General features: G+C 70.2%; 48 protein-coding genes, 1 tRNA gene, 1 pseudogene and 1 riboswitch (1 of these 51 only partly in view). Of the genes and pseudogenes, 28 read left to right on the top strand and 22 right to left on the bottom strand.

Features of this window, described 5'->3' with window-relative positions; all coding sequences use genetic code 11:
• Positions 1–123, top strand: the 3' end of a protein-coding gene (locus ACZ4WS_RS22580) for a nucleoside triphosphate pyrophosphohydrolase (protein WP_467982934.1). The gene continues 972 nt to the left of window position 1, outside the view; 123 of the gene's 1,095 nt are visible here — the last part of the coding sequence; its start codon lies off the left edge, out of view; it ends in the stop codon at positions 121–123.
• A 16-nt stretch (positions 124–139) separates the two neighbouring features.
• Here ACZ4WS_RS22580 and ACZ4WS_RS22575 read toward each other — a convergent pair whose 3' ends face one another.
• Both ACZ4WS_RS22575 and ACZ4WS_RS22570 read right to left on the bottom strand, forming a co-directional pair.
• Positions 140–1,351, bottom strand: coding sequence for a globin domain-containing protein (locus ACZ4WS_RS22575; protein WP_467982932.1), 1,212 nt, complete (start codon positions 1,349–1,351; stop codon positions 140–142).
• 334 nt (positions 1,352–1,685) lie between these two features.
• Complete coding sequence (locus ACZ4WS_RS22570) at positions 1,686–2,942, bottom strand: cytochrome P450 family protein (RefSeq protein ID WP_467982929.1); 1,257 nt, start codon at positions 2,940–2,942, stop codon at positions 1,686–1,688.
• A 383-nt stretch (positions 2,943–3,325) separates the two neighbouring features.
• Between ACZ4WS_RS22570 and ACZ4WS_RS22565 the strand changes: the two genes are divergently transcribed.
• From ACZ4WS_RS22565 to ACZ4WS_RS22530, 8 genes are all read left to right on the top strand, one after another.
• The gene (locus ACZ4WS_RS22565; RefSeq protein WP_467982928.1) at positions 3,326–4,312 is read left to right on the top strand and encodes a LysM peptidoglycan-binding domain-containing protein; all 987 of its coding nucleotides are present in this window, start codon (positions 3,326–3,328) and stop codon (positions 4,310–4,312) included.
• A 182-nt stretch (positions 4,313–4,494) separates the two neighbouring features.
• A riboswitch (cyclic di-AMP (ydaO/yuaA leader) is annotated at positions 4,495–4,674 on the top strand.
• A gap of 4 nt (positions 4,675–4,678) precedes the next feature.
• A complete protein-coding gene (locus ACZ4WS_RS22560) occupies positions 4,679–5,365 on the top strand; it encodes a transglycosylase family protein (protein ID WP_467982926.1) in 687 nt (228 codons plus the stop codon).
• A gap of 269 nt (positions 5,366–5,634) precedes the next feature.
• A complete protein-coding gene (eno, locus tag ACZ4WS_RS22555; RefSeq protein ID WP_356275861.1) occupies positions 5,635–6,921 on the top strand; it encodes a phosphopyruvate hydratase in 1,287 nt (428 codons plus the stop codon).
• A gap of 105 nt (positions 6,922–7,026) precedes the next feature.
• Complete coding sequence (locus tag ACZ4WS_RS22550) at positions 7,027–7,503, top strand: FtsB family cell division protein (RefSeq protein ID WP_467982923.1); 477 nt, start codon at positions 7,027–7,029, stop codon at positions 7,501–7,503.
• 29 nt (positions 7,504–7,532) lie between these two features.
• Entirely contained in the window at positions 7,533–8,135 is a 603-nt protein-coding gene (locus ACZ4WS_RS22545) for a DUF501 domain-containing protein (RefSeq protein WP_467982922.1), read from the top strand.
• Positions 8,132–9,073: a Ppx/GppA phosphatase family protein gene (locus tag ACZ4WS_RS22540; protein ID WP_467982921.1), complete on the top strand. Its 942-nt coding sequence runs from the start codon at positions 8,132–8,134 to the stop codon at positions 9,071–9,073. Before ACZ4WS_RS22545 ends, ACZ4WS_RS22540 begins: the two co-directional genes overlap by 4 nt.
• A 480-nt stretch (positions 9,074–9,553) precedes the next feature.
• The gene (locus ACZ4WS_RS22535; protein WP_467982920.1) at positions 9,554–10,936 is read left to right on the top strand and encodes an NAD(P)/FAD-dependent oxidoreductase; all 1,383 of its coding nucleotides are present in this window, start codon (positions 9,554–9,556) and stop codon (positions 10,934–10,936) included.
• 200 nt (positions 10,937–11,136) lie between these two features.
• Positions 11,137–12,435 carry a class I SAM-dependent methyltransferase gene (locus ACZ4WS_RS22530; protein ID WP_467982919.1) on the top strand — a complete coding sequence of 433 codons (1,299 nt, stop codon included), beginning with the start codon at positions 11,137–11,139 and terminating at the stop codon, positions 12,433–12,435.
• A gap of 66 nt (positions 12,436–12,501) precedes the next feature.
• Here the strand turns inward: ACZ4WS_RS22530 and ACZ4WS_RS22525 are convergent, their stop codons facing one another.
• Together ACZ4WS_RS22525 and ACZ4WS_RS22520 are read right to left on the bottom strand one after the other, a co-directional pair.
• Entirely contained in the window at positions 12,502–15,030 is a 2,529-nt protein-coding gene (locus ACZ4WS_RS22525; protein WP_467982918.1) for an ABC transporter permease, read from the bottom strand.
• Between the two features lie 260 nt (positions 15,031–15,290).
• Positions 15,291–16,061, bottom strand: a complete 771-nt coding sequence (locus ACZ4WS_RS22520; protein WP_467982916.1) for an ABC transporter ATP-binding protein — start codon at positions 16,059–16,061, stop codon at positions 15,291–15,293.
• A 439-nt stretch (positions 16,062–16,500) separates the two neighbouring features.
• Between ACZ4WS_RS22520 and ACZ4WS_RS22515 the strand changes: the two genes are divergently transcribed.
• The 3 genes from ACZ4WS_RS22515 to ACZ4WS_RS22505 all read left to right on the top strand — a co-directional run bounded on the left by ACZ4WS_RS22515 (position 16,501) and on the right by ACZ4WS_RS22505 (position 18,960).
• A tRNA-Leu gene (locus tag ACZ4WS_RS22515) sits at positions 16,501–16,583 on the top strand.
• Between the two features lie 150 nt (positions 16,584–16,733).
• Complete coding sequence (locus ACZ4WS_RS22510; RefSeq protein ID WP_467982914.1) at positions 16,734–17,909, top strand: 4-hydroxybenzoate 3-monooxygenase; 1,176 nt, start codon at positions 16,734–16,736, stop codon at positions 17,907–17,909.
• A 169-nt stretch (positions 17,910–18,078) separates the two neighbouring features.
• On the top strand, positions 18,079–18,960 hold the full coding sequence (locus ACZ4WS_RS22505) for a Bax inhibitor-1/YccA family protein (RefSeq protein ID WP_467982912.1): 882 nt from the start codon (positions 18,079–18,081) through the stop codon (positions 18,958–18,960).
• A gap of 88 nt (positions 18,961–19,048) precedes the next feature.
• On the opposite strand, the gene ACZ4WS_RS22500 is transcribed toward ACZ4WS_RS22505, so the two are convergent.
• Positions 19,049–19,279 carry a DUF4287 domain-containing protein gene (locus ACZ4WS_RS22500; protein WP_128375861.1) on the bottom strand — a complete coding sequence of 77 codons (231 nt, stop codon included), beginning with the start codon at positions 19,277–19,279 and terminating at the stop codon, positions 19,049–19,051.
• Between the two features lie 104 nt (positions 19,280–19,383).
• Here ACZ4WS_RS22500 and ACZ4WS_RS22495 point away from each other — a divergent pair, with 104 nt between their 5' ends.
• Positions 19,384–19,695: a hypothetical protein gene (locus ACZ4WS_RS22495; RefSeq protein ID WP_467982909.1), complete on the top strand. Its 312-nt coding sequence runs from the start codon at positions 19,384–19,386 to the stop codon at positions 19,693–19,695.
• A 95-nt stretch (positions 19,696–19,790) separates the two neighbouring features.
• On the opposite strand, the gene ACZ4WS_RS22490 is transcribed toward ACZ4WS_RS22495, so the two are convergent.
• The 3 genes from ACZ4WS_RS22490 to ACZ4WS_RS22480 form a co-directional block, all read right to left on the bottom strand.
• Positions 19,791–20,576: a hypothetical protein gene (locus ACZ4WS_RS22490; protein ID WP_467982908.1), complete on the bottom strand. Its 786-nt coding sequence runs from the start codon at positions 20,574–20,576 to the stop codon at positions 19,791–19,793.
• A gap of 284 nt (positions 20,577–20,860) precedes the next feature.
• The gene (locus tag ACZ4WS_RS22485) at positions 20,861–22,081 is read right to left on the bottom strand and encodes an acetyl-CoA C-acetyltransferase (protein WP_467982907.1); all 1,221 of its coding nucleotides are present in this window, start codon (positions 22,079–22,081) and stop codon (positions 20,861–20,863) included.
• Positions 22,082–22,473: 392 nt separating this feature from the next.
• Positions 22,474–23,484: an SGNH/GDSL hydrolase family protein gene (locus ACZ4WS_RS22480; protein ID WP_467982905.1), complete on the bottom strand. Its 1,011-nt coding sequence runs from the start codon at positions 23,482–23,484 to the stop codon at positions 22,474–22,476.
• A 143-nt stretch (positions 23,485–23,627) separates the two neighbouring features.
• Between ACZ4WS_RS22480 and ACZ4WS_RS22475 the strand changes: the two genes are divergently transcribed.
• Positions 23,628–25,022 (top strand): cystathionine beta-synthase, encoded by a 1,395-nt coding sequence (locus ACZ4WS_RS22475; RefSeq protein WP_467982904.1) that lies wholly within the window; start codon positions 23,628–23,630, stop codon positions 25,020–25,022.
• Positions 25,023–25,473: 451 nt separating this feature from the next.
• On the opposite strand, the gene ACZ4WS_RS22470 is transcribed toward ACZ4WS_RS22475, so the two are convergent.
• The 8 genes from ACZ4WS_RS22470 to ACZ4WS_RS22435 form a co-directional block, all read right to left on the bottom strand.
• On the bottom strand, positions 25,474–25,908 hold the full coding sequence (locus ACZ4WS_RS22470) for a hypothetical protein (RefSeq protein WP_467982902.1): 435 nt from the start codon (positions 25,906–25,908) through the stop codon (positions 25,474–25,476).
• Positions 25,909–25,918: 10 nt separating this feature from the next.
• Entirely contained in the window at positions 25,919–27,532 is a 1,614-nt protein-coding gene (locus tag ACZ4WS_RS22465; protein ID WP_467982900.1) for a SulP family inorganic anion transporter, read from the bottom strand.
• A gap of 128 nt (positions 27,533–27,660) precedes the next feature.
• Positions 27,661–28,320, bottom strand: coding sequence for a carbonic anhydrase (locus tag ACZ4WS_RS22460; RefSeq protein WP_467982899.1), 660 nt, complete (start codon positions 28,318–28,320; stop codon positions 27,661–27,663).
• Between the two features lie 103 nt (positions 28,321–28,423).
• Positions 28,424–29,845, bottom strand: coding sequence for a purine-cytosine permease family protein (locus ACZ4WS_RS22455; protein ID WP_467982897.1), 1,422 nt, complete (start codon positions 29,843–29,845; stop codon positions 28,424–28,426).
• Complete coding sequence (locus ACZ4WS_RS22450; protein ID WP_467982895.1) at positions 29,845–30,780, bottom strand: ABC transporter substrate-binding protein; 936 nt, start codon at positions 30,778–30,780, stop codon at positions 29,845–29,847. Before ACZ4WS_RS22450 ends, ACZ4WS_RS22455 begins: the two co-directional genes overlap by 1 nt.
• 11 nt (positions 30,781–30,791) lie before the next feature.
• Positions 30,792–31,490 carry an ABC transporter permease gene (locus ACZ4WS_RS22445; RefSeq protein WP_467983184.1) on the bottom strand — a complete coding sequence of 233 codons (699 nt, stop codon included), beginning with the start codon at positions 31,488–31,490 and terminating at the stop codon, positions 30,792–30,794.
• On the bottom strand, positions 31,490–32,131 hold the full coding sequence (locus tag ACZ4WS_RS22440) for an ABC transporter permease (protein WP_467982894.1): 642 nt from the start codon (positions 32,129–32,131) through the stop codon (positions 31,490–31,492). The genes ACZ4WS_RS22445 and ACZ4WS_RS22440 overlap by 1 nt, the downstream gene beginning before the upstream one ends.
• Positions 32,128–33,162 (bottom strand): ABC transporter ATP-binding protein, encoded by a 1,035-nt coding sequence (locus ACZ4WS_RS22435; protein WP_467982892.1) that lies wholly within the window; start codon positions 33,160–33,162, stop codon positions 32,128–32,130. The genes ACZ4WS_RS22440 and ACZ4WS_RS22435 overlap by 4 nt, the downstream gene beginning before the upstream one ends.
• A gap of 142 nt (positions 33,163–33,304) precedes the next feature.
• Here ACZ4WS_RS22435 and ACZ4WS_RS22430 point away from each other — a divergent pair, with 142 nt between their 5' ends.
• From ACZ4WS_RS22430 to ACZ4WS_RS22420, 3 genes are all read left to right on the top strand, one after another.
• Entirely contained in the window at positions 33,305–34,933 is a 1,629-nt protein-coding gene (locus tag ACZ4WS_RS22430) for an aromatic amino acid ammonia-lyase (RefSeq protein WP_467982891.1), read from the top strand.
• On the top strand, positions 34,930–35,790 hold the full coding sequence (locus ACZ4WS_RS22425; RefSeq protein ID WP_467982889.1) for a MurR/RpiR family transcriptional regulator: 861 nt from the start codon (positions 34,930–34,932) through the stop codon (positions 35,788–35,790). Before ACZ4WS_RS22430 ends, ACZ4WS_RS22425 begins: the two co-directional genes overlap by 4 nt.
• 95 nt (positions 35,791–35,885) lie before the next feature.
• Positions 35,886–36,455, top strand: coding sequence for a hypothetical protein (locus ACZ4WS_RS22420; RefSeq protein ID WP_467982887.1), 570 nt, complete (start codon positions 35,886–35,888; stop codon positions 36,453–36,455).
• A gap of 187 nt (positions 36,456–36,642) precedes the next feature.
• On the opposite strand, the pseudogene tnpA reads toward ACZ4WS_RS22420, so the two are convergent.
• Positions 36,643–37,013 (bottom strand): annotated as a pseudogene (gene tnpA / locus ACZ4WS_RS22415) (IS200/IS605 family transposase).
• 73 nt (positions 37,014–37,086) lie between these two features.
• On the opposite strand from tnpA, the gene ACZ4WS_RS22410 reads away from it, so the two are divergent.
• Positions 37,087–38,310: an RNA-guided endonuclease InsQ/TnpB family protein gene (locus ACZ4WS_RS22410; protein ID WP_467982885.1), complete on the top strand. Its 1,224-nt coding sequence runs from the start codon at positions 37,087–37,089 to the stop codon at positions 38,308–38,310.
• A 249-nt stretch (positions 38,311–38,559) separates the two neighbouring features.
• Here ACZ4WS_RS22410 and ACZ4WS_RS22405 read toward each other — a convergent pair whose 3' ends face one another.
• On the bottom strand, positions 38,560–39,978 hold the full coding sequence (locus ACZ4WS_RS22405) for a type III PLP-dependent enzyme domain-containing protein (protein ID WP_467982882.1): 1,419 nt from the start codon (positions 39,976–39,978) through the stop codon (positions 38,560–38,562).
• A 116-nt stretch (positions 39,979–40,094) separates the two neighbouring features.
• Here ACZ4WS_RS22405 and hutU point away from each other — a divergent pair, with 116 nt between their 5' ends.
• The 4 genes from hutU to hutI are packed head-to-tail and all read left to right on the top strand — an operon-like array spanning position 40,095 to position 45,590.
• Positions 40,095–41,759: a urocanate hydratase gene (gene hutU, locus ACZ4WS_RS22400; RefSeq protein ID WP_467982880.1), complete on the top strand. Its 1,665-nt coding sequence runs from the start codon at positions 40,095–40,097 to the stop codon at positions 41,757–41,759.
• The gene (locus ACZ4WS_RS22395) at positions 41,756–42,973 is read left to right on the top strand and encodes an allantoate amidohydrolase (RefSeq protein WP_467982879.1); all 1,218 of its coding nucleotides are present in this window, start codon (positions 41,756–41,758) and stop codon (positions 42,971–42,973) included. Before hutU ends, ACZ4WS_RS22395 begins: the two co-directional genes overlap by 4 nt.
• Positions 42,964–44,319: a formimidoylglutamate deiminase gene (locus tag ACZ4WS_RS22390; RefSeq protein WP_467983183.1), complete on the top strand. Its 1,356-nt coding sequence runs from the start codon at positions 42,964–42,966 to the stop codon at positions 44,317–44,319. The genes ACZ4WS_RS22395 and ACZ4WS_RS22390 overlap by 10 nt, the downstream gene beginning before the upstream one ends.
• Before the next feature lie 38 nt (positions 44,320–44,357).
• Positions 44,358–45,590 (top strand): imidazolonepropionase, encoded by a 1,233-nt coding sequence (hutI, locus tag ACZ4WS_RS22385; protein WP_467982878.1) that lies wholly within the window; start codon positions 44,358–44,360, stop codon positions 45,588–45,590.
• Positions 45,591–45,650: 60 nt separating this feature from the next.
• On the opposite strand, the gene ACZ4WS_RS22380 is transcribed toward hutI, so the two are convergent.
• The 3 genes from ACZ4WS_RS22380 to ACZ4WS_RS22370 all read right to left on the bottom strand — a co-directional run bounded on the left by ACZ4WS_RS22380 (position 45,651) and on the right by ACZ4WS_RS22370 (position 48,742).
• Entirely contained in the window at positions 45,651–46,013 is a 363-nt protein-coding gene (locus tag ACZ4WS_RS22380; RefSeq protein WP_467982876.1) for a hypothetical protein, read from the bottom strand.
• A 10-nt stretch (positions 46,014–46,023) separates the two neighbouring features.
• The gene (locus tag ACZ4WS_RS22375; protein WP_467982875.1) at positions 46,024–47,583 is read right to left on the bottom strand and encodes a ricin-type beta-trefoil lectin domain protein; all 1,560 of its coding nucleotides are present in this window, start codon (positions 47,581–47,583) and stop codon (positions 46,024–46,026) included.
• A 265-nt stretch (positions 47,584–47,848) separates the two neighbouring features.
• The gene (locus tag ACZ4WS_RS22370; RefSeq protein WP_467983182.1) at positions 47,849–48,742 is read right to left on the bottom strand and encodes an RNA polymerase sigma factor SigF; all 894 of its coding nucleotides are present in this window, start codon (positions 48,740–48,742) and stop codon (positions 47,849–47,851) included.
• A 250-nt stretch (positions 48,743–48,992) separates the two neighbouring features.
• On the opposite strand from ACZ4WS_RS22370, the gene ACZ4WS_RS22365 reads away from it, so the two are divergent.
• The 6 genes from ACZ4WS_RS22365 (at position 48,993) to ACZ4WS_RS22340 (ending at position 54,552) form a co-directional block, all read left to right on the top strand.
• Positions 48,993–49,361, top strand: a complete 369-nt coding sequence (locus ACZ4WS_RS22365) for an STAS domain-containing protein (RefSeq protein ID WP_467982873.1) — start codon at positions 48,993–48,995, stop codon at positions 49,359–49,361.
• 243 nt (positions 49,362–49,604) lie between these two features.
• Positions 49,605–50,147, top strand: coding sequence for an ATP-binding protein (locus ACZ4WS_RS22360; RefSeq protein ID WP_467982871.1), 543 nt, complete (start codon positions 49,605–49,607; stop codon positions 50,145–50,147).
• Between the two features lie 199 nt (positions 50,148–50,346).
• Positions 50,347–51,042, top strand: a complete 696-nt coding sequence (locus ACZ4WS_RS22355) for an LPXTG cell wall anchor domain-containing protein (RefSeq protein ID WP_467982870.1) — start codon at positions 50,347–50,349, stop codon at positions 51,040–51,042.
• 80 nt (positions 51,043–51,122) lie between these two features.
• On the top strand, positions 51,123–52,061 hold the full coding sequence (locus tag ACZ4WS_RS22350; protein ID WP_467982868.1) for a COG1470 family protein: 939 nt from the start codon (positions 51,123–51,125) through the stop codon (positions 52,059–52,061).
• 23 nt (positions 52,062–52,084) lie between these two features.
• Entirely contained in the window at positions 52,085–53,167 is a 1,083-nt protein-coding gene (locus ACZ4WS_RS22345; protein WP_467983181.1) for a hypothetical protein, read from the top strand.
• A complete protein-coding gene (locus ACZ4WS_RS22340; protein ID WP_467982866.1) occupies positions 53,164–54,552 on the top strand; it encodes a hypothetical protein in 1,389 nt (462 codons plus the stop codon). The genes ACZ4WS_RS22345 and ACZ4WS_RS22340 overlap by 4 nt, the downstream gene beginning before the upstream one ends.
• 192 nt (positions 54,553–54,744) lie before the next feature.
• Here the strand turns inward: ACZ4WS_RS22340 and ACZ4WS_RS22335 are convergent, their stop codons facing one another.
• Entirely contained in the window at positions 54,745–56,250 is a 1,506-nt protein-coding gene (locus ACZ4WS_RS22335) for an oligopeptide:H+ symporter (RefSeq protein ID WP_467982865.1), read from the bottom strand.
• Positions 56,251–56,444: the final 194 nt, after the last annotated feature.

The following is a 56,444-nucleotide window of genomic DNA, read 5'->3' as shown; positions in this document are numbered from 1 at the left end:
CGGGCGTACCGGGACGCGATCCGAGCGACGGAGGGCTCTGGGACAGCCTCCGACGACTCCGACGACTCCGAAGGCCTTGACGACTTTGAGCGCTCTGAGGGCTCTGAGGAGGGGGAGGCCTGACGGGCGGGTGCCGGAGTTACGCGCGCGGGGCGCGGCCCGACGGGTTGTGCCAGCTCGGCTGCGGACGCTCGAGCAGCCACTCCGCCGCGCCCATGGGGCGGGGGCGCCCCTGACCGGTCAACGGCAGGACGTCGTGGAACACCCGCTCGGCCGGGGTGCCCAGCGTGGGCAGCGCGTCGCCGATCCCTTCGACGAGCTGGGGCGGACCGGCCAGATAGACGTCGTGCTGGGCCCACCCGGCCCGGTTGCCCAACGCGGTCAGGAGCCGCTCCGTCGCCTGCGCCTTGGGCCGGCCCGGCGCGGGGGTGATGACCGTGACGGCGAGCCGGGGAAGCCGGGCACGCAACTGCTCGACGGCGCCCCGGTCGTAGAGGTACGAGGTGTCGCGGGCGACGAGGAACAGCCGGACCTCGTGCTCCTCGTCGAGCTGCTCCAGCAGCGCCTTGACGGGCGCCCATCCGGTGCCGGCCGCGATGAGGGTCAGCGGCCGTTCCACGGGCGTCCGCAAGGTCAGCCCGCCGCCGGGCGCACCGAGCCGCAGGACGTCTCCCTCCCGTGTCTGCCGGACGAGGGCGGTGGAGAGCACCCCGTCCTCGACCCGGCTGATGTGCAGGTCGACGGTGTGGTCGGGGCGGGGCGCGTTGCCCAGCGAGTACGGCCGCCAGATGCCCGGCAGATGCGGGGCGTTGACACTGACGTACTGGCCGGGGACGTACGGGAGCCGCTGCCGCGGTCGCAAGGTCAGGACGACGAGATCGTCGCCGTGCCGGGTCCGGGCGACGACCTCGGCGTCCCACCACGGCGGTTCACCCTCGTGCTGCGACTCCCACGCGCCCTGCAGCATGACGTTCGTGATCGCCCCGTACGCCTCGGCCCAGGCCTTCTCGACCTCCGCGTTCCACGCCGACCCCGCGACGAAGGTGAACGCGGCGATCAGGCTGGCCCCCACGGCGGCGTAGTGCTCCGGCTCCGCCAGATACTTCCGGTGGTCCCGCCCCAGTTCCCGTAAGTACCCCGGCAGCCGCGGATCCTCCAGCCGTTCCATCACATACGTGAGTGCCGCGAACAGCCTGTCCCGCTGCCGCTCCATGTCCTCCGGGAAGTTCAGCGGAAACAGCCCGCGGACGTCCGGGTTGTGCCGGAACAGATGCGAGTAGAAGTACTTGACCGCGAACTCGGCCCGTCTCTCGACTACCGCGAAGCTGGATCTGAGTATTTCGGGGTCCACTGCGTGAATGTAGGGAGGTGTCGAGCCGCCGGGTCAAACAGCAGGTGATTTGCGGACAGCCTGGGGTGAAGCGGGTGAGGGGTGGGGGAGGGCGGGGTGAGTACCGTTGGGCCTGGCTGTCCGGGAACAAGGGGGCTTGGTGGAACGGGAGTTGACGGCGCCGGCGAAGGTCATCGTGGCGGCGATGGCGACGGAGGAGTGGGAGCGGCTCAGCGAGCGTCTCGTCCCTGCCCTGGGCGAATGCGGCGTCCGGCAACTCTCCGGATCCCGTCAAGGAGTGACCAACAGCGAGCACCGTCCGGACGCGGGTCGCGCGGCCCGCGATCCGCACCGGTCAGTCGGCGGTGAACTCCACAGGGAGGTTCCGCAGCCCGCGCATGATCAGGCCGCCTCGCCAGCGCAAGTCCGCTGGATCGGCGGCAAGCCGGAGATCGGGTAGACGGCGTAGCAAGGTGGCCAGTGCGGTGCGGCCTTCGAGGCGGGCGAGCGGGGCGCCGATGCAGTAGTGGATGCCGTGTCCGTAGCCGAGGTGCTGGTTGTCCCTGCGGGAGAGGTCGAGTGTGTCCGGTTCGTCGAAACGGGCGGGATCACGATCGGCAGCGGCGAGGACCACAAGCACGGGATCACCAGAAGCGATGCGTTGTCCGCCGATTTCGAGGGGTTCGGTTGCGTAGCGCCAGGTGGCCAGTTCGACGGGGCCGTCGTAACGGAGGAGCTCTTCGATGCCGGTGTCGAGCAGTTCCTGTTCGCCGCGTTCGATCGACTTCTGTAGTTGCGCTCGCTGCTCTGGGTTGCGCAGCAGCGCGTACGTGCCGTTGCCGATCAAGTTAATAACGGTCTCAAAACCTGCGAACAACAGTACGAAACACATGGCCGCGGCTTCGTTCTCGGTGAGGTGCTCGCCGTGGTCGGAGGCGCGGATGAGCCCGGAGATGAGGTCTTCGCCGGGGCCGGGGGCGTCCGGGAGCGCCTCCCGCTTGCGGTGGATCAGCTCGGCGAGATAGGCGCGCATCTTCTTCACGGACCGCGCGACACCGCCCCTCGGCCCGCCCTGGTGCCGGATCATCATGCCCGCCCAGTCCCGGAAGTCGTCCTGGTCCTCGCGGGGGACGCCGAGCAGGTCACAGATGGCGTAGATGGGGAGGGGGAACGCGAACTCGTGGATGAGGTCGGCGCTTCCGGTCTGCGCGAACTGGTCGATGAGGTGGTCGGTCAGCTCTTGGACGCGGGGCGCGAATTCGGCCACTCGGCGGGGTGTGAACGCCTTGGAGACGAGCCGACGGAGCCGCGTGTGGTCCGGCGGGTCGATGTTGAGCAGGTGGGTCATGAGGTTGGCGCTGCGCTCGCCGGGGATGCCCGTCTTGCTCTTGCCGTGGGCGTCCTCGGAATGGTGCACGGGATTCTTGGAGAGCCGCTGGTCGGCGAGCGCCTGCTTGGCGTCTGGGTACCGGGTGACCAGCCAGGCCTCCACCCCGCTGGGGAGGGTGGTGCGGTGCACGGGCGAATGCTCGCGGAGCCACGCGTAGGCAGGGTAGGGGTCGGTGGCGAATTCCCAGGTGAAGAGTCCGGGTTCGATATGCGGGGCGTTCACGGAGCGACGGTACCGGGAGCCGTGTTGCGTGGGTGAGGAGGCCGAACTGTGCAATTCCCCTTCAAAAGGCCGTGTACGGGACCTGGCTGTCGAACGGGTGGGCAGCTCCCGGAGATAGGGAGAAGTGCGAGAGGAGCGCCGTCGAGTTCACATTGCTGTTCGGCGGAGCCGGGAAATTCGCACGCGCGTGCTGGATGGATGACCGTCTGATCGCCGTCGGATCGCCGTCCGGTCACGGGAAAGTGACGATCCCTCAACTCTGTGATCTTCACGTGATCTGCGCTGCATCGACTTGTGACAAGCGTTCGAGTGCGGATACGTTCACCCATCAATGCGGCCCATCTGCCGCAGTGGTCACCTGCTGTCACGCGAAAGGCTTCCGCATGCTCTCCGGGAACGGCCGTCATCGTCGCCCCCGTCAGGCCCCGGCCCTCATCGTCGCCGCAGGGGTGACCGGATCGGCGATCGCGATCCCGTTGCTCGGCGCCACCAGTGCGAGCGCGGCCGACGGCACCACCTGGGACCGGGTCGCGGAGTGCGAGAGCGGCGGCTCTTGGAGCGCGAACAGCGGCAACGGGTACTACGGCGGGCTGCAGTTGAGCCAGGAGAACTGGGAGAAGTACGGCGGTCTCGCGTACGCTCCGAGTGCCGACCAGGCCAGCCGATCGCAGCAGATAGCCATCGGGGAGAAGGTCCTCGACGACCAGGGCCTCGCCGTCTGGCCCACCTGCGGAACGCTCTCCGGGCTCAGCAAGCACTCGGGTTCGGTCGAGGTCGACACGGGAGTGGCGGACGACTCGTCCAGCTCGACCGACTCATCCGACTCATCCGACTCGTCCAGTTCATCCGGTTCGTCCGACTCCTCTTCCTCGTCCGATTCGTCCTCGACAGATTCGTCGTCGTCCGACGCCTCCTCGGGTGCGACCGAGAACTCGACGAAGTCCGACACCTCCTCCAGCGACTCTCAGGGTTCCGACAGCTCGGACACAGCTACGACGAAGAGTGATGACTCGGACAAGTCCGGGCAGAACGGCGACTCTTCGAGTGCGTCCGAGAGTGCGACGAGCGGGGCCGGGCGGCACCGTGGTGACAGTGCCGACGAGGGCGTGACGGCGGGTGCGACCGACGGTCGTACGGACGACACTTCCGGGCGGCATGCCTCTCGCGGCTCGGGCGCGTCCCGCGACGCCGCCGACGGTTCGTACACCGTCCGCACCGGGGACAGCCTCTGGACCATCGCCGACGCCCTTGACCTCGAAGGCGGATGGTCGGCGCTGTACGCCGACAACAAGGAGACGGTCGGCGTTGACCCGGACCTTATCCTCCCCGGTCAGAGCCTTTCAGTTGGTGCCGAATCGGGCGAAAAGTAGCGGGAGTTCGCGTCATGGTTCGCCGTGGAATGTCCGGTTTGGTGCGAGTGAGACATGAGTCTCAGAAGCCCTGATCGTCTTTGAAATTCCGGCGATCGCATGTCTACGGTCATCACCGCTCGCCACAGCGGGCCCCGACGGTCGCAACGCCGAATCCTGCCAACGGCCGTACGGGAACAGTCGACGCGTCAGCGCCGTAGGCAGGAGCGGGGGACCCAAGGTAAGCGCCGCGCCCGGTAGTTGACCGGGAGTGGCTTGGGGTGAAGTCGTACGTCCGACGTCGTGAAGACGAAAGGCGTACGACCGGGCACTCACCCGCCCGAACCCGACAGCTCACCTCGCAGGCGTCGGTGAGGGGATCTCTCCATGCTGTTTTCCAGCAAGGGCAAGCACCGCCGCCCGTCCAAGGCCACCCGTGTGGCCGCGCTCGCCGGTGTCACCGGTGTCGCCATCGCCGCCCCGCTGATGGCGGCCGGCAACGCCTCCGCCGCCACCGCCTCGGAGTGGGACACCGTCGCCCAGTGCGAGTCCGGCGGCAACTGGTCCATCAACACCGGCAACGGCTACTACGGCGGCCTGCAGTTCTCGGCCTCCACCTGGGCGGCGTACGGCGGCACCGCCTACGCGTCCACCGCTGACCAGGCCTCGAAGTCCGAGCAGATCACCATCGGTGAGAAGGTCCTCGCCGCGCAGGGCAAGGGTGCCTGGCCGACCTGCGGCACGGGCCTGTCGAGCGCCGCGTACACCGGTGGTGCGAGCACCTCGTCCTCGTCGAACAGCTCGCCGAGCACCAGCACCACCACCCGCTCGACGGACACCGCCGCCTCCCGTTCGGCGGCCCGCCCGGCCGCCGAGAAGACCGTCACCACCCCGACCGGCAAGAAGGTCAAGAAGGGCGACGGCGAGTACAAGGTCGTCAAGGGTGACTCCCTCAGCTCGATCGCCGAGAAGAAGCACGTCAAGGGTGGCTGGCAGCAGCTGTTCAAGCTGAACAAGGACATCGTCGACGACGCGGACTTCATCTTCCCGGGTCAGCAGCTTCACCTCAGCTGAACCACAGCCCTCTCCTAAGGGAGGCCTTCACACTGGAGGCCTCGTGAGGGTTCCCCCCCGTCCCCACGGGCTCCCCGCTCTGGTGCGTGTTCCCCCGTACGCACTGGAGCGGGGTTTTTCATTCCGTTTTTGTTCCGTTCTGGAACAATGTTTACTCTGAGTTCTGCCCAAGGGGTGGTCGACCGGCTGGCCGATCCTCCCGGGGCGGTTAGGCTCATCTCGCGGAGCCATCACAGGTTTCGCGTACCCGCGTCACATCCCAGAAGGAGATGCTCGTGCCGTCCATCGACGTCGTCGTAGCCCGGGAAATCCTGGACTCCCGAGGCAACCCCACGGTCGAGGTCGAGGTCGGCCTCGACGACGGCAGCACGGGTCGTGCCGCCGTTCCGTCCGGTGCCTCCACGGGTGCCTTCGAGGCCATTGAGCTCCGTGACGGTGACCCCAACCGTTACCAGGGCAAGGGTGTCGAGAAGGCCGTCCTCGCCGTCATCGAGCAGATCGGCCCGGAGCTCGTCGGTTACGACGCCACCGAGCAGCGCCTGATCGACCAGGCGATGTTCGACCTGGACGCCACCGACAACAAGGGCTCGCTCGGCGCCAACGCCATCCTCGGCGTCTCCCTCGCCGTCGCGCACGCCGCCTCCGAGGCGTCCGACCTCCCCCTCTTCCGCTACCTGGGCGGCCCGAACGCGCACCTGCTGCCCGTTCCGATGATGAACATCCTGAACGGCGGGTCGCACGCCGACTCGAACGTGGACATCCAGGAGTTCATGATCGCCCCGATCGGCGCGGAGTCCTTCTCCGAGGCCCTGCGCTGGGGCGCCGAGGTCTACCACACCCTCAAGAAGGTGCTGAAGACCAAGGGTCTGTCCACCGGCCTCGGCGACGAGGGCGGTTTCGCCCCGAACCTGGAGTCCAACCGCGCCGCGCTCGACCTCATCCTCGAGGCCATCAAGCAGGCCGGTTACGTCCCCGGCGAGCAGATCGCGCTCGCGCTCGACGTCGCCGCGTCCGAGTTCTACAAGGACGGCAAGTACGAGTTCGAGGGCAAGTCCCGCTCGGCCGCCGAGATGACCGAGTACTACGAGGAGCTCGTCTCCGCGTACCCGCTGGTCTCCATCGAGGACCCGCTGTACGAGGACGACTGGGCCGGCTGGAACGTCATCACCGAGAAGCTGGGCGACAAGGTCCAGATCGTCGGCGACGACCTCTTCGTCACCAACCCCGAGCGCCTCGCTCGCGGCATCGAAGAGGGCTCCGCGAACGCCCTGCTCGTCAAGGTGAACCAGATCGGCTCGCTGACCGAGACCCTGGACGCCGTCGAGATGGCCCAGCGCAACGGCTTCAAGTGCATGATGTCCCACCGCTCCGGCGAGACCGAGGACGTCACCATCGCCGACCTCGCCGTCGCGGTGAACTGCGGTCAGATCAAGACCGGCGCCCCGGCCCGCTCGGACCGCGTCGCCAAGTACAACCAGCTGCTGCGCATCGAGGAGATCCTCGACGACGCCGCGGTGTACGCCGGCCGCTCGGCCTTCCCCCGCTTCAAGGGCTGAGCCGCAGGCTCGTAGGAAGCGTCGTACGTACGTCCCCGTACTCGGTCCCGTACCGTGTGCGGGGACGTACGCACGTGACGGGCTTGTACTGGGGAGGCGGGACTCATGGCCGTGAAGGACCGGGACCGGTTCTCCACCACGACCAGGCTGCGGCTCCTCGGTGAGCAGACGGCGGCCCGGGTCTACCGCTCCCAGACCAAGCGGCAGGCCCGCCGCTCGCGGCTCACCGGGCGGGCCGCGCTCCTCGCTCTCGTACTGTGCTCCTTGATCGTGGCCCTCGCGTATCCGATAAGGCAGTACGTGTCCCAGCGCGCCGAGATCTCCGATCTCGAGCGGCAGCGGGAGCAGGCCCGCGCGCGGGTCGAGCAGCTGCGCGACCTCAAGGCGCGCTGGCAGGACGACGCGTACGCCGAGCAGCGGATCCGCGAGCGACTGCACTATGTGATGCCGGGTGAGACCGGCTACATCGTGATCGACCCGGACGCGGCGAAGCAGTCCCGCGCCGCTCAAGGGGCGGCCGACCGCCCCTGGTACGCCAATGTCTGGGACGGCGTGGACAAGTCCGACGCCGCCGACCAGTGAACTGACCAGAAAGACATGTGACTCACGGCATGGAAACGCCACCGCCGCCCACCCCGCGCACCGAGCCGACCGACGCGGATGTCGAGGCCTTCAAGCAGCAGCTCGGCCGGCCGCCGCGCGGGTTGCGGGCGATCGCGCACCGGTGCCCGTGCGGGCAGCCGGACGTCGTCGAGACGGCGCCGCGTCTTCCCGACGGGACGCCGTTCCCCACGACGTACTACCTCACGTGTCCGCGGGCCGCTTCCGCGATCGGGACGCTCGAGGCCAACGGCGTGATGAAGGAGATGACGGACCGTCTCGCCACGGACCCCGAGCTGGCCGCCGCGTATCGCGCCGCCCACGAGGACTACATCGCCCGGCGCGACTCCATCGAGGTGCTGGAGGGCTTCCCGAGCGCGGGCGGTATGCCGGACCGGGTGAAGTGCCTGCACGTGCTCGTGGCGCACTCCCTGGCCGCGGGGCCGGGGGTGAACCCTCTCGGGGACGAGGCGATCGCGATGCTGCCGGAGTGGTGGAGCAAGGGCGCCTGTGTGGTGCCGACGCCCACTTCCCAGGCGGAGATCCTGGAGCTCGGTGCCAATGGGGGCGGCTTCTTCGACACGTCCGTCACGGACGGGGAGGACACCAAGTGACCCGTGTCGCTGCCATCGACTGCGGCACCAACTCCATCCGGCTGCTCGTCGCCGACGCGGATCCGGAGACGGGTGAACTCGTCGACCTGGACCGCAGGATGACGATCGTGCGGCTCGGGCAGGGCGTCGACCGGACGGGACGGCTCGCGCCGGAGGCGCTGGAGCGGACGTTCGCGGCGTGCCGGGAGTACGCGGTGCTCATCAAGGAGCACGGCGCGGAGCGGCTGCGCTTCGTGGCGACCTCGGCGTCCCGGGACGCCGAGAACCGCGACGAGTTCGTACGGGGGGTCGTGGACATCCTCGGGGTCGAGCCGGAGGTGATCACGGGCGACCAGGAGGCGGAGTTCTCGTTCACGGGGGCCACCAAGGAACTGAAGGGCAGCGATCACCTCGCCAAGCCCTACCTGGTCGTGGACATCGGCGGCGGGTCGACCGAGTTCGTCGTCGGCGACGACCACGTGCGCGCCGCGCGCTCCGTAGACGTCGGCTGTGTACGGATGACCGAGCGGCACCTCGTGCGGGACGGGGTCGTCACCGATCCGCCCACCGAGGAGCAGATCGCGGCGATGCGCGCGGACATCGAGGCCGCCCTCGACCTCGCCGAGGAGACCGTCCCGCTGCGCGAGGCCCGCACCCTGGTCGGCCTCGCGGGCTCCGTCACCACGGTGTCCGCGATCGCGCAGAACCTTCCCGAGTACGACTCGGCCGCCATCCACCACTCCAGGGTCTCCTGCGACCGGGTCCGGGAGATCACTGAGTGGCTGCTGGCGTCCACGCACGCCGAGCGCGCCGCGATCCCCTCGATGCACCCGGGGCGCGTCGACGTCATCGCCGCCGGTGCCCTCGTACTGCTTTCGATCATGGAGCGGATAGGGGCGGACGAGGTCGTGGTGAGCGAGCACGACATTCTCGACGGGATCGCCTGGTCTGTGGCGTAGGCCATGGCTTGGTCTGTGGCGTAGGCCATGGCTCAGCCGTGGCCTGGGTCTCCTTTGACTACCTGTCGGTAGCCTCGGCTGAGCAGGTCGGATAACGTATGAGCGCGCCTGAGGGGCGTCGGAAAGCCCCTCGGCGACGCGCCCTCAGGAAACTTCGTGAAGTTCTTCACAAGGAAAAAGGCCCTGCTGGGCGCGGAATGGGCCCTGGGAGCCACCCCAGGGGGCTCAGGCGGTCCGGGGACGTGCTCACAGGAGTGTTCCGAGGGTGTCGCGGGCGGGTGAAACGGGGGCCTGGTCCGGTCCGTTCGGAGGGCCGGAGCGGCAGCTCACAGGGTGTTGACAACGGTCCCCACTACACGGTGGTTCCCCTTCACCGCCATGACCTGGGTCACGTGGGCCGCGCAGTGTAGCAGAGGCCCCACCCAAGCTTGTGAAGGGGCGCACGAGCGACCCCCCAAGACCGGGTGGATACTCGATGGCATGAGCACCACGGAGCGTCCCAGGATCCTCGTAGTAGGCGGTGGGTACGTAGGCCTGTACGCAGCTCGGCGCATTCTCAAGAAGATGCGCTACGGCGAGGCGACCGTCACGGTCGTCGACCCCCGGTCGTACATGACCTACCAGCCCTTCCTCCCCGAAGCCGCCGCCGGCAGCATCTCCCCGCGGCATGTCGTCGTCCCGTTGCGACGCGTGCTGCCCAAGGCGGAGGTCCTCACCGGCCGGGTCACCACCATCGACCAGGACCGCAAGGTCGCCACGATCGCCCCCCTCGTGGGTGAGGCGTACGAGCTGCCTTTCGACTACCTCGTCATCGCGATGGGCGCGGTCTCCCGCACCTTCCCGATCCCCGGCCTCGCCGAGCAGGGCATCGGCATGAAGGGCATCGAGGAGGCCATCGGCCTGCGCAACCACGTCCTTGAGCAGCTCGACAAGGCCGACTCCACGACCGACGAGGACGTCCGCCGCAAGGCGCTCACCTTCGTCTTCGTCGGCGGTGGCTTCGCCGGTGCGGAGAGCATCGGCGAGGTCGAGGACATGGCCCGCGACGCGGCCAAGTACTACACCAACGTGTCCCGTGAGGACATGCGCTTCATCCTCGTCGACGCCGCGGACAAGATCCTTCCCGAGGTCGGTCCGAAGCTCGGTCAGTACGGCAAGGAGCACCTGGAGAGCCGCGGGGTCGAGATCTACCTCTCGACGTCCATGGACTCCTGCGTCGACGGCCACGTCGTGCTGAAGAACGGCCTCGAGGTCGACTCCAACACGATCGTGTGGACGGCGGGCGTCAAGCCCAACCCCGTTCTCTCCCGCTTCGGTCTGCCGCTCGGCCCGCGCGGTCACGTGGACACCCAGACCACGCTCCAGGTGCAGGGCACGGACTACATCTGGGCCGCGGGCGACAACGCCCAGGTGCCGGACGTCGCCGCCCGCAAGGCCGGTGTCGAGAACGCCTGGTGCCCGCCGAACGCCCAGCACGCGCTGCGTCAGGCGAGGGTCCTCGGCGACAACGTGGTCTCCGGTATGCGGGGCTTCCCGCAGAAGGAGTACTCGCACTCCAACAAGGGTGCGGTGGCCGGTCTCGGCCTCCACAAGGGCGTCGCGATGATCGTCATGGGCAAGATGAAGATCAAGCTCAAGGGCCGTCTCGCCTGGTACATGCACCGTGGCTACCACGGGATGGCCATGCCGACCTGGAACCGCAAGATCCGTGTCTTCGCCGACTGGACGCTCGCGATGTTCCTCAAGCGCGAGGTCGTCTCGCTCGGCGCCATCGAGTCTCCTCGCGAGGAGTTCTACGAGGCCGCCAAGCCGGCGCCGGTCGCCGCCGCGCCGAAGACCGAGGAGAAGGCCAAGGCCTCCTGACCTCCGGTCACTGAACGCCCCGAAGGGGCCGCCCGCCATCCGTGGTGCGGGCGGCCCCTTCGGCGTTTTGGTGGGCGGAAATGCGTGGTGCCTACACCTATTTTGCGAAGCTGTAACGCGGAAGGGGGACTGCGCAAGCGACGCGTTGGTGTTTACGTGGTGTTGGAGCGTTCGGGAGTGTCGTCACGGAGGTGTGCGCCATGCAGGACGCCGCGCTGCGGCTGAAGAGCTTTGTCGAACAGTTGCTGGGGGCTCCGCTCCCCCTGCGCATCCGCGCCTGGGACGGTTCGGTGGCGGGGCCGCCCAGCGCCCCCGCACTGGTCGTACGGAACCGGCGGGCCTTGCGCCGACTGTTGTGGAAACCGGGCGAGTTGGGGCTGGCACGGGCCTGGGTCGCCGGGGATCTGGGCGTGGAGGGCGACCTGTACACCGCCCTGGACCTGATCTCCGGGCTCGTGTGGGAGCGGGGAGAGGACGCCAGGGGGCTGAGGGAGGCCCTGCGTGACCCGGAGGTGCGCGCGGGCGTCCGGGGGCTGCTGAGGATGGGTGGGCCGCCGCTGCCGCCCACCCCGCCCCGCGAGGAGGTGCGCAAACGCCGCCATCTGCACACCAAGCGCAGCGACAAGCGGGCCATCAGCCACCACTACGACGTGGGCAACGACTTCTACGAGATCGTCCTCGGCCCGTCCATGGTCTACTCGTGCGCCTACTGGGAGTCCCTCGAAAAAAGCGCCACGCTGGAGGGCGCCCAGCGCGACAAGCTCGAACTCATCTCGCGCAAGCTCGGCCTGAAGCCGGGTCTGCGGCTGCTCGACGTCGGCTGCGGCTGGGGTTCGCTGGCCATCCACGCGGCCCGCGAGCACGGCGTGAGCGTCGTCGGGGTGACGCTGTCGCACGAGCAGGCCGCGTACGCCCGTAAGCGGGTCGCCGACGAGGGACTGACCGACAAGGTCGAGATCCGGGTGCAGGACTATCGGGACGTCGCCGACGGTCCGTACGACGCGATCTCCTCCATCGGGATGGCCGAACACGTCGGCGCCGAGCGGTACCTGGAGTACGCCGAGGTGCTGTATCGCCTGCTGAAGCCCGGTGGCCGGCTGCTCAATCACCAGATCGCGCGGCGGCCGCAGCGGGAAGAATCGGCGTACTCCGTCGACGACTTCATCGACGCGTACGTCTTTCCGGACGGCGAGCTCGCGCCCATCGGCACGACCGTGACGCAGCTCGAACGGGCCGGGTTCGAGGTACGCGACGTCGAGTCCATCCGTGAGCACTACGCCCTCACGCTGCGCCGCTGGGTCGCCAACCTGGAGGCGCAGTGGGCGCGGGCCGTCCAGCTCACCAGCCCCGGCCGGGCGCGCGTCTGGCGCCTGTACATGGCGGCCTGCGCACTCGCCTTCGAGCACAACCGCATCGGCGTCAACCAGGTGCTGGCGGTCAGGGCACCGGAGCCGTCCGGCGCGTCCGGGATGCCGCTGCGGGCGCGTACCTGGAACTGACCCGTGACCCGCACGACAAAGGGGCCCCGTTCCGTCTGGAACGGGGCCCCTGCTTTTCCCCTGCCGCTATTCCGACTTGATGGCCGTCAGCATGTTCAGCCGGGCCGCCCGCCGCGCCGGCCACAGCGCCGCCAGGACGCCGACCGTCGCCGCGAGGAGGAGGAAGGCGCCCATCCGGGCCCAGGGCAGGACCAGTTCGTACGTCGCCATCTTGCTGCCCAGCAGCTCACCGGCCGCCCAGCCGAAGAACACGCCCAGGCCGATGCCGAGGACGCCGCCGAAGAGCGAGATGACCAGGGACTCCAGGCGGACCATCCGCTTGATGCCCTTGCGGTCGAGGCCGATCGCGCGCAGCATCCCGATCTCCTGCGAGCGCTCGAAGACCGACATGGCGAGGGTGTTGATGACACCGAGGACGGCGACGATCACCGCCATCGCGAGCAGGCCGTAGAGCATGTTCAGCATGAGGGTGAACATCGCCGCGATGCCGTTGGAGATGTCCTGCTTGTCCTGGACCTGGATGGCCGGGTTGTCGCCGAGGGCCGTCTCCAGCTTGTTCTTGGTCGCGTCGGACGCGCCGCTCGCCGTCTTCACCATGACCTGCATGTCGGGAGCGTCGGTCTGGTGGGGCGCGAGCGTGGCGTTGTCGAGGATGATGCCGTGGATCATCTCGTTGCCCTCGTAGACCCCCGCGACGGTCAGCCGCTGCTTCTTGCCGTCCTCGTACGAGACCGTGAAGTGCGAACCGGCCGTCCAGCCGTGGGACTTGGCGGTGTCCTTGTCCACGACCGTCCGCGTGCCGCCGACCTTGAAGGCGCCGTCTTCGATGGTGAGGTCGGTGAGCTTGGTGATGGACGCGCCGTTGACGCCGGTCAGGTACTCGGTCTGCTGGTCGATGCGCGAGGGCGCGTCGCGCAGTGAACTGGTGTCCGTGACCCCGTCGATTCCGGCGAGCTTCTTCTCGACGTCCGGAGAGAGCGAGTTGCCGTTCGCCATGGAGACGACGTAGTCCGCCTTGATCGCGGAACTGGCCATTTTGTCGATCGACTTCTGCAGGCTGCCCGCCACCACCGTCATGCCGGTGATGAGGGTGAGGCCGATCATCAGGGCGGAGGCGGTGGCGGCCGTGCGGCGCGGGTTGCGGACCGAGTTCTGGCGGGCCAGCTTGCCGGAGACTCCGAAGACACGGAGGACGGGCGCGGCGGCCGCGATCAGCGGGCGGGACAGCAGCGGGGTGAGGACGAAGACGCCGATGATGAGCAGGACCGCGCCGAGGCCCATCGGGGCCTGGCCGTCCGAGCCGTCCATGGTGGTCGCGTAGAGGACCACGGCGACTCCGGCGGCCGCGAAGAGGGCGCCGATCGTGTTCCGTACGACCAGGGACTTCGTGGTCGCCTTCGCGTGCACGCTGCTCATCGCGGCGACCGGCGGGATCTTCGCGGCCCGGCGGCCGGGCAGCCACGCGGCCAGCATCGTGATGAGGATGCCGACGAGTAGCGCCGTGGCGATCGTGCCCGGCGAGATCACCAGCGGGCCGTCCGGCACGGTGGCGCCGAGGGAGCCCATCAGGGAGCGCATGCCGGCGCCGATGCCGATGCCCGCGGCCAGACCCGCGACGGCGGCGACCGCGCCGACCACGAACGCCTCGATCAGCACCGACCGCGTGACCTGCCGGCGGGAGGCGCCGACGGCGCGCATCAGGGCCAGTTCCTTGGTGCGCTGGGCGACCAGCATGGTGAAGGTGTTGGCGATGATGAACGTGCCGACGAACAGCGCGATGCCGGCGAAGACCAGCAGGCCCGTCTTCATGCCGCTCATCGCCGAGGCGATCTGGGTGGCCTGGTCGTCGGCGAGCTGCTTGCCGGTGGTGGTCGAGGCGGTGTTCTTCGGGACGACCTCGTCGAGCTGGGTCCGCAGGGCGCTCTGGCTGGTGCCTGCCGCGGCCTTCACGTCGATCTCGTCGTACGAGCCGACCGAGTCGAAGAGCTTCTGCGCGGTGGCCGTGTCGAAGAGGGCGAGGCTGCCGCCCGCGGCGACGTTGCCGTCGTCGGTGGTGAAGATGCCGGTGATCGTGGGCGTCAGAACCGGCCCGTCGACCGACAGCCGCAGGGTGTCGCCGACCTTGTAGCCCGCCCGCTTGGCGGTCTCCGAGTCGACGGCGACCTCGTCCGTGCCCTTCGGCGCGTGACCGCTCGTCAGCGGATACCGGGGATCCTTCTGCCCCCAGTAGTTACCGCCCTGCGACTGGAAGCCGCTGCCGACGAGCTTGCCGTCCTTGTCGGCGATGGCGGTGAAGCCGTTCACGACGCCGATGGCGGAGGCGGCACCGGGGACCTTGGCGGCCTGGTCGAGCAGCGACTGGGTGAGCTTCGGCTCCTTGCCGACCGTGTCGCCCTTGTCCGCCTGGCTCTCCGGCTGGATGGCGACGTCGACCTGGTCGAAGCCCTTGGCGGAGCTCTTCTGGTAGGCGTCCGAGATGGTGTTGGTGAAGACCAGGGTCCCCGACACGAACGCCACGCCGAGCATCACGGCGAGCACGGTCATCAGGAGCCTGGCCTTGTGCGCGAGCACGTTGCGCAGGGCGGTACGGAACATGGGTGTCTCAGTCCAGGAGGTGAGGCTGTCTGCGGGTGGAGGGTGTGACCGTGGGAGGGCTTCGCCCCCGCCGCCCCTGCCCTCCCCAACTCTCGGCTTCGCTCGAGCGGGGGGCCCCCATCGTCCCTGGGGGCTGCCGCCCCCCACACCCCCGCTGTCGGCCTGACGGCCTCGTCCTCAAACGCCGGACGGGCTGAAAGTCTGCGGAGCCCCGGGAGGAGGGGACGAGTTGGGGCGGCGGGGGGCGAGTGGCCCCGGCGTCAGCTCGTGCGGCCCTTGCCGTCGAACTGCTTCATGCGGTCCAGGACGGAGTCCGCGGTCGGCCCGTACACCTCGTCGACGATGCGGCCGTCGGCGAGGAAGACCACGCGGTCCGCGTACGCGGCGGCGACCGGGTCGTGGGTCACCATGACGACGGTCTGCCCCAACTCCCGTACGGAGTTGCGCAGGAAGCCCAGTACCTCCGCGCCCGAGCGCGAGTCGAGGTTTCCGGTCGGCTCGTCGCCGAAGATGATGTCGGGCCGGGAGGCGAGCGCGCGGGCGACGGCGACGCGCTGCTGCTGGCCGCCGGAGAGCTGGGAGGGCCGGTGGCCGAGGCGGTCGGCGAGGCCGATCATCTTGATGACCGTCTCCAGCCACTCCTTGTCGGGCCTGCGGCCCGCGATGTCCATCGGGAGGGTGATGTTCTCCAGGGCCGTCAGGGTCGGCAGCAGGTTGAACGCCTGGAAGATGAAGCCGATCTTGTCCCGGCGCAGCTTCGTGAGCGGCTTGTCCTTGAGGGCGCCCAGCTCGGTCTCCCCGATGCGCACGGAGCCGGACGAGAAGGTGTCGAGGCCCGCCACACAGTGCATCAGCGTGGACTTGCCGGACCCCGAGGGGCCCATGATCGCCGTGAACTCGGCCTGCCGGAAGTCGACGGAGACCCGGTCGAGGGCGACCACCTGGGTCTCGCCCTGTCCGTAGACCTTCGACAGTTCCGAGGCGCGGGCGGCCACTGTGATGGTCCGGTCGGCGAGGGGAGTGTGGGTCACGGGAGGGTGCTCCTGTCGGGACGACGGCGTTCGGGAGGGACGTGTCCCATCGTCGTGGCCGATCGGGGCCGTGTAGTCAGCCGCTGTTCCGGTTCCGGGGGCAGCCTGCGGTCGGACCGGGAGCGCCGTTGTCATACCTGGGGATGACGGGGCTTCCCTGAACGAACTCCGGATACGCCGCCCGTGGCGTCCGCGGGCACGCCATCCGGGAGTCTCGGGGGACGAGGCCGTGGAGCCGCCCGTTGGGACGGTGAAATTCCGTCATTCCGCGTACGCGGCCGCAAGCCGTCCGAAAGGCTGTTGGCAAGTGCGGATGGCCCGTACCGAGGGCTGATGCTCCCTCAGACGTCAATAAAATAAGACAACATCGGGCTGCCCGTCCGCTGTTCGAGGGATGCGCCCCGATAGGCTCGGAACCTCGATGCGGAGCCCATGGCCTGCCCGGATGGTGGAATGCAGACACGGCGAGCTTAAACCTCGCTGCCCCTCGCGGGCGTACCGGTTCAAGTCCGGTTCCGGGCACCTCCGACCTTTTCCCGACCTTTTCCCGGCCTCCTCCTGGCCTCTCCTGACCGTTGACAACAGGCGTGCATGGGCGGAGACTCCCAGAATAGTGAAGAAAGTTTCACTATGCGAACGCAGTCGAATACGGGAACGCGAAGGGGCGTGCCGATGCGTACCACCGTCGGGATCATCGGGGCCGGGCCGGCCGGGCTCTTGCTGGCGAGGCTGTTGCACAACGCGGGGATCGAATCCGTTGTGCTGGAGAGCCGGGACCGGGCGTATGTGGAGCAGCGGCAGCGGGCCGGAATCCTGGAGCAGGGGACCGTCGATGTGCTGCGGGCCGCCGGGGCCGGGGAGCGGATGGACCGGGAAGGGCTGCGGCACGACGGGATCGAGCTGCGGTTCGGCGGGAAGCGGCACCGCGTCGACTTTCCCGCGCTGACCGGTGGGCGTTCCGTGATGGTGTACGCGCAGACCGAGGTGTGCAAGGACCTCATCGCCCTGCAGCTCAAGGAGGGCGGGCCGCTGCTCTTCGGGGCCGAGGCGCTGGCCGTCGAGGGGGCGGAGAGTGATCGGCCGCGGATCCGCTTCACGTACGAGGGGCACGAGGACGTGCTCGAGTGCGACTACGTCGTCGGGTGCGACGGCTCCTGGGGCGTGGCCCGCAAGGCGTTCCCCGCCGAGCTCTCCCGCGTCTTCGAGCGGACGTACCCCTTCGGCTGGCTCGGCATCCTCGCCGACGTCCCGCCCTCGCACGACGAGCTGATCTACGCCCGCCACGACCGCGGCTTCGCCCTGCTCAGCATGCGCTCGCCCGTCGTCTCCCGGCTCTACCTCCAGGTGCCCCAGGGCACGGACGCCCAGGCGTGGAGCGACGAGGAGATCTGGGACGAGCTGGCGCGGCGCTTCGAGACGGACGACGACTGGCAGCTCCAGAGGGGGCCCATCACCTCCAAGTCCGTCACCCCGATGCGGAGCTACGTCCACGAGCCCATGCGGCACGGACGGGTCTTCCTCGCCGGGGACGCCGCGCACATCGTGCCGCCGACCGGGGCCAAGGGGCTGAACCTCGCCGTCGGCGACGTCGTCACCTTCGCGCGGGCACTGACGCATCAGAAGGAGACGGGGTCGGGTGAGCGGCTCGACGCGTACTCCGAGACCTGTCTGCGCCGCGTCTGGCAGGCCGAGCGGTTCTCGTACGACATGACGACCCTGCTGCACCGGGACCCCGACGCGACCCCCTTCGAGAACCGGATCCAGCTGGCCCGGCTGGAGCGGGTCGCGAGCTCCCGGGCGGCCGAGACCGACCTCGCTGAGGGCTACACGGGCTTCCCCCTGCGGTAAGTACGGACTAAGCGCGCTGTCACGGCTTCGTACCAGTGCTCGCAGGGCCCAGGACACACGCGTACGGTGGCACCACAAGGGAAAGATCCTCCCCAAGCACTAGGGTCATTCCTTTGCCTACCTATTACTCTTGAGCCAAGGCCACGCAGGGTGGCCATGGAGGAGTGAAATGAGGAGCAGCAACCCGGTCTTCTCGCGACGGGGGTTCAGCCGCGACAACGGCTACGCGGGATTCAACGCGGCGCCGCAGGCCGGGGGACCCGCTGTCGGCACGCAGGGCAACCCGTACGCCCAGCAGGGCGGCAACCCCTACGCGCAGAATCCGTACGCCCAGCAGGACCTGCAGTACGGCGCTCCGCCGCAGGCTCCGGTCACCACCGGCCGTATGACGATGGACGACGTCGTCATGCGCTCGGCCATGACGCTCGGCACCGTCGCCGTCGGCGCCATCCTGGCCTGGGCCCTGCTGCCCGTGTCGTCCACCAGCTACGGCCTGGCCATCGGCGCCGCCCTCGTGGCGTTCGTGCTGGCCATGGTGCAGTCCTTCAAGCGCACCGCCGCGCCCGCGCTGATCCTCGGTTACGCCGCCTTCGAGGGCGTCTTCCTCGGGGTCATCAGCGAGATGTACAACAGCCAGTGGTCCGGCGCGCCCTTCCAGGCCGTGCTCGGCACCATGGCGGTCGCCGGCGCGACCCTGCTCGTCTACAAGGCGGGCTGGATCCGAGTGACCGCGCGGTACGCGCGCATCGGCATGACGATCGCCATCGCCTTCATCGTGGTCATGGCGGTCAACCTGCTGCTGGTCGTCTTCGGCGTCGCCCCGGACGGCGGGCTGCGCAGCATGGGCCCGCTCGGCGCGATCGTCGGCATCCTGGCGATCCTGATCGGCGCGTTCTTCCTCACCCTCGACTTCAAGCAGATCGAGGACGGCATCGCGTACGGCGCGCCCCGCGAGGAGGCCTGGCTGGCCGCGTTCGCCCTGACGGTGACCCTCGTGTGGATCTACGTCGAGATGCTGCGTCTGGTCGCCATCTTCAGCGGCGATGACTAAACAGGCCGGTAAGTGACATGAAGGGCCCGCGAACCACTGGTTCGCGGGCCCTTTGTCGTTGGATGCCGGTCGTCTCGGTGGTGCGCGCTCAGAGCAGTTTGCGCGCGGCCCTCCTCAGGTCGTACTCGTGAATGATCGCCTTGGCGTGGCCGTACGCGAGGTTGTGCTCGGCGCGGAGCCAGCTGACCTTCTCCTCGAAGCGGAAGAGAGCGGGGCCTTCGTCGACGGTGCGCAACCAGTCGGAGATTTCACGACCGGTGCAGTGGGGGATGCGGGCGAGCAGATTGCGATGGGTCTCCTCGGAGAAGACTTGGGACATCGGCGCCTCCGGACGCAATGGGGATGTAAGCCGGTCCTTCACGCCACCGTGCCTGAGGGTTGGGTTGTTGGCAACAGTCCTGGTGCGGCGCGTAGTCTCGCGGCGTGCTTGATACGACGCCGCTGACCCGAGCCGTGGACCACTTCGCCGACCGGTTGCGGGCCGCGCCGCAGAGCCGCCTGCAACGGGGGGCTGCCGCCGAGGCACTGGGTCTGGCCAGGGAGTTGGCACGGCGTGCCCAGCTGTTGGAGGACCCTTCCGCGGAGCCCCGCGAGATGCCCGACGCGGGGATGTTCGCCGCCGCCGATCAAATCACCGTCGCCGTGCACGATTTGGCGGTCGTACTGAAAGACGAGGGGGAACTGGCGGAGGCGGTGGTGCTCGTGGCGGAGGCACAGAAACGCGCCGGAGTCTGATCGACTCCGGCGCGGCGGCTCTTTCTCAGAGCGACGCTATGACGCGGCTGCTCTTCGTCGGAGGGATGCCATGACGCGGCTGCTCTTCGTCTTCGTCAGAGGGACGCTATGACGCGGTCCGCCAGGATGTACACGCTCTGCTCGCCGCACGCGAAGGTCAGGGCGTACGCGCCCGACACGCCGGAGCCGCCCAGCAGGACCGGGCTCTCGCCCGCGCGCAGGGCCGCGGCCAGCTGCTCCGCGGTCTCGCGGTGGCCCGGGGTCATGCACAGGGTCGTACCGTCCGCGAAGACGTAGACGTCGAGGGTGCCGAGGGGGCCGGGGCGGACGTCCGCAAGCTCCGTGCGGGACTCGGCGAGCTCCTCCAGGCAGGCCACCGTGCGTTCGTGGTCGTTCGCGACGGGTGACTGGACCGGTACGAAGTCCGGGTGCGAGGGGTGCCGGCGGCGGGCCGCGGCGAGTTCGGGCGAGTCGCCGGCGAACTCCTCGGCGTCCAGGTCCGGCTCGGTCACCGGCTCCAGGTGCTCAAGGCCCACGAAGTCCGACGCGCGGGGCATGAACAGTTCGCTGTCGGGCAGGCCGAGCAGTGAGGGCGCGTCCGAGGCGTCACGCGCCTCCTGGGCGGCCCAGAACGCCCGCGCCTCGGCGAGCTCCCGCTCCCGCTCCTCGGCGAGCGCCTCGGCGACGGCAGCGCGTATCTCGTCCGCGTCGGCGGCTGTGCGCGCGGCCGGTACGAGGCCCCGCGTGGCCGCGGCGGCGCGGCTCTCCGCGAGGTCGGTGTGCAGGGCTGCGACCTGCCTGCGCAGACCCCGCAGGGTGCGCAGTACGGCGACGCCCACGGCCGCGGTGGCGGCGGTGGTGAGCAGCAGAGCAATCGGCATGGCGCTCACTGACGTACTCCCGGTTCAAAGTCGACCCCCGACTTCCTACATCAGCTTGAAGGGCGGACTAACCAGCTGTCAGTGCGTAACGTCACGAAAGGGGCAGGACTTTGGCCCTGATGTTTAGTTGCGCAACGGCTCTGACCTGCGGAAATCGCTTTCCAGGGGGAGATAGGTCACATCTTGGGGGGGATTGGATCACAAATCGGCCCAGAGTCCCGGTGGTTACGGGGTTCTGGGCCGATTCGGTCACACTGGGTTCAACTGCGGTTACCCGTACGGGATCAGCTGAGGCGCTCGATGACCATCGCCATGCCCTGGCCGCCGCCGACGCACATCGTCTCCAGGCCGAACTGCTTGTCGTGGAACTGGAGGCTGTTGATGAGCGTGCCGGTGATGCGGGCGCCGGTCATGCCGAAGGGGTGGCCGACGGCGATGGCGCCGCCGTTCACGTTCAGCTTGTCCAGCGGGATGTTCAGGTCGCGGTAGCTCGGGATCACCTGGGCGGCGAACGCCTCGTTGATCTCGAACAGGTCGATGTCGTCGACCGTCAGACCGGCGCGCTGGAGGGCCTGCTTGCTGGCCTCCACCGGGCCGAGGCCCATGATCTCGGGGGACAGGCCGGTGACGCCGGTCGAGACGATGCGGGCGAGCGGGGTGAGGCCGAGCTCGCGGGCCTTCGTGTCGGACATGATCACGAGGGCGGCGGCGCCGTCGTTGAGCGGGCAGCAGTTGGCGGCCGTGACGAGGCCGTCCGGGCGGAAGACGGGCTTGAGGCCCTGGACGCCTTCGAGGGTGACACCGGCGCGCGGGCCGTCGTCCTTGCTGACGACCGTCCCGTCCGGGGTGGTGACCGGGGTGATCTCCCGCTCCCAGAAGCCGTTCTTGATGGCTTCCTCGGCGAGGTTCTGCGAGCGGACGCCGAACTCGTCCATGTCCTGGCGGGTGACGCCCTTCAGGCGGGCCAGGTTCTCGGCGGTCTGGCCCATCGCGATGTACGCGTCCGGGATCAGGCCGTCCTCACGCGGGTCGTGCCACGCCGAGCCCTCCGTCTGCGCGACGGCGGCGGTGCGGGCCTCCGCGTCCGCGAAGACGGGGTTGTGCGTGTCGGGGAGGCCGTCGCTGGAGCCCTTGATGCTGCGCGACACCATCTCGACGCCCGCGGAAATGAAGACGTCGCCCTCGCCCGCCTTGATGGCGTGCAGGGCCATGCGGGAGGTCTGGAGGGAGGAGGAACAGTAGCGGGTGATGGTGCAGCCCGGGAGGTGGTCCATTCCCATCTGTACGGCCACGATGCGGCCGAGGTTGTGGCCCTGCTCGCCGCCGGGGAGGCCGCAGCCGAGCATCAGGTCGGCGATGTCCTTCGGGTCCAGCTCCGGGACCTTGGCGAGGGCGGCCTGGATGATCGTGGCGGTCAGGTCGTCGGGGCGCACGTCCTTCAGGGAGCCCTTGAAGGCGCGGCCGATCGGGGAGCGGGCGGCTGAGACGATCACGGCTTCGGGCATCACGGCTCCAGTAAGAAGGGGCGGCGCGTAGCGCCTCGTTGAGGGGTGGTGGTCGGGCGACGGGTGGGAGTACGGGGGTTGGGTAGGGCTGGTTGGGAAGTTACCCGTACGTACCGTCCGGGTCACCGATCTGGGAGTGTGACTCCGGCCGCACTTTTCTAAGCGCTTGCTTTTTTCGGGCGGGGGCGCCTTGAGCGGGTTTCGCCCCCTCCGCCCCTACCCGTCCCGTACCTGGGGGCTGCGCCCCCAGACCCCCGCTTCGGCCTGGACGGCCTCGTCCTCAAACGCCGGACGGGCTGGAGACAGCCCCTCCGGCGTTTGAGGAGCGGGGTCTGGGGCGGAGCCCCAGGAAGGGACGGGTAAGGGTGGCGGGGGCGAGGAAAGCCCTGCGGTCAGCTGGAAGGGGCCGGAGCCGGGTCCGTGGCCGGGAGGCGGCGGCGTCGTCGGCGCTTCAGGAGGGCCCAGGGGCCGCGCGGACCCGTGGGCATCGCGGCGGTGACCTCGGTACCCGGCTCCGACGCGGCCTCGGCAGCCGCACGGGCCACCGGCAGGAAGCCCTCGCGGCGGGAGACGTCCGGGCGTTCCTCTTCCGCGGGCCAGAGGCCAAGCGCCGCGCAGACGGTGGGCAGGACGGCCATGGCCGCCGTCGCGTACCCCTCCGCCGAGGGGTGGTAGTTGTCGGGCCCGAAGAGCTCACGAGGGTTCGCCTCGAACTCGGGGCCCAGCAGGTCGCCCAGCGACACCGTACGACCGCCCTGCTCGACCGTACCGATCGTCTGCGCGGCGGCGAGCTGCCGCGACGCCCGCCGCGCCAGCCACCGCAGCGGCTGCTGGACCTGCTCGACCGTGCCCAGGTCGGGACAGGTGCCGACCACCACCTCCGCACCCGCGGTGCGCAGCCGCCGTACCGCCGAGGACAGGTGACGCACCGAGCGCGTCGGCGGCATCCGGTGCGTCACATCGTTCGCGCCGATCATGATCACGCAGATGTCGGGTACCCGGGAGGTGTCCGCGAGGGACAGCGCTACCTGGCGGTCCAGGTCGTCCGACTGGGCCCCGGGCAGCGCCACGTTCACCAGCTCCACCGGCCGCTCGGCCACCGCCGCGAGCCCGGACGCCAGCAGCGCGCCCGGCGTCTGGCGGGCCCGGTGCACGCCCTGGCCCGCGGCTGTGGAGTCACCCAGCATCGTCAGCCGCAGCGGCGGTTCCTCGAGCCCGGCGTACTCGTACCCGTACAGGCCGTCCGCGCGCGGCGCGTGACTGTGTCCGTTGCCCACATGGCGCTTCGCCAGCTGCACCTCGGCCAGCACCAGCCCGACGGCGGCCGCGCCGACCAGGCCGACACCACCACCGCCGTACGCCGCGCCCGCCGCGATGCGCCGGGCCACCCTCGCCCTCGACATGCGTCGCCGCCACCTCCTCGTAGCCGTACAACCACTGCTTGCCCCGTGGAGGCGGTCGGCCAATCTCAACGGCGCGTGAACGGTGACCCGGGGCCGTAGGCTGACGGAACCATCCCTTTTAGAACGCAGCTCCGGAGACAACGGTGCAATTCCACGACTCGATGATCAGTCTCGTCGGCAACACCCCGCTGGTGAGGCTCAACAACGTGACCGCGGGCATCCAGGCGACCGTCCTGGCGAAGGTTGAGTACTTCAACCCCGGCGGGTCCGTGAAGGACCGCATCGCCCTGCGCATGATCGAGGCCGCGGAGGAGAGCGGCGCCCTCAAGCCGGGGGGCACGATTGTCGAGCCGACCAGTGGAAACACCGGCGTGGGCCTGGCGATCGTCGCTCAGCAGAAGGGGTACAAGTGCATCTTCGTGTGCCCCGACAAGGTGAGCACCGACAAGATCAATGTGCTGCGGGCGTACGGGGCCGAGGTCGTCGTCTGCCCGACGGCCGTCGATCCCGAGCACCCCGACTCGTACTACAACGTGTCCGACCGGCTGGTGCGCGAGACGCCCGGTGCCTGGAAGCCCGACCAGTACTCCAACCCGAACAACCCCCTCTCGCACTATCACTCCACCGGCCCCGAGCTGTGGGAGCAGACGGAGGGGAAGATCACCCATTTCGTGGCGGGTGTGGGCACCGGTGGCACCATCTCCGGGACCGGGCGGTACCTGAAGGACGCCAGTGACGGCACGGTCCAGGTCATCGGCGCCGACCCGGAGGGGTCCGTGTACTCCGGCGGTTCCGGGCGGCCGTACCTGATCGAGGGCGTCGGCGAGGACTTCTGGCCGACGGCGTACGACCGTACGGTCGCCGACGAGATCGTCGCCGTGTCCGACAAGGACGCCTTCCAGATGACGCGCCGGCTCGCGAAGGAAGAGGGGCTGCTCGTGGGCGGCTCCTGCGGCATGGCCGTCGTCGCCGCGCTGCGGGTGGCCGAGCGGCTCGGGCCCGACGATGTCGTCGTGGTGCTGCTGCCGGACAGCGGGCGCGGGTACCTCAGCAAGATCTTCAACGACGAGTGGATGGCCGACTACGGGTTCCTGGAGGACTCCGGGCCGAGCGCGCGCGTCGCTGACGTCCTCGACGACAAGGCGGGCGGCTCCATCCCCTCGCTCGTCCACATGCACCCGGAGGAGACGGTCGGTGAGGCGATCGAGGTGCTGCGCGAGTACGGCGTCTCGCAGATGCCGATCGTGAAGCCGGGCGCCGGTCACCCGGACGTGATGGCCGCCGAGGTCATCGGGTCCGTCGTCGAACGGGAGCTGCTCGACGCGCTGTTCACCCAGCGCGCCTCCCTGGAGGACCCGCTGGAGAAGCACATGTCGCCGCCGCTGCCGCAGGTCGGCTCCGGCGAGCCGGTCGGTGACCTCATGTCCGTGCTCGGCACCGCCGACGCGGCGATCGTCCTCGTCGAGGGCAAGCCCACCGGTGTCGTCAGCCGCCAGGACCTGCTGGCCTTCCTCGCCAAGGGCGGCGCCAAGCAGTAGGAGCGCGCCAGGCAGGAGGGGTGCGCCAAGCAGGAGGAATGCGCCGGGCAGCGGGAAGAGCGGCGGGAAGAAATCTCCTGAGGTTCCCCTCCTAAGAGGCATCTTCCGGCCCTTTCGGCGGGGAACTTCGCGGAAGTGGTACGAGCGCGTCACGTCCGCGCAGCACCCGCTTAACACGGGTCCGGCACATTAGTGGGTGTCGGCAGGGCGGGAGCGGCTCCCCGCCCCGGCCGGCACCAAAACGGCGCCAAGGACCTCCGGAGCGGCTCCCGGACCTCCATGGACGCCAAGGACGCGCAAGCCCGGTCCTGACCCGGCCCGCGTCCCTCGCGGGGACCGCCGTCGTCCCGCCCCCCGGTAACGGGGGTGCGGCGGTCCCCGCGCAACACGTGAGAAGGGCCCGGCAGCTGTCACCACAGCTGCCGGGCCCTTTCGCGTTGCGCGCTTTCGCTCACTCTTCCCAGTCCGAGTCCTGCCCGTTCTTGCGGCGGCCGAAGAAGTTCGGGGACAGCCGAGCGGCCTGGACCACGTTGACCCCGACGATGCCGCCCCAGGCGACCAGCAGACCGGGCAGGTGCGCGACCCCGCCGCCGATCGCGGACAACGGGATCGCGAGGACGAGCGAGACGATCCCGAAGCCGAAGCGCTCTCCCCAGGAGTCGGACGACTGGGGCGAACGCGCCCCGCGGGCCACCACCATCTGCTGCTCGGCGAGCTGGCGCCGCACCCGGCGGTCCACCGCGCCGTCCAGGCGCTGTTCGACCTTCTCCAGGAACGAGTCGACCAGCGCGGACTCGTACTCCTCGCCCAGCTCCTTGCGCGCGTGCAAGGTGGCGTCGAGTTCCTTCTTCAGTTCGGCGTCGCCGCGGGCTTCCCTACCAGTCATGGTGTCCACGTTAAGGAGCCGGAACCCCCGAGGCACTGGGGACAGCCCCCCTGTTCGGGCTGGGCTGCACCCCCGCCGGGAGCACCCCGAGCGACTCCAGCACCCTGCGGTGCCCCCGCTCCACTCCGGTGATGCGCACCTCGATGCCCCGGCCCCGCAGATCTCCGACCGCGTCCTTCAGCGCCAGCGCGCCCGTCGCGTCGACCGCCGTCAGGCCCGACATCCGCAGGTCGACCGCCGCCACCCCGTGCACATCGGCCAGGCTGCGCCGGAAACGGTGGGCCGCGGCGAACAGCAGCGGCCCGTCGAAGCGGTACGTCACCGTCGCCGCCCCCGGTGCCTCGTCGGCCGCGGCGGGGGTGAGCCCGCTGCCCCGTACCGCCGCGCGCAGCGCCAGCAGCACGGACACGGCGAGGCCCAGCAGCACGGCCCGCACCAGGTCGAGGGCGAGCGTCGCGCACGCGGTGAGCGCCAGCACCAGGGCGTCCCCGCGCGTGGCGCGCGCCATCGCTCGTACGGCGCCCGTCTCCACCATCCGCACAGCGGTGGCGAGAAGCACCCCCGCCAGCGCGGCCAGCGGAATCCGCGCCACCAGCGGGGCCGCCGCCGCCACGATTCCGGCGAGGATCACCGCGTGTGTGAGCGCGGCCAGGCGGGAGGCCGCGCCGGTACGGACGTTCACCGCCGTACGCGCGATCGCGCCCGTCGCCGGTACGCCGCCGAACAGCGGGGCCGCGAGGTTGGCGATGCCCTGGCCGAAGAGTTCCTTGCCGGGGTCGTGGCGCTCTCCCGGGCGCATGCCGTCCGCCACCGAGGCGGAGAGCAGGGACTCCAGGGCGGCGAGGGCCGCGACCGCGGCGGCGGGTGCGAGGAGGGAGGGCACGCGAGAGACGTCGAAGAAGGCGAGGGAGGGGGCGGGGAGGGAGGCGGGCAGGCTGCCGATCCGGGTCACGTGCAGGCCGAGCCCCTCCGCGACGAGCGTCGCGGCGGCCACGGCGACGAGGGAGAAGGGCACCCCGGGCTTCCAGCGGGCGCCGGCCAGCATCACCGCCGCCGCCCCCAGCGACAGCGCGAGCGCCGCCCACTGCGGGCCCCGCCCGAACTCCTCGGCCGCCCGCGCCGCCACCTCCGCGACCTGGTCACCGCCCGGCACGGGCACCCCCAGCGCCGACGGCACCTGCTGCAACGCGATCACACAGGCGATCCCCACCGTGAACCCGGCGATCACGGGTGCGGGCACATACGCCATCGCTGCCCCCGCCCGCGCGAAGGCGAGCGCCAGCAGCATCACCCCGGCGATCAGCCCGACGGACAGCACCCCGTCGGCGCCGTACTCGTGCACGATCGGCACGAGGACGACGGTCATGGCGCCCGTGGGCCCGCTCACCTGTCTCGCCGATCCGCCGAACAACGCGGCGAGGGCCCCCGCGACGATCGCGGTGGCCAGTCCGGACGCGGCCCCGAGCCCGGACGTGACCCCGAACCCGAGGGCCAGGGGGAGGGCGACCACGGCAACCGTGAGCCCACAGAGCAGGTCGCGCCGTGGGGCGCGGCTCATGGAGAGGAGATCGGCGGAGGAGGGCAGGACGGAGAGGGCCCGGGTGAGGGCAGGGGAGTGCTTCATGGGGGGTGTGTGACTTCTTCGCGTGAGTGAGTACCGCTCGGGGTTGACCCGCGGTGGGCAGGTGTTCCGCAGGGGGAGGGGAACAGGTGGGCACAGCCGACAGCGCCGGGTGCCGTTGCAACGGGGGATCAGGGGAGCGACGTGACCTGTCCCGAGTCGAGGTCGAAGCGGGCGGCAACCACCGTTGCGGAGCCGAACGCAGGATCCGCCCGGAGCACATCGCGGACCCACGACGTATGGGCCCTGACCGTGTGTTCCGCCCAGTCGCCCGGCAGTCCCCGGGTCCGCCGCGCCGCAGGCGTGATCTCGTCCACCAGCAGCCGAAGATGCCCCGGCACGGGCGTCCCGTCGCGGAGATGCGACAGCGTCGCCGCCACCGCCCCGCACCGCTCATGCCCAAGGACCAGCACCAACGGAATGTGCAGAACCTCGACCCCGTACTGGATGGACCCGAGCACCGCCTCGTCCAGCACCTGGCCGGCGGTTCTTATGCAGAGCAGGTCCCCGAGCCCCTGGTCGAAGACCAGCTCGGGCGGCACACGGGAGTCGACGCAGCCGACGACCACCGCGAACGGGTGCTGCTCGGCGGCGAGGACATGCCGCCGGTCGCGCCCCTCGTGCGGATGGCGGGAGTGGCCCGCGGCGTAGCGCCGGTTGCCCGCGAGGAGTTCGGCGAGGGCATCGCGGCCGGTGGACGGATGGGGGTGCGGCGCGGCAGCCGAGGCTGCCGGAGCCGTACCGAGCGCGGCGGTGGTCGCCGCCAGAAAGGCCCTGCGGTTCGAGGGCATGACGCTCCCTCAGGAGTTGTGCTTGTAGCGCTCACTCACCGTACGCATCAAACACATCACCCCAAGTGTCGGTTTAACGACACTTGGTTGATTCGTCGTCAGATCATCGCTGCCGCGATACCGCTTCTTGATCGTGAACCGACGCGTAGGCCGTCTGCGCCGGGACGTGCGCCGTATTGCGCCGTGCGACCAGCCAATACAGCAGCGCGGGGACGACGAGACCCACGATCCAGGAGATGTCCGCACCGCCCAGCGGGTCCACGAACGGGCCCGTGTAGAAGCTCGTCGCGAGGAACGGCAGCTGGGCGAGCAGACCCGCCGCGTACACCCCGAGCGCGTCCCAGCGCCACGCTCCGTAGCGGCCGTTCGGGTCCGACAGGGCCGGGATGTCGTACCGCTCCTTGGAGATCAGGTAGTAGTCGACCAGGTTGATCGCCGACCACGGGGTGAAGAAGGTCAGCAGGAAGAGCAGGAAATCCTTGAAGGAGGACAGGAAGCTGTCCTTGCCGAGCAGGGCGACCGCCGTGCCCGCCACCATGATCAGGGCGATGTACGCGGCCCGGCCGCGCTGCGAGAGCACCTTCTGGCCCCGGAAGCCGCTGACGCTCGTCACCATCGACATGAAGCCGCCGTAGGTGTTGAGCACATTGATGGTCAGCTTGCCGAGCGCGATCACGAAGTAGAAGAAGGACGCCACGAGCCCGGTGCCGCCGAGCGCGACGACGTAACCGACCTGGCTCGCCAGGAACTTGTCGCCCGCCGTGGCCGCCACCAGGACGCCGAAGGTCATGGACCACTGGGAGCCGAGCGCCGAGCCCGACAGGGTCCACCAGAAGGTGGCGCGTCCGGACGTCGTACGGGGCAGATAGCGCGAGTAGTCGGCGACGTACGGTCCGAAGGCCAGCTGCCAGGAAGCCGACAGGGACATCGCCAGCAGGAACATGGGGAGGTCGAAGTGCGCGTCGTGCAGGAGCGCGGACAGGTCCACGCGGTCCAGCAGTTGTATCCCCAGGTACAGGAAAGCGAGGGCGCAGATCACGCTCGCCACCCGGCCCAGCGCGTGGATGACCCGGTAGCCCACGGCCGCCATCACCGCCGTGACGACGGCGAAGACGACGATGCCGGTCGTGTCGTCGGTGTGCGTCAGCTCGCCGACCGCCTGCCCGGCCAGCACACTGCCGCTCGCAAAGAAGCCGACGTACATCAGGACGACGAGGAGTAGCGGCACCACCGCGCCGCGCACCCCGAACTGCGCCCGGGACTGGATCATTTGGGGCAGGCCCAGCTTGGGGCCCTGCGCCGAGTGCAGGGCCATGACCGCGCCGCCGAGCAGGTTGCCGATCAGCAGCCCGACGATCGACCAGACCACGTCTCCGCCGAAGACCACCGCGAGCGCGCCGGTGACGACGGCGGTGATCTGGAGGTTGGCGCCCAGCCACAGGGTGAACTGGGAGAACGCCGTGCCGTGCCGCTCCTCGTCCGGGACCACGTCGATGGAGCGCAGCTCCACGAGACCCCCCGCCATTACTTGGCCAGCCCGTGCTGCTTGGCGTACGTGTTCGCGACGTCCTCCGGGTCCTTCTTGTCCTTGTCCACCTGGCGGTTGAGCTCGGTGAGCTGGGCCGTGGTCAGGATGTTGCCGAGCTCGGCGAGCGCCTTGCGGACCGTGGAGTCGGCCTTGCGGTCGGCGATGAGGGGCACGATGTGCTGGCCGGGGATGAGGTTCTTGGGGTCGGTCAGCACCACCCAGTGGTTGGCCTGGATGTCGGTGTCGGTGGTGAAGAGGTTCGCCACGTCGACGTCGCCCTTCTTCAGGGCGCCCTTGACCAGCGGACCGGAGGAGTCGAGGGACTTGAACTCCTTGAACTCCACCCCGTACACGTCCTTCAGGCCGACCGCGCCGACCTCGCGCTTCTTCACCTCGGGCGCGGCACCGATGACGAGCTTGCCGTTCTGCTTGGCGAGGTCGGCGAGGGAGACCAGGCCGTACTTCTTCGCGGTCTCCTGGGTGACCACGAAGGCGTCCGAGTCCTCGGCCATCCCGTAGGGGAGGATCTGCAGGCCCGCCGGGAGCGCGACGGCGAGGGCGTTCTGCATCGCGCCCTCCTCGGTGGCCTTCGACTTCGGGTCGAGGTAGTGCAGCAGGGCGCCCTGGTACTCGGGCAGCAGGTCGATGTCGCCGCCCTTGAGCGCGGGGATGAGGATCTCGCGTGTGCCGAGGTTGGGGCGGACCTTCGTCTTGACGCCCGCGGCCTCCAGGACGGCGGCGTAGAGGTAGCCGAGCACCTGGTTCTCGGTGAAGTTGGCGGTGCCGATGGTGACGCCGTCCTTGCTGGAGCCGCCGCCGCTCGCGGCGGAGCCCCCGCCGTCGAGGGAGGTGACGCCGCTGCCGCAGGCGGAGAGGACGGGGACGGAGACGGCTGCTCCGGCGAGCGCGCCGAGGAGAGTACGTCGGTTCATGGGAGGTGCTCCTAGGCCGGGCGGATGGGGGTCCCCCCGCTCGAGCGAAGTCGAGAGTGGGGGAGGAAGAGGATGCGCTGGAGCGCGGACAGGGCGAGGTCGAGGACGACGGCGACCACGGCTACGAGCACCGCGCCGCCGAGCACCTGCACCAGGTCGCGCTGGGCGAGGCCGTCGAAGACGTAGCGGCCCAGGCCGCCGAAGGAGACGTACGCGGCGATCGTGGCCGTCGCGACCACCTGGATCAGCGCGAGGCGCAGGCCGGTCATGATCAGGGGGAGGGCGAGGGGGAGTTCGACCTGGAAGAGGACCTGGTGCCAGCGCATGCCCTGGCCGCGTGCCGCGTCCTTCACGTCCGGGTCGACGGCGGTCATGCCCGCGTAGGTGTTCGTCACGATCGAGGGGACCGCGAGGGCGACCAGCGCGATGTACACCGGCCACATCGACAGGCCGCTCGCCAGGAAGACGAGGACGACCAGGCCGACGGTCGGCAGCGCGCGGCCGAAGGACGCGAGGTTGATCGCGAGGAACGCGCCCTTGCCGGTGTGGCCGATCAGCAGGCCCAGCGGGAGCGCGATCGCCGCCGCGACGAGCGTCGCGAGGAGTGAGTACTGGAGGTGCTCGGCGAGGCGGTGGGCGATGCCGTCCGTGCCGGACCACTGGTCGCCGCTGACCAGCCACTTGCCGAGGTTCTTGAAGAGTTCGAACATCAGGCTCGCCGCCTCGTCCACGGGGTGAGTACGTACTGCACGGCGACCAGCAGCGCGTCCGCGACCAGCGCCAGCAGGATCGTCAGGACGACGCCGACGATGACCGGCGTCGGGAAGTTGCGCTGGAAGCCGTCGGTGAAGAGCTGGCCGAGTCCGCCGTCGCCGATGTACGTGGCGACGGAGACCAGCGAGATCGACATGACCGTCGCGATCCGGACGCCCGCCATGATCACCGGGAGGGCGAGCGGGAGTTCGACGGTGAGCAGGGTGCGCAGGGGGCGGGTGCCCATGGCCTTCGCGGCCTCTTTGGTCTTCGCCGGCACCGAGTCGAGGCCCTCGACCGTGTTCCTGAGCAGGACCACGAGCGTGTAGATCGTCAGGCCGATGACCGTCGTGGTGCGGGTGAGGCCGCTGACCGGCAGCAGCAGGACGAAGATCGCGATCGACGGGATCGTGAACAGCACGTTCGAGAGGCCGAGGAGGAAGCCGCGCAGGGGGCGGATCCGGTGCGCGATCACGGCCAGCGGGAGGGAGATCAGCAGACCGAAGAAGACGGCGGAGAGCGCGGCTTCCAGGTGCGAGACGGTGAGGGTGGTGAGGTCGTCGGTGTGGTCGCCTATCCACGACCAGTCGATGGTCATACGGCGACACTCGCCTCGGTGTGGGCCCGGCCCGCGTGCTCGTGGATGTCGTCGCGGGACGACACACCCGTGAGGACGCCGTTCGCGTCGACGCGGGCTATGAGCCCGGTGGGGGAGGCGATCGACTCGTTGAGCGCGGCGAGGAGGGAGTCGGTGTCCTTGAGGGGACGCACGGGGAGATCGGTCTCCTTGGACCGCCAGCTCTGCGGCTTGCGCGCCTCGTCGAGTACGAGGGTCCAGGTGCCGCCTTGCGGCGCCGGGCCCTGCGGCACGTCCGCGAGCGTCGTCAGCGACAGCAGCTTCAGGCCGCGCTCGGCGCCGAGGAAGTCGGCGACGAAGTCGTCCGCCGGGCGGGCGAGCAGTTCGGCGGGCTCGGCGCACTGCACGAGATGACCGCCCGTGCGGAAGACCGCGATCTGGTCGCCGAGCCGGACCGCCTCGTCGATGTCGTGCGTGACGAAGACGATGGTCTTGCTCAACTCCTTCTGGAGGCGCAGGAGTTCGTCCTGGAGCTGGGTGCGCACGACTGGGTCGACCGCGCCGAAGGGCTCGTCCATGAGGAGGACGGGCGGGTCGGCGGCGAGGGCGCGGGCCACGCCGACGCGCTGCTGCTGACCGCCGGAGAGCTGGTGCGGGTAGCGCTTGCCGGCGTCGGCGGCGAGGCCGACGGTCTCGAGCAGCTCGGCCGCCCTCGCCCTGGCCTTCTTGCGGCCCCAGCCGAGGAGCAGCGGCACGGTGGCGATGTTGTCGAGCACCGTGCGGTGCGGGAAGAGCCCCGACTGCTGGATGACGTAGCCGATGGAACGGCGCAGCTCGGCGGCGTCCTGTTCCAGGACGTCCTTGCCGCCGACCCGGATGATGCCGGAGGTCGGATCGACCATCCGGTTGATCATCCTGAGGGTGGTCGTCTTACCGCAACCGGAAGATCCGACGAGGACGGTCACGCCGCCTTCCGGCATTTCCAGGGAGAGGTCGTGGACGGCTGTCGTGCCGTTCGGGAAGCGCTTGTGGACCGTGTCGAACTGGATCATGAGGTGTCCCTTGCCCGGTCTGCATATCGTCATGCAGAGTTCTCTGTACCTGAATAGCTTGTCAACGGTTCGGTGTTAATCGCCGGTTACTTATGACCGCCAGGCAAGATCGAATGTCCGGATCGAGGGGAGTTTGGACGCTATGTCGTCTCGGATTGTGGACACAGCGAATGCGGTGACACCCCCGGCGTCGGTCGGTCTCGTGGTCCTGGACGGACGCGGCACAGGGGTCGAGGACGTCGTACGGCTCGCCGACGGGACCGCGCGGCCGGTCCCCGGCACCGAGGCCATGAAACGCGTCGAGGAGTCCTGGGACGCGGCCCGGCAGATCGCCGCGACCGGCCGGGTGTACGGCCGCTCCACCGGCGTCGGCGCCAACCGGAACGAGGACGTGCCGACCGAGGCCGCCGCCGAGCACGGCCTGCGCCTGCTGCGCAGCCACGCCGGCGCCATCGGCGAGGAGCTCCCCGCCCGCCAGGTCCGCGCGATGCTCGCCGTCCGCGCCAACCAGCTGCTGGCGGGCGGCGCGGGCCTGCGCCCCACCGTCGTCACGGCCCTCTGTGAGGCGCTGGAGACCGGCGCGTACCCCGTCGTGAACGAGTTCGGCTCGGTGGGGACCGGCGACATCGCGGCGCTGGCGCAGGTGGGGCTCGCGCTGGTGGGTGAGCATCCCTGGCGGGGGCCGGACGCCTCCCCGGCGCGGGGCGGGCAGTCCGAGTCGCCACCCCTGGGTCAGGGCGCGCTCCCTGGGCCCGGGGACGTGCAGCCCGAGTCGCACCCGCTGGCTCAGGGCCTACCCCCTGAGCCCCAGCCCCTCGACAACAACGACGCCCTCGCCCTCATCAGCAGCAACGCGCTCACCCTCGGGCAGGCCGCGCTGGCGCTGCACGAACTGCGCGGGCTGATCGCGGCCACGCAGGTCGTCGCCGCACTGTCGCTGCTGGCCGTCGACGGGTCGCACGAGGCGTACGCGGCACCCGTGCACGCCGCCCGGCCGCACAAGGGGTCGGCCGAAGTGGCGCGGCGGATGCGGGAGTTGATCGGCGCGGCGGACCGGCCCACCCCGCCGCTCGGGCGGATCCAGGACCCGTACGGCTTCCGCTGCGTCCCGCAGATCCACGGCCCCGCGCACGACGCGGCGGACGCGCTCGAGGAGGTCCTCGCGGTCGAGATCAACGCCGCCGCCGAGAACCCCCTCATCTGCCCCGAGGACATGGCCGCTTACCACCACGGCGGCTTCTACCAGGCCCAACTCGCCCTGGCCCTCGACCACTTCAGGCTGGCCGTCACCCAGGTGGCGCGCCTGTCGACCTCCCGCCTGTCGACGCTGAACGAGCCCGGCTACACCCGCCTGCGCCCCTTCCTCGCCGACCACGAGCCCGCGTCCTCCGGCGTGATGATCCTGGAATACGCCGCCGGAGCCGCCCTCGGTGACCTGCGGGCCTTCTCCGCGCCCGCCTCGCTCGGCCACGCTGTACTCTCCCGGGGCGTCGAGGAGCAGGCGAGCTTCGCCTCGCTCGCCGCGCGTCAGACACTGCGGGCGTGCGGTGCGTACCGTCTCGTCGTCGGCTGCGAGCTGGTCGCCGCCGTACGGGCGTTGCGCCAGCGCGACCTGCGGCCCGGCCCGGAGCTCGGGGTGGGCCGGGCGCTGGAGCTCGCCGAGTCGGTGCTCGACACGGACCAGACCGACCGGCCGCTCACGGACGACGTGACGGCGGCGGCCGCACTGCTCGACCGGTTCACGGACATCTGGAGGGGGAGCGCGTCATGAGCGTGGACAGGAACATGGGTGTGACGGACAGTCCCGCCGCACGGCTGCAGGCACTCTTCGAGGGGCACCGGCTGACGCCGACCCAGCGGCGCATCGCGCACAGCATGGTGCGGCGCGCCGCCGACGTGCCCTTCCTGTCGAGCGTCGAGCTCGCGGAGCTCGCCGGGGTCAGCCAGCCGTCCGTCACCCGCTTCGCCGTCGCGCTCGGCTTCGACGGCTACCCGGCACTGCGCAAGCAGCTGCGCGAGGTCGCGCCCGCCGAACCGGCCGTGGACACCGCCTCGTACAACGAGTACCAGCAGGCCGTCGAGGCCGAGATCGAGAACCTCAAGCATCTCGCGGAGGTGCTGGCGGACCCGCGCCCCGTCGCGAAGGCGGGCCGCCTCCTCGCCGCCTCCCGCCCCCTCCCGGTCCTCGGCCTGCGGGCCGCCGCCTCCCAGGCGTACGGCTTCGCGTACTTCGCCGCCAAGGTCCACCCCGACGTACGGCTGCTGCACGAGGGCGGCACGATGCTCCACGACCGCATCGACGCGGCCGTCCGGGCCGGCGCCACCGCCCTGCTGTGCTTCGCGCTGCCCCGGCATCCGCGCGAGGTCGTCGACTCGCTGGGGTACGCGAAGGAGGCCGGGCTGACCGTCGTCACGGTCGCGGACTCCGCCTTCGCGCCGGTGGCGAAGGTGTCGGACCTGCTGCTCCCCGCCGCCGTCGGTACCGGCCTCGCCTTCGACACGGCCTGCGCCCCGATGCTGCTGGGCCGCGTCCTGCTGGAAGCCATGTGCGACGACCTGCCGGACGCACAGGCGCGGCTTGAGGAGTTCGACGCGCGGGCCGCCGCCCGGGGCCTGTTCGTGGAGTGACCCGAGCGGGCGGCCGCGCTTCTCAGACTCGTCTCACCTTCCCTCGCTAGCGTGCGCGCCCGAAGACGCTGAAAACGCTGGACGGGAGGCGGAACGTGGCGCGCGGAGGGCAAGGGCTGGCTCGGGTGGCCGTCGTGGTGAGGGCCGGGGCGGCACCGATGTGGTGGTTCGGGGTGTTCGCGGCCGGGATCGGGGTGCTGGTGCCGGGGCTGACCGGGCGCCGGATCGGGGTCATGGCCGGGGCCGTGCTGTTCATCGTCACGGCCGCCGTGGTGGCGTACTGGCACAGGAAGCGGTACGCCGCCCTGGTCCGCGCCGCCGCCCGCGCCGGCAAGCACGACGTCCTCCAGGACCGCGCCGTGACCGTACGCAACTGGCGCCGGGGCCACCGCTGGTGGCTCGTCCTCGCCTCCGTGGCCGCGCTGGGCAGCTCGTTCGCGATGCCCGCCGCGGGCGGCATGATGCTCGCCGGTGCGGGCGTCGGCCTGTGGCTGAAGGCCGGCTGGCTCGGGCGCCGCGAACGCGCCGAGCAGGCGCTGATCTGGGTGCGCGTCGACTGGCTCGGCCGGCGCGCGGGCGCCCCGGCGGGCAAGCCGGTCAAGGCCTGCCGGGCCACCGGCGTCTCGGCGGGCGACGCCGCGCCTGGCGGAGCGCGGCGCCGCTGACGGAATCGAGGCGGACCTGCTACCGGGATTCATTCGCTTCACCCGGCCTTCAGGCCGGGTGAAGCGAATCTGATGGTTGCGACGCGGAGCGTCGCGGATTCCTGCCCGGCGGAGCCGGACGCCGCGTGTTCACCACGCGTGACACGGAGCGTCGCGAGAGCCAATCCCGGCGGAGCCGGGGCAGTGCTCACACCGGCCAGTTCTGCTGCTCGACGTACTGCCTGACCACGGAGAGTGGGGAGCCGCCAACGGTGCCGAAGTAGTAGGACCCGGACCAGTTCTTGTTGGCGCGCCAGTAGTGGCGTACCAGGTCGGGGAACTCCTGGCGCAGACGGCGGGAGGAGACACCCTTGAGGGAGTTGACGAGCTTGGTGACGGCGACCTTGGGCGGGAAGTTCGCCAGCAGGTGGACGTGGTTGTCGTCGCCGTTGAACTACACGAGCTCGCATTCGAAGTCCGCGCACACACCGACCGCATGCTCTCCTCCATACGCGCCAGATGAGCATCGGTGAACACTTTGTGCCGGAACTTGGTCACGAAGACCAAGTGAACATGCATCACGAAAAAACAGTGCCTGCCAGTTCTGATCTTCTGCTTCTCGCCCCTAGCCTAATTACGTAGCGTGGCTGGCATGCAGCTGAGGTACAGCTTTCGCCTGTACCCGGACGCCGGTCAGCAAACCGCGCTGGCGAGGGCGTTCGGGTGTGCCCGGGTCGTGTTCAACGACGCCGTGCGTGCCCGTGAGGACGCCCGTACAGCGGGCGAGGCCTTCCCCCCGGCCGGTGAGCTGTCCAGGAAGCTGATCACTGAGGCGAAGCAGACCGAAGCCCGATCCTGGCTTGGTGAGGTCTCCTCCGTGGTGCTCCAGCAGTCCCTGCGAGACGTGGAGGCCGCCTACCGAAACTTCTTCGCCTCCCTCAAGGGCACCCGCAAGGGACCAAAGACCGGCTCGCCGCGCTTCAAGTCCCGCAAGGATCAGCGCCAGTCGATCCGCTTCACCGCCAACGCACGCTGGTCGATCACCGAAAACGGCAGGCTGAACCTTCCCAAGATCGGTGCGGTGAAGGTGAAGTGGTCACGCACCCTGCCCGCACAACCGTCCTCGGCCACCGTCATCAAGGACGCGGCCGGGCGGTACTTTGCCTCCTTCGTCATCGACACCGACCCGGCCGCCGACGCCGCCGGCATGCCCGACACCGGCCAGATGGTCGGCATCGACCTGGGGCTTTCACACTTTGCGGTCCTCTCGGACGGTACGAAGATCGACTCCCCGCGGTTCCTGCGCCGGGCGGAGAAGAAACTCAGGAAGTCCCAGCGGGAGCTGTCCCGCAAGCAGAAGGGCAGCAAGAACCGGGAGAAGGCCCGCCGGAAGGTCGCCCGCGCGCATGCGCAGGTGGCCGACGCCCGCCGTGAGTTCCACCACCAACTCTCCACCCAGCTGATCCGCGAGAACCAAGCGATCGGTGTGGAGGACCTGGCGGTCAACGGGCTGGCGCGCACAAGGCTGGCGAAGAGTGTGCATGATGCGGGCTGGGCGCAGTTCGTGCACATGCTGGAGTACAAAGCGGTCAGGTACGGGCGGACCCTGGTGAAGATCGGCAGGTTCGAGCCGACCAGCCAGGTCTGCTCGGGGTGCGGGGCCAGGGATGGTCCCAAGCCCCTGTACATCCGAACCTGGACCTGTGTCGCCTGCGGTGCGGAACATGACCGCGACCACAACGCCGCGAAGAACGTGAAAACGGCCGCCGGACTGGCGGTTGCAGTCTGTGGAGCGCAGGTCAGACCAGGACTCGTCCTGGCACAGCGCGACGAAGCAGGAAGCCACGGATTCCCGTCCGAACCCCGTGCCGCGTAGCGGCGTAGCAACGGACGAGAAGGCCAGAATCCTCCGGCTTCAGCCTGAGGAGCAAGTCAAACCTCCAGGTCCGCCTCCTCGCGTGTGTGTTCGGGCATTTTCCTGTGGAACATGCCCGCGGTGGCTAAGTTGGGTCAACTGACCGTATTTTCCCGCCTGTTGGAGCCGTCCCGAAGGCCTTCCCGCGGGCGCGAAGGCCTTCCCCGCGGCACACCCTGGCGCCGCGAACGCCCCCCGGTCGGTGGTGGACTAAATCCCCGTCAGTGCCGACGGCTGTGCCCCGCCCGACTCCGCGACGATCTCGTCGAGGGTCTGCGGCTCCCGTACGACCGCGAAGCGCACCCCGCCCTCCCCGTCCGGCGCGAAGCCGTAAATGCCCGGTCGGGTGAGGGAGTTGTACGCGTAGTGGTGGGCGAAGTAGTACGCGCCCGTGTCCAGCGCCGCCGCGTAGTCGCCCTGTTCGAGCAGGGGCAGCGTGCGCCCCTCGGCGAGCAGGTCGCCCGCGAAGCAGGCGGGGCCCGCGATGTCCTGGACGACGTCCGGTCCCGCCTTGGGGCGGCCCTTCGCGTCGTACGCGGCGATCCGCAGCGGCCAGGACGCGGGCGCGTACACCGTGCGCGCGGCCACCTGCACCCCGGCGTGCGTGACCGCGACCGCCCGGCCCCCGGCGGACTTCGTGTACTCGACCCGGGCGAGCACCGTCCCGTGCTTGGCGAGCAGCGACCGCCCGAACTCGGTGACGAGCCCGTACCGCCCGTCGAAGAGTCCGGGCACGGCCTCGGCGAGCAGCCGCGCGTACTGCGCGTACGTGGGCGTCGTGGCGTCGGAGCCGAAGTTGACCGGCAATCCGCCGCCGATGTCGAGCGTGTCGATCTGCTGCCGCCCGAGCTGCCGGTTGATCTCCTCGGCGAGCGCGTACGTCTCCGCCACGCCCTGGGCCATGAGGGAGAGCGGCATGCCCTGCGACCCGGAGTGCGCGTGCAGCCGGGTCAGCCACGGGCGGTCGGCGTACGCCCCGACGATCCACTCCCGCGCGCCCTCGTCCCGCAGCGCGACCCCGAACTTGGAGGTCGCCGTGGCGGTGGACAGCGCCTCGATGGAACCCCCGCCGACCTGCGGGTTCACCCGGATGCCGATCGGGGAGCGGGTGTCCGCGGCCCGGACGAGGCCGTCGATGCGGTCCAGCTCCTGCGGGTTGTCCGCGTTGACCGCGATGCCCAGCGCCAGCGCCTCGCGCAGCTCGGCGGGTGTCTTGGCGGGGGAGTCGAGGACGGTGTGGGCGGGCGGCACCCCGGCCGCCCGGGCGAGCGCCAGCTCTCCGGGGCTCGCCACCTCGGCGCCGATGCCCTGCTCGTGCAGCAGCCGCAGTACGGGCACGAGCGGGGTCGCCTTCACCGCGAAGGCGTGCAGGACGGGGGTGCCAGGAGCGGTCACCGCGTCGAAGGCGGACCGCAGGGCGGCTGCCGAGGCCCGGATGCCGGGGACGTCGAGGAGCGCGACGATGGGGGTCGCCGGTCCGAGAAGGCCCTGCTCCACGGCGGCCCGGACGGCTTCGTCGCGCCTCGGGACGCGGTCGGCGCCCGCCTCTCCCGAGCTGTCTGAAGACACCACAGCCCCGCCCGCCCCGTCGCCCACTGGATCCCCCGTCGTGTCCCTGTCTGCACCCATACATCCCAGCCAAACATCCATGGCGCGCCCACGCTGGCGTACGAATGTATTGACTAGCTCTATTCAAGGAGCCAGGATGTGAATATCTACTGCAACAGTCCGCTAGGAGGCAGACCATGTCAGGACCCCGCCCCGTACGAGCGCCGCGCGGTACGGAACTGAGTGCCCTGGGATGGCAGCAGGAAGCCGCCCTTCGGATGCTGCAGAACAACCTGGACCCCGAGGTCGCCGAGCACCCCGACAAGCTCGTCGTCTACGGCGGCACCGGCAAGGCCGCCCGCGACTGGCGCTCCTTCGACGCCATGGTCCGCACGCTGCAGACCCTGAAGCAGGACGAGACGATGCTCGTCCAGTCCGGCCGCCCCGTCGGCGTCATGCAGACGCACGAGTGGGCCCCGCGCGTCCTCATCGCCAACTCCAACCTGGTCGGCGACTGGGCGAACTGGGAGGAGTTCCGGCGCCTGGAGGCCCTCGGCCTGACCATGTACGGCCAGATGACCGCCGGTTCCTGGATCTACATCGGCACCCAGGGCATCCTCCAGGGCACGTACGAGACCTTCTCCGCCGTCGCCGCGAAGAAGTTCAACGGCACGCTCGCGGGCACCATCACCCTGACCGCCGGTCTCGGCGGCATGGGCGGCGCCCAGCCGCTCGCCGTGACGATGAACGACGGCGTCGCGATCTGTATCGACGTGGACCCGCGCGCCATCGAGCGCCGCATCGAGCACCGCTACCTCGACGTGAAGGCCGACAACTTGCGGCACGCGCTGGAGCTGGCGGTCGAGGCGCGCGACGCCCGCAGGCCGCTCTCCATCGGCCTGCTCGGCAACGCGGCCGAGCTGCTCCCGCAGATGCTGGCCGAGGGCGCCCCCATCGACATCGTGACCGACCAGACCTCGGCCCACGACCCGCTGGCCTACCTCCCCGTCGGCGTCGACTTCGACGACATGGCCTCCTACGCGGCCAAGGACCCGGCGGGCTTCACCACCCGCGCCCGTGAGTCCATGGCCAAGCACGTCGAGGCCATGGTCGGCTTCATGGACGCCGGTGCCGAGGTCTTCGACTACGGCAACTCGATCCGCGGTGAGGCCCAGCTCGCCGGGTACGACCGCGCGTTCGCCTTCCCCGGCTTCGTCCCTGCCTACATCCGCCCCCTCTTCTGCGAGGGCAAGGGCCCCTTCCGCTGGGCGGCCCTGTCCGGCGAGGCCTCCGACATCGCCAAGACCGACAAGGCGATCCTCGACCTCTTCCCGGAGAACGAGTCCCTGCACCGCTGGATCAAGATGGCCGGCGAGCGCGTCCACTTCCAGGGCCTGCCCGCCCGTATCTGCTGGCTCGGCTACGGCGAGCGCGACAAGGCCGGCGAGCGCTTCAACGACATGGTGGCGAGCGGAGAGCTGGCGGCCCCGCTGGCCATCGGCCGCGACCACCTCGACTGCGGTTCCGTGGCTTCGCCCTACCGCGAGACCGAGGCCATGCTCGACGGCTCCGACGCCATCGCCGACTGGCCGCTTCTGAACGCCATGGTGAACGTGGCGTCGGGCGCCTCCTGGGTCTCCATCCACCACGGCGGCGGCGTCGGCATGGGCCGCTCCATCCACGCGGGTCAGGTCTCCGTCGCCGACGGCACGAAGCTCGCCGGCGAGAAGATCCGCCGGGTGCTGACGAATGACCCGGGCATGGGCGTCATCCGCCACGTGGACGCCGGGTACGACATCGCGGAGTCGGTCGCCGACGAGCGCGGCGTGCGCGTGCCGATGCGCGAGGGTGGCGAGGCGTGACCTTCCACAGCATGTGGGCGGAGCTGCTGCCGGTCGGCCGCAGCTCCGCCTCCGGCGGCTACCGCCGCTTCGCCTGGACCGGCGCCGATGCCGACTGCCGGGCGTGGTTCAAGCAGCAGACCGAGTCGCGTGGGCTGACGTACGAGCTGGACCGGAACGGGAATCAGTGGGCCTGGCTCGGGGACCCCGCCGAAGGGGACGCCGTCGTCACGGGGTCGCATCTGGACTCTGTGCCGGACGGCGGGGCGTTCGACGGGCCCCTCGGGGTTGTGTCGTCCTTCGCCGCGCTGGACGAACTGCGTGCCCGGCACGTGGAGTTCACCCGGCCCCTCGCCATCGTGAACTTCGGTGACGAGGAGGGTGCCCGGTTCGGGCTCGCCTGTGTGGGGTCGCGGCTCGCCTCGGGGCAGCTCACCGTCGAGCAGGCGCACAAGCTGACCGATGGCGACGGCGTCACGCTGCCGCAGGCCATGGAGCGGGCCGGGTACGACCCCGCCACCATCGGGCCGGACCTCGAGCGCCTCTCCCGCATCGGCGCCTTCGTCGAGCTGCATGTCGAGCAGGGCCGTGCCCTGGACCTGAGCGGTGACCAGGTCGGCATCGCCAGTGCCATCTGGCCGCACGGCCGCTGGCGCTTCGACTTCCGGGGCGAGGCCAACCACGCGGGCACGACCCGGCTGGTGGACCGCCGCGACCCGATGCTGTCGTACGCGGAGACCGTGCTGGCGGCGCGGCGCGAGGCCCAACTCGCGGGCGCAGTCGCCACCTTCGGCAAGATCTCCGTCGAGCCGAACGGCGTGAACGCGATCCCCTCCCTCGTCCGTGGCTGGCTCGACTCCCGGGCCGCCGACCAGTCGACCCTCGACACGGTCGTCACCGGTGTCGAGAAGGCGGCCCGCGAGTACGCGGAGGCGCACGGCGTCGAACTCGATGTCGTCCGCGAGTCGTTCACCCCCGTCGTCGAGTTCGAGCACGCCCTGCGTGACGAGCTCGCCCGCATCCTGGGCAAGGAGGCGGGACTCACGGTCCCCGTTCTGGGTACGGGTGCCGGACACGACGCGGGAATCCTCTCCGGCACCGTCCCGACCGCCATGCTGTTCGTACGCAACCCCACGGGTGTCTCGCACTCCCCGGCCGAGTACGCCGCCGAGGACGACTGCGTGGCCGGGGTGACCGCACTCGCCGACGTACTCGAAGGGCTGGCCTGCAGGTGACGCAGACGTACTGGCTGGAACACGCCTGGCTCGACACCCACGTCGAGCCGGGCGTGGCCCTCGACACCAAAGACGGCCGCATCACCGCCGTCCGCACGGGCGTCGACACCCCGCCCCCGGGCGCCGAGATCCTGCGCGGCCTCACCCTCCCCGGGCTCGCCAACGCCCACTCGCACGCCTTCCACCGCGCCCTGCGCGGCACCGTCCAGGTCGGCTCCGGCACCTTCTGGACCTGGCGCGAGATCATGTACTCCTTCGCGGACCGGCTGACCCCGGAGACGTACCACGCGCTCGCCCGCGCGGTGTACGCGGAGATGGCGCTCGCGGGCGTCACCGCGGTCGGCGAGTTCCACTACGTGCACCACGCCCCCGGCGGCACCTCCTACGCCGACCCGAACGTCATGGGCGAGGCCCTGATCGAGGCCGCGCGGGAGGCCGGGATCAGGATCACGCTGCTGGACACCGCGTACGTGTCCTCCGGTCTTCTGAACAAGCACAGCGGGCAGCCCCCGAACAAGCACCAGCTGCGCTTCTCCGACGGCAGCGCTGAGGCCTGGGCGGAACGCTCTTCACTTCTCAAGGACCGTGATCACGCACGGATCGGTGCTGCCATCCACTCGGTACGGGCCGTGCCCGCGGAGCAGCTGGCGACGGTGGCGCGGTGGGCCGAGGAGCGGCGGGCCCCGCTCCATGTGCATCTGTCCGAGCAGACGGCCGAGAACGACGCCTGCCGGGAGGCGCACGGCTGCACGCCCACCCAACTGCTCGCCGAACACGGTGTGCTCGGCCCGCGCACGACGGGTGTCCACAACACGCACCTCACCGACGAGGACATCGCCCTGCTGGGCGGCTCCACGACCGGTACGTGCATGTGCCCCACCACCGAGCGCGACCTCGCCGACGGCATCGGCCCCGCCGTCGCCCTCCAGCGCGCGGGCTCGCCCCTCTCCCTCGGCTCCGACAGCCACGCCGTCATCGACCTCCTCGAAGAGGCCCGCGCGATGGAGCTGAACGAGCGCCTGCGCACCCGCACCCGCGGCCACTGGACCGCGGCCGCACTCCTGCGCGCCGCCTCCGCCGACGGTCACGCGGCCCTGGGCTGGGACGACGCGGGCATCCTGGAGCCGGGCGCGCTCGCCGACTTCACGACGATCGCCCTCGACTCGGTCAGAACAGCGGGACCGCTGCCGCGCCTGGGCGCCGAGACGGCCGTATTCGCCGCGACAGCGGCCGACGTGCGTCACACGATCGTGGGCGGGCGTCATGTCGTACGCGACGGCGCGCACACCCTCGTACCGAACGTGCCGTCAGCCCTCGCGGACGCCATCGACGTCCTGCGCGCCTGACCCTCGCCCGCCGCAGCCCGAGCCCCCACGAGGACGCCATGAGCAGCACGACCAGTACGACCGGCACGACCACGCTCATCACCAACATCGCCAGCCTGGTCACCAACGACCCCTCCCTCGGATGGGGGTCCCCCCGCTCGAGCAAATTCGAGAGTGGGGGAGAGTCCCCCCTCGGTCTGATCCAGGACGCGGCCGTCGTCATCGACGGCGACCGCATCGCGTGGACCGGTGATTCAAGAAAAGCACCCGCCACTGACAATCGGGTCGACGCCGGCGGCCGGGCGGTGATCCCGGGCTTCGTCGACTCCCACTCGCACCTCGTCTTCGCGGGCGACCGCACCCAGGAGTTCAACGCCCGTATGTCGGGCCGCAGCTACACGGCGGGCGGTATCCGCACGACGGTGGCGGCGACGCGCGCCGCGACCGACGCGGAGCTGGAGGCGAACCTCACGCACTACCTCCGCGAGGCCCTCCACCAGGGCACCACGACCTTCGAGACGAAGTCGGGCTACGGCCTGACCGTCGAGGACGAGGCGCGGGCCCTGCGGATCGCCTCGGCCCACACCGACGAGGTCACCTACCTCGGCGCGCACATCGTCTCGCCGGACTACGCCGACGACCCGGCCGCGTACGTGGCCCTGGTGACCGGTGACATGCTCGACGCCTGTGCCCCGTACGCCCGTTGGGTCGACGTCTTCTGCGAGAAGGGCGCCTTCGACGGCGACCAGGCCCGCGCGATCCTCACGGCGGGCAAGGCGAAGGGCCTGCACCCCCGCGTCCACGCCAACCAGCTCTCGTACGGCCCCGGCGTCCAGCTCGCCGTCGAACTGGACGCGGCGAGCGCGGACCACTGCACGCACCTGACGGACGCGGACGTGGACGCGCTGGCGAGCGGCAACACGGTGGCGACGCTGCTCCCCGGCGCCGAGTTCTCCACCCGCGCCGAGTGGCCCAACGCCCGCCGCCTCCTGGACGCGGGCGTCACGGTCGCCCTCTCCACCGACTGCAACCCGGGCTCGTCCTTCACCTCGTCCGTCCCGTTCTGCATCGCGCTGGCGGTGCGGGACATGAGGATGACGCCCGACGAGGCGGTCTGGTCGGCGACAGCGGGCGGCGCCGCGGCCCTGCGCCGCACCGACATCGGCCGCCTCACCCCGGGCGCCTACGCCGACCTGGCCTTCCTCGACGCCCCGAGCCACGTCCACCTGGCGTACCGGCCGGGCGTGCCGCTGGTGTCGGAGGTGTGGCGGCGGGGCGTGCGCGCGGCCTGACGGGCTGATGGCCTTCTGGCCTGACGGGCTGACGGCCTGACGGGGGGGGGGGGGGGGGATTCAGCAGCTGCCCTCGTCGACCGTGGCCGTCAAGTCGTAGTCGGGAACGAAGGTGTTCGGCTGGTCGCCGGCGCCGGGGACGCTGAAGCCGCCCGTGTCCGACTCGGTCTGGGAGAGGCTCATGCAGAAGGTGGCGTCGGCGTCCTGCGCCGTGATCTCGTAGGCGCCGCCTGCCGAGTCGACGGCCTCGACGTCGACGGCGTACGCCGGTCCCATGCCCTCGCCCGCGTCGGTGACCTCCTGCTCGATGAGTGAGGAGCAGTCGTCGTGCCCGGTGCCGGCGTGCGGTTCTTCCTCGAGGGCGGAGGCCGCCTGGCCGACCGCTTGGCGGAGTTCGTCGTCAAGGGCGGGACCGTCGGGCAAAGGCCGTCCGTCAGGCCGGTCCCGCGCCCGCCCGCCACCGCTGGTCAGCGCGCCCCTGGTCCGGGGAGAGGACGAGCCCGTCGCCGTACGGGGTGACCGCGTGGTCCGGGGCGATGGCCGGGCGGATCACGCCGCTGGAGTCCACCGTGAAGCGCAGGTTCTGGCCGTTGGACCCGTAGACGGACTGGCACTCCCAGATGCCGACACCGTTGTCCGTGGAGCCGCGGCTGTCGAGGCAGAAGTCGGCGTCGGCGTACGACTGGAGGACGCCGCGGGTGGTGTCGACGCGCCACATCTGGGTGCGGGACGAGGTGCAGCGGGCCGTGATGACATCCGTGCCCAGGTCCATGACACCGTCGCGGATGTCCAGGCAGAGGCCCGAATCGGCGTTCACCACCTGGGCGTAGGTGCCGTTCGGGGGGTGGGAGGCGGTGCGCGTCGGCGACGGCTTCGGAGACGAGTGAGTCGGCGAAGGCTTCGGAGTGGGCGTGGGGGAGGGGGACTTGGTGGTGCGGGAGGGAGACGGGGACGGGGACGGCGTCAGCGAGACCGTCGCGGTCACCGTCACCGCGGGCGGCGCCTGAGGGGTGCTGACCGCGCCTGCCGTCCGCGCGGGCTCCGATCCGCCCGACGTCAGCAGAAACAGCAGCAGCGGCGCCACCGCGACACCGAGCGCGGCGGAGGCGAGGACGAAGCGCCGGGAGGGCAGCCAGGAAGGAGCCGTCCCGCCTCGGGCGGCGGACGTCTCGCGCGCGTCGCCCCCGACATACGCCGCACCGCCCCACGGCAGCAGCCCCTCCGCCAGAACGGTGCGCGGAGTGTCGCGCAGGGCGCCCAGCTCCTCGTACGCGGCGGCGCAGTGCGCGCAGTGCACCATGTGGGCCTGCAAGTCGGCGCTGTAGCGCGGGTTCTCGGGGTGCGCCGCCTCCTCGATGAGCCGGCGGAAGTCCTGGCAGCGGGGGTTGCCGGAGCGGGCGAGGCGGGCCTTGAGGCAGGCCTGGCGCAGCGTCTGGAACGCGGGCTCCTTGCCGTACGTCACGTCCTGGGGCGTGGCCCCGAGGAGCGTCGCGGTGCGGGCGTCGGGCTCCTCGTCCACGATGCCGTACCAGACGAGGCCCTGGACGCGGGCCGGGAGCGCCTGGAAGGCGTCGAGCATCGGCGGGACGGTGCCCTCGGGGCCCGCCGGGCCGAGGTGGGTGAGCAGGCCCGGATCGAGGCGGCTCCCGCGGCCGTCCGGGGACGCGGCCCAGGAGGCGGCCACCTGCCCTGCCAGGAGCAGGAGTCGGTGGCGCCAGGGCCCCGGCGGGTCGATGCCGCGCGTCGTGTCACGGGCCGCGAGGGCGAACGCCTGCGCCGTGAGCTGCCGGGCGGCGGAATCGTCCACCGTGCACAGACGGGCGTACGAGAGGACCGCCGGCCGGTGCCGCAGGCGCAGTTCGCGCAGCGCCGGATACGCGGTCGGGGTGTCGGCGCGCAGCAGATCGGTGAGCTGCGCGTCGGAGACCGTGGCGAACATGCCGCCGCCCCCGGCCCCGGTGCCCTCAGCGTCGGTCCGGCCGGCCCCAGCCATCCCCGTGCCTCCTCGCATCCCCGTGCTCTGCCCGCCGGAGCCCTGACCTACCGGCGGGTATGGGGGTGCCCATAGTGATGGAGGTGAACCTTTGGGGAAAGGGGGTTTCCGGGAGTAACCCCGCCCGATGTCAAGCTGTGATCACGTCGGCCGAGCTTCAACCGCGCCCGGTGTCCTGGCAATGGGGACACCGGGCGCAATCATCGGCCTGTGCTCACGGGGGACACCGGACGCAATCAACGGCTGACCATGCACCGGGACCCGGTCACTCCTCGACCGTCAACCCCTTCCGCAGCCGCACCAGTGTGCGCGTCAGCAGCCGGGAGACATGCATCTGGGAGATGCCGAGTTCGTCGCCGATCTCGGACTGGGTCATGTTGGCGACGAAGCGCAGCGCAAGGATTTTGCGGTCGCGCGGCGGGAGTTCGGCTATCAGGGGTTTCAAGGACTCGACGTACTCGATGCCTTCGAGCCCGTGGTCCTCGTAGCCGATGCGGTCCGCGAGCGCGCCCTCGGAGTCGTCCTCCTCGGGCTGGGCGTCCAACGAACTGGCCGTGTAGGCGTTCGAGGCGGCCATGCCTTCGACGACCTCGTCGTTGGTGATGCCCAGGCGCTCCGCCAGCTCTCCCACCGTCGGCGCGCGATCCAGCTGCTGGGCGAGTTCGTCGCCCGCCTTGGCCAGGTCGAGGCGGAGTTCCTGCAGTCTGCGGGGTACCCGCACGGACCACGAGGTGTCGCGGAAGAAGCGCTTGATCTCGCCGACGATGGTCGGCATCGCGAAGGTGGGGAACTCGACGCCGCGGCTCAGCTCGAAGCGGTCGATCGCCTTGATCAGGCCGATGGTGCCGACCTGGATGATGTCCTCCATCGGCTCACTGCGGGAGCGGAACCGAGAGGCGGCGAACTTGACGAGGGCGAGGTTGAGTTCGACCAGTGTGTTGCGCACGTACGAGTAATCGTGGGTGCCCTCTTCGAGGGACTCCAGGCGCTCGAAGAGTGTCTTGGACAGGGCCCGCGCGTCCACCGGCCCCACCTCTTCGTACGGGGGGATCTCCGGAAGTCCGGCGAGTCCGTCGATTTCCTCGAAGGGCTGCGGGCGTTCCTGAGGGGGTGCCGACGTCGCCCTCTGGGTATGCGATTCGTCGAGCCGGGGTGACATGGTGTCCTCCATCGTTCTCGGCATATGGCCGCCGATGCCAATGCGTGCACTGCGGTGTGCGGCGCCTCCAAAGCCGGTCGTGTCGAAAAGGTGTCTCTACTAGCCCTACCCGCTTTCGCAAGGTTGCCGCAAGTGCGTTTCATTGTGAAATGTCCGTTTTCGGGGGGTTGTTCGGGTGTCAGAGGTCGTAGGGAGGGCGTAGTGTTCGAGGGCATACATCAGCAGTCGGAACGCTCGGGAGAGAGACGGCATGGACCGCGGGACGGTCGGCAGCGCACAGTCGGGCCGGCTTCTTGTCGAGGTGCGGGAAGAGGGCTCGAGCGCCGTCGTGACCCCCGCGGGTGAGTTGGATCACTACACGGCCGATTTGTTGCGTGAGCCACTCGAAGACTGCCTCGAAAAGGGGTACGCCCGCCTGGTCGTCGACTGTTCACGCCTCGAGTTCTGCGACTCCACCGGACTCAATGTGCTGCTCGGCGCCCGGCTGAAGGCCGAGGCCGCGGGCGGCGGGGTCCATCTCGCCGGGATGCTGCCGGTGGTGGCCCGGGTCTTCGAGATCACCGGGGCGGAGGCCGTCTTCACGGTCCACGAGACGCTCGAAGCGGCCCTGGCCGACTAGTCTGACCAGTCCCCCCGCGTCAGAGTTATGCCTCAGTTTCCCCTGTGTGATCGGCGCGTTATCCGCGTCACATGTTCCATGCCGAATAAGTGGGTGTTCGGACGGTTCGGTCGGGCAGGAGACATCCTGAATATGTCGGCAGCGCATCTGTCGGCGGCCCAAGCGGCGCAAGCCGTTGATCCATACGTACTGAGTCTTGAATCGTGAACCGGTGAATCGGTGAATCGGTGAGGTGAAGCGCTGATGAGCACCACCCGGCCTTACTCGCCGGGCGACCGCGGCCCCGAGTCGGGCGACGGCGGCGCTTCCGGGGTGCCCGGAGGCGGGGCGCCCGGAGACGGGGCGTCCCCAGGCGGCGCGACCGTCCCCGCCGCCGGCCGTCAGGCCCGCAGGCTGAACTTCGACGGCGAGAGCGGTGTCGTGCCGCTCGCCCGCGATTTCACCCGCCAGGCGCTGTACGCGTGGGGCTGGCTGCCCGCCGAGAGCGCCGACCGGCGGGCCGCCGCCGAGGATGTCCTGCTGGTCGTCTCCGAGCTCGTCACCAACGCCTGTCTGCACGCCGAGGGCCCGGACGAGCTCTGGATCTCGTGCGACAACAAGGTGCTGCGCGTCGAGGTCTCCGACCGGGGCGCGGGCCAGCCCGCCCCGCGTACCCCGCACCGCGCCGGACGCCCCGGCGGTCATGGCATGTTCATCGTGCAGCGGCTGTGCCTGGACTGGGGAGTCGTGCGGACTTCCGGGGTCGCGGGCAAGACGGTCTGGGCGGAACTCGGAGCTCCCGCCTAGGTCCCGCTGGGGCCCGCCCAGGTCCCGCCCGGGGCTCGCCCAGGGCCCGTCTGGGGTTACCGCCGGTTCGAGCTTCACTCGAACCCCTATTCGTGCGCGCTGGATCACCACAGATCCGGCGCGCACTTTGTCTTCCCTCGACAAGGCCCCGGGCGTACCTTGACGGCCGATCTGATGTGCCGTCAGGAATGAGGGGACCGTGTCGAACCGGACGTACCAGAAACGAACCGCCGCGCTCGCGTTCGCCGCGGCCCTGGCCGGCTCGGCGGTGCTGATGGCCGCCCCCGCAGCCCAGGCCGCCGTGGTGGACGTCAACTACCAGTGCAAGACGCCGATCGGTGACAAGAGCGCCGTCTCGCCCATCGACATCAAGAGCGTCAAGAGCGGCAGCGGCTACAAGCTCACCATGTCCTGGCAGAAGGGCGTCTCGTCCAGCCCGGTGGAGCTGGGCAAGGGCGCGATGAAGCCGAGCGCCGTGATCAAGCTGGGCGGCGCGGACAGCGGCACGGTGGCGGTGAGCGGACCGGCCAACGCGGCCGCGATCCCCGCCAACACGCCCATCAAAATCAGTGACTTGAGCGGCACGTACACACCGAAGAAGACCGGCAAGGTCACCTTCACCGCGGGCGTGCTCACCATCAAGGCGCTCGGCACGACGACCACGTGCACGCCCTCGAACAACCCCAAGCCCTCGCTGACCCTCGATGTCACGGCCGCGAGCGGCGGTTCGGGGTCCAGCGGGACGCAGAGCGGCTCGGACTCCGGCGGCCAGCTCCCGCAGACCGGCCCCGAGGACTCGGCGATCGCCCTCGGCACGCTCGGCGGCACGGTGCTGCTCGCGGGCGCGGCGGGCGCGCTGTGGCTGACGCGCAGGCATCAGGCGGTACGCCACTGAGGCCTCGCACGCCCACCCGTCGCCCGACCACCACCCCTCAACGAGGCGCTGCGCGCCGCCCCTCCTGATGGGAGCCGCCGATGCCGTACGCCCCTCGTGTCCTCTGTCTGGCCGCCGCAGCTCTGCTGGGCGCCGCACCGGTGGCCGTGGCCGACGACGGCTGGTCCGTGGCGCCGTCCGCGACCGCGCCGGACGGGCGGCCGTACGTCTACGCGGAGGGCGCGCCCGGCGCGGTCCTCCAGGACACGGTGTCCGTGCTCAACCCGGGCGCGCGGCCGCTGACCGTGCGGCTGCGCGGCGCGGACGCCGACAACACCGCGGGCGGCGGTTTCACCGTACGGACGAAGTCGACGGACGCGGGCGCGTGGATCGCTTTCGCTCGGCTGGACGGTGGGCGGCGGACCCCGGTGAACGCCGTGTCCGTACGGGTCCCGGCGCACACCCGCGCCGACGTGCCGTTCACCGTGAGCGTCCCGGCGGGTGCGGCGCCCGGCGACCACCCCGGCGCGATCGTCGCGAGCGGCGGCGGGCGGTCCTCGGCGGTCCGCGTCCAGCTGCGGGTCAGCGGGCCCACGTTGTCGGCGCTCACCGTCGAGCACGTCGCCGTGCGCGGCGGGCGGATCTCGTACGAGCTGGTCAACCGCGGCACCACCGTCCTCACCCCGAAGCTCGCGGTCCACGCCGACGGCGTCTTCGGCGAGCTCCTCGACCGCGCCCCGCGCACGCTGCCCGTCGAACTCCTGCCGGGCCGCCGCGTCACGCTCAGCGAGCCGTGGCGCGACACCCCGGCGCTGGACTCGGTCGACGTGCGGCTGACGGTGACGGCGGCGGGCGGGGCGCGCGACACGGCGTCCGCGTCGGCGCGGTTCGTGCCGTGGGGTGCGGTGGCGGGGGCCGGGGGCGGTCTCGCGGCGGTCGCCGCGTATCTCCTCGTACGGCGGCACAGGCGTCGTACGCCGGACGGTGATGCGGATGAAATGCCGTGTACGGAAGTCGAGTTGACGGGAGCGGTGTCGTGAGCTTCGTTGGCGGCAAGGTGCGGATGACGGCGCTGGTGGCGGCGCTTGCGCTTGTCCTGATACCGCTGGCGGGGACGGCCTCCGTGTCCGCGGCGGAGAAACCGAGCGTGAAGCTGTCCAAGTCCCAGGCCGGGACGGGTGGTTCGGTCACCGTGACCGGCACCGGATGGCGGCCGAAGACGCTGCTGATGATGCTGATCTGCGGCCAGTCGGTGCCCTCCCGAGGGGTGATCGGTGGCACCAACTCCTGTGCCAACGCGGACGGCCGGGCCGTCACCACCGACGCGAAGGGGAACTTCAGCAAGAAGCTGCCGGTCGCCGAGCCGCCCAAGCCGTGCCCGTGCGTGGTGCACGTCGCCACGGTCATGGGGGAGAAGGCGCAGGCGGACGCCATCTTCATGGTGGCCGGGCACTCGGTCGAGCCGCTGCCGAAGGAGGAGAGCGGCGGTCGGCTCTCGGTGCTGACGGACACCCGGCTCGACGGGTCGAGCGGCCTGCTCACCTGGTTCGGCTCGCCACCCGCCCGCAAGCTCGTCTTCACCGTGGGCAACGTCGGCACCGCCCCCGTGAAGAACCCGGTCTTCCAAGTCGGCACCTCCCACGGTGTGTTCGCCCCGCAGTGGGAGGAGCAGCAGTGGCGCGGCACGATCGCGCCCGGCAGGAAGGCGCAGATCAAACTCCCGGTCGAACTGACGGCCGGGGCGCACGGCGACTACACGGTCTCACTGAAGTACGGCGGGAAGGTGCTCGCCGAGCAGCCGTGGGGCGTGGGCCGCCCCTGGGGCGTGACCCTGTTCTGGATCCTGCTCTGCGTGGTCGTACCGGCCGCGGTGTTCCGTATCGGGATGGCCGTGGTGGACCGGGTCCGGCCGCGCAGGCCGAACGGGCGCGGGGGCCGCCGGCGCGGCCTCAGGCTGCCCGAACTCACCCTCCGCATGCCGAAGTTGAGTATGTCGCCGGCCGCGCCGGTGGCACCGACGACTTCCACCGCGCCGACCCTGCCGTGGTTCACGCCGGACAGCGATCCGGGGACCGCGGCGAACGGTCAGCTCTCCGCACCGCAAGAGAACAGTCCGACGACCCCGACCAGGAAGGGAAACACGTGAGCAAGCAACGGAGAGTGGTACCGCCAGGGGGACGGAGAGCGAGCGCGGCCGGGGTCGCGCTGATGCTCGGCGGCGCGGGCATCCTGCTGGGTGTGGCCGCGGTCCCGGCGCAGGCCGCCGAGGTGTCGTACAAGACGGAGTGCATTCCGCCCTCGATCTCCGGTCTGCCCCCGGTCGAGGGCACGACGCAGGTGGAGATCACCGCGCCCGCCGAGGCGAAGGTGGGTGACGAGGTCACCATCACCTGGAAGTTCGTCCAGGCGGCGTCCAAGAACCCCGACGTCATCGACCTGGAGAAGGACACGGTCAAGCCGACCGGCACGCTGAAAGCGGGCGGCGCGCAGACCGCCGACATCGCGATGGAGGGGCCGCGGTCGAACCCCGCGATCCCCAAGAACAGCGCCATGAAGCTGTCCGACATGACGGGCAAGCTGAAACTGACGGCGGCCGGCGATGTGACGCTGACGCCGGACGCGTACAACATCAACGTCAGCAAGCCGGTGTCGACCGACACGAAGTGCTCCCCGAAGGAGACGGTGAAGTCGGCGGCGACGATCAAGGTGACGGGGAGCGGGGGAAGTTCGGGCGGCACGACGGGAGGCCTCCCCACGGTGACGCCGACCCTGCCCACCGGCCTGCCGACGAGCTTGCCCACGGGCCTTCCGACGGGCCTGCCGACCCTGCCGACGGGCTCGGCCTCACCCTCGGCCAGCGCGAGTGAGACCGGCGGAACCGGCGGCAGCGACACGGGCGGCTCGACGGGTGGTGACAGCGGCGGCCAGAGCGACTTCACGGGCAAGGAAGTCTCCATCCCCTACGCGTGCAAGACACCCATCGGAGACAAGAACGCCACGTCGCCCGTCCAGATCAACGCCAAGAAGAACGGCGGGAGTTTCGACCTCACGGTCCAGTTCAAGAAGTCCGTGATGGACAGCCCGGCCGACATCCCCGCGGACTCCGTCAAGCCGTCGATGGAGGTCGTCCTGGGCGGCTCCGACAAGGGCACCGTCCATGTCGAGGGCCCGACCAACGCCAAGGAGATCAAGTCCGGCGACCCGATCGAGATCCCTGACCTCACGGGCACGTACAAGCCGGGCGCGAGCGGCAGCTCGACCCTCTCCCCGGGCGTCCTGACGGTGCAGGCCCTGGGCACGACGACGACCTGCACGCCGACGAAGACGGAGGTCTCCCTGACCCTGGACACCACGCAGCAGGCGAGCGGCGCCTCGGGAGGCGACTCCTCGGGCACGTCGTCCAGCGGCGGCCTCGCGGAGACGGGCTCCGACAGCCACGGCTCCCTGAAGGCACTGGGGCTGGTCGCGGGGACGGTCATCCTGCTCGGCGGAGCGGTCTTCACCTTCATGCCGCACCGCAGGCTGCGTTGATCCCCCACGCCGCCACACGAAGAGGGCCACGAGGAGTACGGCCACGCTGAACAGCGTGAGGACCCCGCTCGGGAACGCGTCATCGAGCGGGGTCCGCCGGGCACCGGCCCACACCTGACAGCAGAAAAGAACAGGGCCGCCGTATCCCAGCGGATACGGCGGCCCTGTCAGGCGTCAGGCCTCAGGCGTACGTCAGTGGACGTCGCCCATCAGCTGCTTGACCTTCTTGCGGTACATCCACACCGCGACACCGGCGATGACGGCGAGGGTGGCTTCCAGGGCGACGATGCCCGTCTTGTTGAGGTCGACCTCGGCGATGGAGAGGAGGCCGGTCGTGGCGTCACCGGCGGTGACGGCCAGGAACCAGACACCCATCATCTGGGAGGCGTACTTCGCGGGCGCCATCTTCGTGGTGACGGAGAGGCCGACCGGGGAGAGCGTCAGCTCACCGACGGTCTGCACGAAGTAGATCGCGACCAGCCACATCGCGGCGGCCTTGTGGCCGTCCTGGGCGATCGTCAGCGGGGCCAGGAAGAGGAAGAACGACGCGCCGATCAGGATCAGACCCGACGCGAACTTCGTGGCCGTGCTCGGCTCCTTGCCGCGCTTGTTCAGCGCCAGCCACGCCCAGGCGAAGGCCGGGGCGAGCGCCATGATCATGACCGGGTTGACGGACTGGTACCAGGAGACCGGGAACTCCCAGCCGAAGATGGTGTTCTCGGCGGACGAGTCGGCGAAGATCGACATCGTCGAGCCGCCCTGGTCGTAGATCATCCAGAAGACGGCCGCGGCGACGAAGAACCAGATGTACGCGGACATCTTCGACTGATCGGCGCGGTTCAGGTCCTTGTCCCGCTTGATGCGGCCGATGACCATGATCGGGATGATCAGGCCGGCGAGGGTGATCGGGACCAGCAGCCAGTTCAGCGTGTAGTGACCCGAGAAGCCGACGATCGAGTAGAAGACCACGGCAACGGCGGCCCACAGCGCGGACTTGCGCAGCGTGGCGGCCTTCTCCTCGGCCGACAGAGGCGTGGGGACCTCGTGCGAGCGGGCGCTGAGGTGGCGGCCGCCGAGCAGGTACTGGGCGAGGCCGAGCGCCATGCCGAGCGCGGCGAGCGCGAAGCCCAGGTGCCAGTTCACGTTCTCACCGACGGTGCCGATGATCAGCGGAGCGGCGAAGGCACCGAGGTTGATGCCGATGTAGAAGAGCGTGAAGCCACCGTCACGGCGCGGGTCGTCCGGGCCGTCGTAGAGGTGGCCGACCATCGTGGAGATGTTGGCCTTCAGCAGACCGGAACCGATCGCGACGAGGCCGAGGCCCGCGTAGAAGGTGCCGGCCGACGGCAGGGCCAGGGTGAGGTGGCCCAGCATGATGATGATGCCCGCGACGGCGACCGTCTTACGGGGGCCGAGAACACGGTCGGCGAACCAGCCGCCCGGCAGGGCGAGGAGGTACACCAGCGACAGGTACACCGAGTAGATCGCGGTCGCGGAGGCCGCGCTCATGTGCAGGCCGCCCGGTGCCACCAGGTACAGCGGGAGCAGTGCCTTCATGCCGTAGTAGGAGAAACGCTCCCACATCTCGGTCATGAAGAGGGTGGCCAGCCCGCGGGGGTGGCCGAAGAAGGTCTTCTCGGAACCGGAGGTACCCGGAGGGGCCGGGGGAACCGAGTCCTTCGTCAGGCTGGACGCCATGGTCGTTCCTTGCTGCTCGGGACGCGCTGAAAGAGGGGGTTGCGCGCCCGGTGGGGGGCGGCCGGCACCGACGGATTCGACGTCCACCCCCACGCCCATGGGGAGGTCCGCTCCGGATTACGAAGCGGCGGACGGCGACCACCGGGATCCACGCCCGTCACGCGTCGATGCGCTCGGGCCCGGCCACAGGTCAT

It is taken from the genome of Streptomyces sp. NPDC029292, assembly GCF_055569295.1.
This window is presented reverse-complemented; position numbering and strand designations above follow the sequence as displayed.

Coding starts and splice junctions, on each gene's coding strand:
- ACZ4WS_RS22430 (WP_467982891.1), top strand. CDS start 33,305: ATGTCGTCTCGGATTGTGGACACAGCGAATGCGGTGACACCCCCGGCG.
- ACZ4WS_RS22460 (WP_467982899.1), bottom strand. CDS start 28,320: ATGCCCTCGAACCGCAGGGCCTTTCTGGCGGCGACCACCGCCGCGCTC.
- ACZ4WS_RS22525 (WP_467982918.1), bottom strand. CDS start 15,030: ATGTTCCGTACCGCCCTGCGCAACGTGCTCGCGCACAAGGCCAGGCTC.
- hutU (WP_467982880.1), top strand. CDS start 40,095: ATGTCAGGACCCCGCCCCGTACGAGCGCCGCGCGGTACGGAACTGAGT.
- ACZ4WS_RS22350 (WP_467982868.1), top strand. CDS start 51,123: ATGCCGTACGCCCCTCGTGTCCTCTGTCTGGCCGCCGCAGCTCTGCTG.
- ACZ4WS_RS22560 (WP_467982926.1), top strand. CDS start 4,679: ATGCTGTTTTCCAGCAAGGGCAAGCACCGCCGCCCGTCCAAGGCCACC.
- ACZ4WS_RS22370 (WP_467983182.1), bottom strand. CDS start 48,742: ATGTCACCCCGGCTCGACGAATCGCATACCCAGAGGGCGACGTCGGCA.
- ACZ4WS_RS22375 (WP_467982875.1), bottom strand. CDS start 47,583: ATGGCTGGGGCCGGCCGGACCGACGCTGAGGGCACCGGGGCCGGGGGC.
- ACZ4WS_RS22440 (WP_467982894.1), bottom strand. CDS start 32,131: ATGACCATCGACTGGTCGTGGATAGGCGACCACACCGACGACCTCACC.
- ACZ4WS_RS22425 (WP_467982889.1), top strand. CDS start 34,930: ATGAGCGTGGACAGGAACATGGGTGTGACGGACAGTCCCGCCGCACGG.
- ACZ4WS_RS22505 (WP_467982912.1), top strand. CDS start 18,079: ATGAGGAGCAGCAACCCGGTCTTCTCGCGACGGGGGTTCAGCCGCGAC.
- ACZ4WS_RS22470 (WP_467982902.1), bottom strand. CDS start 25,908: ATGACTGGTAGGGAAGCCCGCGGCGACGCCGAACTGAAGAAGGAACTC.
- ACZ4WS_RS22485 (WP_467982907.1), bottom strand. CDS start 22,081: ATGCCCGAAGCCGTGATCGTCTCAGCCGCCCGCTCCCCGATCGGCCGC.
- ACZ4WS_RS22335 (WP_467982865.1), bottom strand. CDS start 56,250: ATGGCGTCCAGCCTGACGAAGGACTCGGTTCCCCCGGCCCCTCCGGGT.
- ACZ4WS_RS22465 (WP_467982900.1), bottom strand. CDS start 27,532: ATGAAGCACTCCCCTGCCCTCACCCGGGCCCTCTCCGTCCTGCCCTCC.
- hutI (WP_467982878.1), top strand. CDS start 44,358: ATGAGCAGCACGACCAGTACGACCGGCACGACCACGCTCATCACCAAC.
- ACZ4WS_RS22550 (WP_467982923.1), top strand. CDS start 7,027: ATGGCCGTGAAGGACCGGGACCGGTTCTCCACCACGACCAGGCTGCGG.
- ACZ4WS_RS22530 (WP_467982919.1), top strand. CDS start 11,137: ATGCAGGACGCCGCGCTGCGGCTGAAGAGCTTTGTCGAACAGTTGCTG.
- ACZ4WS_RS22365 (WP_467982873.1), top strand. CDS start 48,993: ATGGACCGCGGGACGGTCGGCAGCGCACAGTCGGGCCGGCTTCTTGTC.
- ACZ4WS_RS22545 (WP_467982922.1), top strand. CDS start 7,533: ATGGAAACGCCACCGCCGCCCACCCCGCGCACCGAGCCGACCGACGCG.
- ACZ4WS_RS22410 (WP_467982885.1), top strand. CDS start 37,087: ATGCAGCTGAGGTACAGCTTTCGCCTGTACCCGGACGCCGGTCAGCAA.
- ACZ4WS_RS22490 (WP_467982908.1), bottom strand. CDS start 20,576: ATGCCGATTGCTCTGCTGCTCACCACCGCCGCCACCGCGGCCGTGGGC.
- ACZ4WS_RS22345 (WP_467983181.1), top strand. CDS start 52,085: ATGACGGCGCTGGTGGCGGCGCTTGCGCTTGTCCTGATACCGCTGGCG.
- ACZ4WS_RS22405 (WP_467982882.1), bottom strand. CDS start 39,978: ATGGGTGCAGACAGGGACACGACGGGGGATCCAGTGGGCGACGGGGCG.
- ACZ4WS_RS22360 (WP_467982871.1), top strand. CDS start 49,605: ATGAGCACCACCCGGCCTTACTCGCCGGGCGACCGCGGCCCCGAGTCG.
- ACZ4WS_RS22445 (WP_467983184.1), bottom strand. CDS start 31,490: ATGTTCGAACTCTTCAAGAACCTCGGCAAGTGGCTGGTCAGCGGCGAC.
- ACZ4WS_RS22510 (WP_467982914.1), top strand. CDS start 16,734: ATGCGTACCACCGTCGGGATCATCGGGGCCGGGCCGGCCGGGCTCTTG.
- ACZ4WS_RS22480 (WP_467982905.1), bottom strand. CDS start 23,484: ATGTCGAGGGCGAGGGTGGCCCGGCGCATCGCGGCGGGCGCGGCGTAC.
- ACZ4WS_RS22500 (WP_128375861.1), bottom strand. CDS start 19,279: ATGTCCCAAGTCTTCTCCGAGGAGACCCATCGCAATCTGCTCGCCCGC.
- eno (WP_356275861.1), top strand. CDS start 5,635: ATGCTCGTGCCGTCCATCGACGTCGTCGTAGCCCGGGAAATCCTGGAC.
- ACZ4WS_RS22535 (WP_467982920.1), top strand. CDS start 9,554: ATGAGCACCACGGAGCGTCCCAGGATCCTCGTAGTAGGCGGTGGGTAC.
- ACZ4WS_RS22565 (WP_467982928.1), top strand. CDS start 3,326: ATGCTCTCCGGGAACGGCCGTCATCGTCGCCCCCGTCAGGCCCCGGCC.
- ACZ4WS_RS22450 (WP_467982895.1), bottom strand. CDS start 30,780: ATGAACCGACGTACTCTCCTCGGCGCGCTCGCCGGAGCAGCCGTCTCC.
- ACZ4WS_RS22455 (WP_467982897.1), bottom strand. CDS start 29,845: ATGGCGGGGGGTCTCGTGGAGCTGCGCTCCATCGACGTGGTCCCGGAC.
- ACZ4WS_RS22435 (WP_467982892.1), bottom strand. CDS start 33,162: ATGATCCAGTTCGACACGGTCCACAAGCGCTTCCCGAACGGCACGACA.